This is a genomic window from Algibacter sp. TI.3.09 (genome assembly GCF_038154905.1).
In the GTDB taxonomy this organism is placed as follows: domain Bacteria; phylum Bacteroidota; class Bacteroidia; order Flavobacteriales; family Flavobacteriaceae; genus Algibacter.
On sequence record NZ_JBAKAN010000002.1, the window covers coordinates 57,672 to 115,342 of the forward strand.

A 57,671-nucleotide genomic window follows, 5' to 3' on the forward strand; every position below is an offset into this window, starting at 1 on the left:
CCACTGGTTTTAGTTCACACAATATTAACACCCTATCAGGTTTTATTAAAATTTCACATCATGAAAAGTAATAAAAAACCTACTTACAGAAAAGATTTAAATCGAAAACTGAAGCAATCATGATTTAAAACACCTTATTAAAGGGAAGATTATTCCATCCTTCTTAGTGCAATCCGCAATAATCCCCTTTTCTCATTCTTGAGTTTCATCTAAAAACGTTTTTCTTCTGTTAATTTGATAAAAAAACACAGCACTTACTCCCGACTTGAAAATTTCCATAAATCAAAGTGAAAAAAACAATATTTTTCTCGTAGAAAATTTTTAATTTAGCAACTTGATTTAAAATAGATAGAATGAAGACAATTCAATTTAGAGAAGCCATTTGTGAAGCCATGAGTGAAGAAATGCGTCGTGACGAAAGCATTTACTTAATGGGCGAGGAAGTAGCTGAATATAATGGTGCTTACAAAGCATCGAAAGGAATGCTAGATGAGTTTGGAGCAAAACGTGTTATTGATACACCAATTGCAGAGCTTGGTTTTGCAGGTATAGCAATTGGTTCTACCATGACAGGTAACCGCCCGATTGTAGAATACATGACATTTAACTTCTCTTTAGTAGGAATTGATCAAATTATAAACAACGCAGCAAAAATTAGACAAATGTCTGGTGGGCAATTTAACTGCCCTATTGTTTTTCGTGGACCAACAGGTTCTGCAGGACAATTAGGAGCAACACACTCACAAGCTTTTGAGAACTGGTTTGCTAATACACCTGGTTTAAAAGTTGTTGTACCATCTAATCCTTATGATGCAAAAGGACTTTTAAAAGCATCTATTCGCGACGACGATCCGGTTATTTTTATGGAAAGTGAGCAAATGTATGGTGATAAAGGTGAAGTGCCAGAAGGCGAATACATTATTCCATTAGGTGTTGCCGACATTAAACGTGAAGGTACCGATGTTACTATTGTTTCTTTTGGTAAAATTATAAAAGAAGCTTACAAAGCTGCAGACGAATTAGAGAAAGAAGGTATTTCTTGTGAAATTATCGATTTACGTACCGTTCGTCCATTGGATAGAAAAGCGATTGTAGAATCTGTTAAGAAAACAAACAGATTAGTTATTTTAGAAGAAGCTTGGCCTTTTGGGAACGTTGCTACTGAAATTACTTATTTAGTGCAAAGTGAAGCTTTCGATTATTTAGATGCACCAATTATTAAAATAAACACGGCAGATACACCTGCACCTTATTCTCCTGTTCTTTTAGAAGAATGGTTACCGAATAAAGACGAGGTTATTAAAGCTGTGAAAAAAGTTTTATACAAATAAAACAACATATTTTACGTTATTAAAACTTCATTAGCACAACTGTTAGTGAAGTTTTTTCGTATAATAAAATAACCTATTTGTTTTTTTGAAAGGAACACTGTTACAAACAGACTATTAGCTTCTTTTAAATAAAACATACTAAATGCCCCTGATGAAAACGAAATTAGTTTTATTATTTTTCTTTTTTGGATTGCTTTCTATTGTAGCGCAAACCAAAGTGAGCGGTTATATTTTTGACGAATATAAAGAGCCCGTATCTTTTGCAAACGTCTTATTTAAAGGATCGACCCAAGGAACAATAACCGATGAAAACGGAAAATTCTATTTAGAATCTGACGAAACATGGAGTAACCTTATTGTATCCTTTATAGGTTACGAAACTCTAGATGTGCCTTTAACTAAAAAGGTGAATTACGATTTAAGTTTCACTTTAAAAGAAGAAGCCTCTGCCCTAGACCAAGTGTTAATTGTAACAGGTAAGCAGTCTAAAAAAAACAACCCCGCTATAGATTTACTTCGAAAAATTTGGGAAAACAAACGAAGTAATGGCTTAAAACAGTTTAAACAATACGAATACGATAAATACGAAAAAGTAGAATTCGATATTAACACCATAGATAGCGCTTTAATAAAAAGCAAGCTATTTAGAGGCATGGAATTTGTTTTCGACCAAGTCGACACTTCTAATGTTACAGGTAAAACTTATTTACCTATGTTTATAAACGAAGCCGTATCTACCGTTTATGGCGACAATATTATAAACAAAGAAAAAAACGATTTAAAAGGAAACAAAAACTCTGGGTTTAGTGATAACCAAATAATAATCGATTTTGTAGACGACCTTTATAACGACTTTAATGTTTACGACAACTACCTTAAATTTTTCGATAAAAGTTTTGTAAGTCCCTTATCTAAAACGGGTATTAACACTTACAACTATGTATTATCCGATAGCTCCTTTATTGATAATAAATGGTGTTACAACATTATTTACTATCCGCGTAGAAAAAACGAACTGACTTTTAAAGGAGATTTTTGGGTTGCCGATACCACCTATGCTATTAAAGAAATTAACTTACAGGCTTCAAAAAGTGCAAATATAAACTGGGTAAAAGACATTTATATTGAACAAGAATTTGAAGTATTAAACGATTCTTTATTTTTAGTAAAACGTGATTACATGATGAGTGATTTCGCTTTTAGTAAAAAAGAAAAATCGCGTGGTGTTTATGGCAAGCGTACTACTTTGTACAACAATTACGTATTTGATAAAGAGAAAGATAAAAAATTCTACGATGTTGAAGTTTACAATTTCGATAAAGATGTTTACGATCGTGATGATACCTTTTGGTCGGAAAATCGTTTAGAAAGTTTAAATAAAGATGAGCAAGGTGTTTACAAAATGCTCGATACTTTAAAAACAGTTAAAAAATTTAAACGCCTTTATAATTTAGGAAGTATTTTAACCTCAGGTTATATCGAGTTTAACTCATTACCTCTAGATTACGGACCAATATTTTCAACTTTTGGATTTAATGAAGTTGAAGGTTTACGCTTGCGTGCAGGTGGTAGAACATATTTTGGAAAAAACGATTTATGGCGTTTAGAAGGTTTTATGGCTTATGGTTTTAGAGATGATAAAGTAAAGTATGGCATTTCTGGAAAATGGCTAGTTGATAAAAAGAGTCGTTTAATTATTTCTGGAGGAAACAGACGCGATGTAGAGCAAATTGGAGCGAGCTTAACCACAAGTTCTGATGTTTTAGGACGAAGCTTAGCATCATCTTCTGTAGTAGGCACAAGCACCAACGACAAGTTAACCTCTATAAACTTAACCAGTTTAGCTGTTGAAGCAGAACCATGGCGCAATGTTATTTTTAGATTAGGCGGTAACTACCGTACTTTAGAATCGGCATCTCCAACCTTTAGTTTAGACTACAATACGCCTGATGGATTAGAATCGGAAATTAAACAATTCGAATCGTCTTTATCAATGTCTTATTTCCCGAAACGAAAAATGACAGGTTTTGGCGTAGAGCGTTTAAATGCTAACGATGATTACGCACGTCTTTTTGCGCAAATAACACGTGGAGATAAAGCCATATTCGATGGTGATTTTAACTACACTAAACTTCAGTTCTCATATATCCAACCTTGGCAAATTGGTGGCTTTGGCCGCTTAACCACAACGGTAGAAGCAGGTAAAACCTTTGGTGAAGTACCATTAGGTTTATTAAGCGTTATACCAGGAAACCAATCGTATTTTTCAATATACAATACCTTTTCTCAATTAGACTTTTACGAGTTTGTTTCAGATACTTATGGATCTGTACATTTAGAACATAACTTTAACGGACGTTTATTTTCTCGAATCCCGTTTTTACGTAAACTAAATTTAAGAGAAATAGTGAGTTTCCGTGGCGTTATAGGGGAGCTATCTGATGAGAACTTCGCATTAAGTAACACAGGCTTGCCAAATAGCATTCCGTTAGCAGCGCCATCTAAAAAGCCATACTACGAATATGGTTTTGGTATTGGAAACATTTTTAAAGTATTTAGAATAGATTTTAATTTTAGAGGAAATTACTTAAATGAAGTTGAATATCCAGACGCTAGAAAGTTTGGAGTTACCGGAAGCTTCGGGTTTAACTTCTAGAACCTTATTTATATACAGAAAACGCACAAAGGCAGTAGTTGTCTTTGTGCGTTTTTTTTTGCGACTAAGTAAGCTTGCGCTTAAATATAAAACTTATAAATTGAAGTAGAATTTCCTGAGTACCTTCTTATAAAAAACGATACAAAGAAGCCTTTTAATAAATTTTACGTTTCTGAAACCAAATACCTTCTAAACTTAAGTTTATAGAAAATAAATGGTAATTTTCCTTTATTAAACCGCTTGAAATGGTGCCTTTATTTCCATAAGAATAACTAAAGTTAATCATAGAACTTGTATCACGTTTTAATGGCACACCAATACCAAAATTTATAGCAGAATTACTAATTCGGGTGTTATCTATTTCAATATTTCCGTTATCGTAATTAAATCCTGCACGATACTCTAAGCGGTTAAAAAACTTTAATTGGTTTCCTTTACTTTTAAATTGTAATCCAGCTCCGAAGAAATCTTGATCTACAAAAGTTCCTATTTGATCCGATTGATTGGTATCATCCCAAAAACTTTTCTTGTAATCTAAACTCACCGTAAAAGCTTCTTGAAGTGTAGTTTGCAAACCTAAACCAAATTCTAAAGGCAACTTAAAGTCATCTAAATCAGAATCGGTTTCAAAAACCTCGGTAGTAACGTCGGTGGAAATGGTGGTTGTCCCAATTGTATCACCACTAAGGGTTGCTGGTAAATTAACCACCCCACCAACGGAGAGATTTTTAGCTATATCGTATTGAAATCCTGCACCCAAACGCAGTCCTGAATAGCGACTATCTTCATCTATTAAAATAGAGCTGTAACTGTCGGCAAAAATATAGTTGGTTTCTGTTTCGGTAATTTTTCCAAAAAGCGCAGATGCTGTTATTCCTAATCTAAAATTATCAGTTAACGAGTAACCATAATTCATCTTTAAATCGTTTATTCCACCTTCACCTTCAACCGTTGTGTTAAACAAATTTGTGCTACCTTCAATATAACTTTCTATTCCAGAAATGGTATATCCCACACTAGTAAACGGAATTAGAGTTATTCCGAATCCTGATTTCTCGTTAATAGGAAAAGCAATACCAATGTTAGAAAAGTTGGCTGTAATGCTAGAATTAGAACTCGCTCCTTCTGCCGAAGTATTTGTTTCTCCTTTAAAACCAAAATCGTAGAAAAAAGCGTTTTTAGGAATCGCTCCAAATGATGCCGGATTCGAGTTATTTATAAACGTACTCGATGGTATGGCAATGCCCGATTTTCCTAAACCATTTATTTTACCTGTACCAATATCGTTGGTTAAACCTAAACCGTAAAGCGAATAAGGCGAACTCGATAAGGCATTGGATTGAGCAAAAACTTGACCAGAAAAGACAAGTAAAACGATGCAAAGTGCTATATATTTAGTCTTCATAAATGGCATAAGTTAATTCTAGTTTCAGTTTTAAATCTTCGCTCGAAGCTTCTTCTGCATTAAAAATATAGCGATCTACAGATTGATTGAAATCTTGTCCGTAAATAGCTAAATATAAATTATCATTATACGTAGCATCTAACTTTAAGTTTAGAAAATACGTAACAGGAATAGAATAGGTTAAGGTTTTAAATTCCTCATCGTAAGCCTCTAAAAGACCATAAGCAGTTTCACCTGCGGCATTGGTAAGTGTGCTATAAATATCTCCTTTTCTATCAATTAAAAACACACTCAGCGAATCGCGAATAGATAAGTTATCGGAAGATGAGTTTTGCTTTATAGACACCTTTAAACTTGCATTTAAAATGCTTCCATTTCCTTCAATATCATTAATGCGTTCCACATAAGGAATATCTATTCGAGTCGCTAAACCTGTTCCCGATTGTGCAAAACTATTATCATCGGTATCTGTACTAAAAAGTTGTGTTTCTTCACTTTCTAGATCTGCAAAATAAGTGCTCGTATAATCGCTAGAAACATTATGAAAGCTGTTAGTAGAGTTTAAGTAAAACTCAATAGTCTGGCTATCCTCAACTTCAACCTCATCATCTTCCGAGTAGTATAAACGCAAAAAACTACTAGTCGCAAACCCTAAAACACTAGAATTGCTATCGTCTGGATTTACTAAAAGCCCTTTGTATTGATTTAAAAACTCATCGCTTGTAGTAATTTCATTATCTCTTATTTTTTCATATAATTCCTTACCAAAAACATCGCTAATACTAATATGGAGCGAATCTTCTTTTATTGGATAAGGCTGAAATGTTTTTGTACCAATAGCCGTTTCACTAACCTCAAAATTGGTAGTGTTATAAAAATAACCGTCATCACTTTTAATATCATCCAAAATATTAAAAACGTTAATAGTTTGCGTTTGTGTAGTATCGTTATAAAAGTAGTTATCGTACTTTAAAATTAATGCGATAGAATCGTAAGCTGCCTCATTATCTATACTTGCAAAAGGGTATGCTAACTGTAAATAACTTTTTGCTTTAGTTTTCCCGAAAACGTCATCGGTATAAGCGCCAACTAAAAGTCTACTACTATTAGAAACCGCAATAGAATCGAACTTAAAGGTAGAAGCATTTACCGTCATAGAATCGATAAAGTAGACTTTAGTATCTACTTGTATCCAATCTTCTCCCACGGGAACTGCGGTATCATCTCCTTCACAAGCCATAAAAAACGCTAGGCCCATAAAAATTAATGACACAGAAAAGAACTGTTTCATTTTCATATAAAATCTTTTTTTTATGCGAACCTAAATAAACACTTCATTTAAATAAAACATGTTATACAAAGGCCTTGTTTTAGTATGCCAATACCCTTATTTAACCGACCAACACGCCAAATACTGGTTGGTCTAGAAAATAGCCGTGTTGGTATAGACTAATCCCGAGAATATCAATTATGTTTTTATATGGCGTTAGTAACAGATAGTTTTGCTGAAAAGATTAACAAAAGAAGAGATATCGAATTATGAAAAATAAATTAAAAGTCCTTTTAGGTTTAGGTGTTTTTATAGGTCTATTTGTAAGCTGCAGTAGCGATGATGATGACGAAGAGCGTGGAAACTGGATAGAACGCTCAATTTTTGATGGTGTTCCAAGAAGTAATGCAGCTAGTTTTGTGATAGACAATTTAGGGTACATGGGTACTGGATATGATGGTGACGATTACTTAAACGATTTTTGGCAATATAACATTGAAGGAAACTATTGGTCTCAAAAGGCAAATTTCCCTGGTAGCGAACGTAGTTCTGCTTCTGGAATGGAAATTGACGGCGATGGTTACATTGGTGTTGGTTATGATGGTTTAGATGAATTAAGCGATTTTTACAAATATGATGTTGCTTCAAACTCATGGTCTCAAATAGCAGACTTTGGCGGTGGCGTTAGGCGTGCAGCTGTAAGTTTTGGTGTTAGCGGTAATGGTTATGTTGGCACAGGTTATGATGGTGATAACGATTTAAAAGATTTTTGGAAATATACTCCTGGAACTGATACATGGAGCGAACTTGTAGGTTTTGGCGGCGATAAAAGAAGAGATGCAACAACCTTTACTATAGACGATAAAGTTTACCTAGGTACAGGGGTTAGCAACGGTGCTTATAAAACAGATTTCTGGGTGTTCGATCCTACAACTGAAGTTTGGTCTAGCTTAACCGATTTAGACGATGACGATGATTACAATGTAGTACGCTCTAACGCTGTAGGTTTCAGTATGAGCGGATTAGGATATATTGCTACCGGTTATTACGGTGGTGCCATGACCTCTATTTGGGAGTACGACCCTATCAATGACGATTGGGAAGAAATTACAAACCTAGAAGCTACTGCAAGACAAGACGCTGTTGCTTTTTCTACAGGAAGCCGTGCTTTTGTAAGCTTAGGAAAAACAGGTACTTTGTACTTAGATGATACATTCGAAGTGTTCCCTCAGGATGATTATGATGATGAAGATTAATAGCAAATTTTATATCATCCATTAATTAAATTCCAAAGTAATTTGTTCATTATTTAAGAGCAATTACTTTGGTTTTTCTTGTTTAAAAAAAATATAAATAATGTTTAGAAGAAAAATAATATTAGTTTTAGTGGTAGCTTTGGTGCTAACTAGTGGATTGTATATGGCTAATTCCGATATATTTAAAGCATCTAACCCTTATAAGACTGAAGTTTTTAAAGTTGAAAATGGTTTTGGATATCAAATAAATTATAATTCGAAATTACTCATTAAACAAGAATACATTCCGGCCGTTCAATTAAACAAAACGTTTTGCACAGAGCAAGATGCAAATAGTGTGGCTCAATTGGTTAGTGAAAAACTAAATAATAAAGAAAATCCACAGATAACGCTAGAAAACTTAAACCAGTTAAACATAGCACTTAACTGCAACAATTAAATGGAAACAACAGTACAATCTTCTTTTTTTGGCGTAAAGAGCCGGAAACAAATTATACTTCATATCTCTATATGGACCATTTTTGTTTTTATGCATTTAATTCAGGCCAGACCGGGAGAAGATTTAATAAACTTCAGCAATAGCTCTCTTTTTGTAATAAACATTATTTTATTTTACCTCAACTATTTAATATTAGTTCCTAAATTATTACTTCATAAAAAAACAGGTTTATATATTTTTTGTGCTATTGTTTTTATTGCTTTTTTCACCTTCTTGTTTAGAGAACTAAACTATGAATTTAACAAGAGTTATAATATTTTCGATAGAGGACCTATGCCCAATAGAGGCCCAAGGTCCAAACATTTTTTATGGGGACTCAAAGGCGCCATGATCGCTATTAACAGCTTTTTAATATTAGCGATTGGTACTGTAATTAGAATGTATACCGAATGGAGTAGCAACGAGATAACTACAAAACAAATAGAGGCGCAAAAATCATCATCGGAATTACATTTTCTGAAAAATCAAATTAGCCCTCACTTTCTATTTAACTCTTTAAACAGTATCTATTCGCTTACTACAAAAAAATCTAACGACGCTCCAGAAGCTGTTATTACACTTTCTGAATTGTTGAGATATATGTTGTACCAAACCAATCAAGATTTTGTTTTATTAAGTAACGAACTCGATTATGTTCAAAATTATTTAAAACTTCAGCGTTTACGTATTGCCAACAATGAACACGTTACTATAAACATTCACGGTGGAATAAACAGCCAAAAAATAAGACCACTTTTACTTATTTCTTTTATAGAAAACGCTTTTAAATATGGTACCGATTTTAAAGGACACACTAAAATTAAAATTGAAATTTATGTTAAAGATGATGAACTTCAATTTACATGTATTAACTTGATAGGCAGTAGAAAGAACGATAAAACTAGTTCTGGAATTGGATTGCAAAACACAAAAGACCGCTTGAGTTTACTATACCCAGATAGTCATTGGTTAACTATTAAAGAAATCGATAATGAGTTTGTTGTAAATTTGACGTTAAAACTCTAGTAAAACTATTTAAGATGAAGTGTGTAATTATAGATGACGAGCCTCTAGCTATTGATGTAGTAGAATCTTATGTGCAGCAAGTTGGCGGTATAGAAATTGTCGCAAAGTGCACAAACCCACTAGAAGCTATTATTCTTTTGAACAAACACCAAGTAGATTTAGTGTTTTTAGATATTGAAATGCCAAACTTAACCGGTATCGATCTTGTAAAAGCTATAGACAATATGCCGCAATTTATATTCACAACGGCATATCCAGAATACGCTTTAGATGGTTTTAACTTAAATGCTACAGATTATTTAGTAAAACCAATTCCATTTCATAGATTTTTAAAAGCCATTTCTCGTGCAAAAGAAAAGTATGAGCTAGAGAATAAAGTAGTTGTAAGCCCGCAAGTAACAGAAACAGCAGCACCTATTGCAGTTGATAATTTTATTTTCGTTAAATCGGAATATGAAAACATTAAAATAAATATAGACACTATTGTTTATTTACAAGGCTTAAAAGATTACATTAAAATTTACACCTCAGATACTCAAAAACCGATATTAACCTTATCTAGTTTTAAGGACATATTAGATAAACTTCCTCCGTCAAAATTTATAAGAGTTCATAAATCTTACGTTGTGAGCATAGAACACATAAAAGCTATTCAAAAATCTAAAATTTTGGTGGCAGACATGCGTATTCCTGTTGGAGAAACTTATAAGGATACCGTTATGAAACGATTGGGTGTTTAATTAGCGATTCACACTCCTTATTAAACAACTTTAAAACCTAAACACACTTATTTAGAGCTTAACTGCACTGTCTATATTCTATAGCGCGACAATGTTTACTAACGGAAGTAAAACCCGCTTACATAACCTCTTTTACAATCCACTTAAAAAGCATACTATTTTTAAATATTGTGCATAAAAAAAGCCTTATCTAATAAAAGATAAGGCTTTTGTACTGAAGACGGGACTTGAACCCGTACGTCCTAATGGACATTGGATTTTAAGTCCAACGTGTCTACCAATTCCACCACTTCAGCATTGGAATATTTTAAGGCAAAAATTCTCAGAGCGAAAGACGGGATTTGAACCCGCGACCCCCACCTTGGCAAGGTGATGCTCTACCCCTGAGCTACTTTCGCAGTCTTTTAATGAACGAGCAATATTGCTATTGCGGTTGCAAATTTAAGACTTTTATTGGATTACCAAAGCCTTTTTCAAAAAAAAATTAAAAAACTTTCTAAACCTGCTTTTTCTTCACCAGCATTCGCTTAATTTCATTCAGTTTCATAAGCGCTTCTACCGGTGTAAGTGTATCAATATCAATATCTAATATTTCGTCTTTTATATTTTCCAGTAATGGGTCGTCTAAATTAAAAAAACTGAGCTGCATATCGTCTTGCATCGATTTTACTTTATTTGTGAGTTCTTCACTAGAATGCGACTTCTCTAATTTCTCTAAAATTTTATTCGCACGGTGTAAAACTTGTTGTGGCATACCTGCCATTTTTGCCACATGTATTCCAAAACTATGCGCACTTCCGCCTTCAACTAGCTTTCTCAAGAAAAGTACATTGTCTTTTAATTCTTTTACAGAAACATTAAAGTTTTTAATACGTCCAAAAGTTTCTGTCATTTCATTCAACTCATGGTAATGTGTTGCAAATAACGTTTTAGGTTTTGCCGGATGCTCGTGCAAGTATTCACTAATAGCCCAAGCAATAGAAATACCATCGTATGTACTTGTACCACGTCCAATTTCATCTAAAAGCACCAAACTACGTTCAGATATGTTATTTAGGATAGACGCCGTTTCGTTCATCTCTACCATAAAAGTAGATTCGCCCATCGAAATATTATCACTAGCACCTACTCTAGTAAATATTTTATCTACCAAACCTATTCTAGCTTCTTTTGCTGGCACAAAACTCCCCATTTGAGCCAAAAGCACAATAAGTGCTGTTTGACGTAAAATAGCCGACTTACCAGACATGTTAGGCCCCGTAATCATGATAAGTTGTTGTGTGGTTCTATCTAAAAACACATCGTTGGCAATATAAGCTTCACCAATAGGCAATTGTTTCTCAATTACGGGGTGGCGACCTTCCTTAATTTCTAAATCGTGAGACTCATCTATTACAGGATAGATGTAACTATTATCTTTTGCTAATTGCGCAAAACCACATAAACAATCTATTTGCCCTATTAAAAAAGCGTTTTGTTGGACAGCCTTTATATATTGATTCATCCAACTTACCAATTCAGCAAATAGTTTTTGCTCAATGGCTTGTATTTTATCTTCGGCACCTAAAATTTTGGCTTCGTATTCTTTTAACTCCTCAGTAATATAACGTTCTGCATTTACCAAGGTTTGTTTTCTAATCCATTCTTCTGGCACTTTATCCTTATGTGTATTTCGCACCTCTATATAGTAACCAAACACATTGTTTGATGCTATTTTAAGCGATGTAATACCGGTACGCTCACTTTCGCGGGCCAACATACCGTTTAAATAATCTTTTCCAGAAGTAGAAAGCGCTCGTAACTCATCTAGTTCTTGAGAAAAACCTTGAGCAATACTATTTCCTTTTAAAACATTTACAGGAGCCTCTTCATTTAGAGTTTCTATAATTTTAGCACGAAGCACTTCGCAACTCTGCAACGTATCTCCTATAATTTTCAACGATTCGTTATCGCAATTGGTAGCCAACGTTTTTATTGGTACAATAGCTTCTAATGAATTTTTAAGTTGAATAACCTCGCGCGGATTCACTTTAGTTGTAGCCACTTTAGAAATTAAGCGCTCTAAATCTCCAATTCCTTTTATATGGTTTTGAATGGTTTGCAACGTAATATCTTCTGTTTTTAAAAACTTAACCACCTCATGGCGCTGTTTTATTTTTGCCACGTTTTTTAATGGCAAAGCCAACCAACGTTTTAAAAGCCTACCACCCATTGGTGAAATAGTTTTATCTATAACATTTAAAAGGGTTACGGCATTATTATTTGTAGAATTATAAAGTTCTAAATTACGAATGGTAAAACGATCCATCCACACATAATCATCTTCCGCAATACGCGAAATAGATGTAATATGCTGTAGTTTATGGTGCTGCGTTTCTCCTAAATAATGCAAAATAGAACCCGAAGCAATAATCCCTTCGTACAAATCTTCTATACCAAAACCTTTTAATGTTTTAGTATCAAAGTGTTTTATTAAGGTTTCGTAGGCGTAATCGGTTTGGTATACCCAATCTTCTAAATAAAAGGTATGAAAATCTTCTCCAAAGGTTTCATTAAACTTAGCGCGCTTTTGTTTAGAAACTAAAACTTCACTTGGGTTAAAATTTTGAAGTAATTTATCGATATACTCCGCATTACCTTGCGATGTTAAAAACTCACCGGTAGAAATATCTAAAAACGAAATTCCTATATATTTTTTATCAAAATAAACCGAACATAAAAAATTGTTCGATTTAGACACTAAAACCTCATCGTTTAAAGCCACACCAGGTGTTACCAACTCGGTTACACCACGCTTTACAATATTTTTGGTTTGCTTTGGATCTTCGAGCTGGTCGCAAATAGCAACACGCTCGCCAGCCTTAACCAATTTAGGTAAATAGGTGTTTAATGAATGGTGCGGAAAACCAGCCAATTCAATCTCGCTTTCGCTACCTGCACCACGCTTGGTTAAAATAATACCTAAAATCCCTGCTGTTTTTACAGCATCGGAACCAAAGGTTTCGTAAAAATCGCCCACTCTAAACAGCAACAAAGCATCAGGATATTTAGCCTTGATGGCGTTGTACTGTTTCATTAACGGTGTTACTTTTTTACTTTTTGTTGCCAATGGTTTTCTGTTTTAGTAAGTTTGCTAAAGTAACTATTATTCTATTTTTTTTGAAGTTGAAACCATAGAAGTTATTGCTATTTGTTCACAAATTCACGAATATTATTTATTAAACCGAATATTAGAACGGAGTAAGCACACAACAGTGGCGCGTTAGGGATTAAACGGCCTGTTTGAGCTCTTTTTGTGTGGTTGCACCTATGCAACACAAAAAAGCGAGTAGTGCAAGCCCGACCCTTGGGGAACGCCAAAAGAAATAAACACGTTAAATTAGACAGGTTTTCGCTTTCGCGGAAATAAAAAACATATAAGTACCATGCGTAAATTAAAAAATAACGAACTAGACAGGCTGAGTGTTGATGCTTTTAAGGAGGCTAAAAAAACACCAATTATTATTATTCTAGATAATATTAGAAGCTTAAATAATATTGGTTCGGTGTTTAGAACCAGTGATGCCTTTTTGATTGAGAAAATTTACCTCTGCGGTATTACAGCAACGCCACCACATAAGGACATCCATAAAACGGCACTTGGAAGCACGGATACCGTAGCTTGGGAACACGTTGAAAACACCATGGATTTGGTTGAAAAACTTAAAGCCGATAAAGTAAAAATCTGTTCCATTGAGCAAGCTGAAAATGCAACCATGCTTAACAATTTTACTCCAGAGGAGAATACGAAATACGCACTTGTTTTTGGTAACGAAGTTAAGGGTGTAGCACAAAATGTGGTTAGCGCTAGTGATGTGGTTATTGAGATTCCACAGTACGGCACAAAACACTCTTTGAATATTTCTGTGAGTTGTGGTGTTGTTGTTTGGGATATATTTAGTAAATTGGTAAACCAATTTAACTAACAATGAAAATTAATTTAAAATTATCCATTTTAGCAGCTCTTCTTTTCGCTGCTGCTGCAGTTTACGCGCAAGAAATCCCTATCAAACATCTTGATATGGAAATGCAAGAAAACCAGCAAGAACAAAGTAAAAACATTTTAACCGACGAGATTGACGGTGTCACTACCGAACACATTACCATTAATAGCGATATTACCCAAAAGGTAGATATTAATGACACGCACAAAACCATTTATTTATTTATAACTGGTAATGCAACATTAACTTCTGGTGGTAAAACTTACGAGATTGTACCAGAAACTATTATGTTACCGAACAATGTTGACGATATTGCATTTAAAGCTGATGAGAACGAAACACTACATTACCTTAAAATATCGGTTTTACAAACAGAATTAGACCTTGTAGATATTAAAACGTTCCCGAAAGAAAATGTAGATAATATTTATTTTAAACAATTTACAGATTGCGAATCGTACACGGAACCTATTAAGAGTCCGCAAACTACAAGTAGAACTATATTACCTAACAAGTACATACCAAGAGTGGCTATGGGAACAGTTAGAACTATTGGCCCGGACAAAGTTGGTGCGCACGTACACGGTATGCTAGAGCAATTATTTTTAGGTCTTACGGACAACAACAGTGTTGTTTATGCCGATGAAGCTCAGGTTGATTTTCCTGAATACTCTTTATTACACATTCCAAGAGGTTCAAGCCACTCAGTAAGTGTAGAAGCGGATAATGAAATGTATTATGTTTGGATGGATTTCTTTGTTGATAAAGACGGAGAAGCCTGGCTAGAAACACATAACAAGGAAGAAAAATAAAAACTTCTTTTTTAAAATTAAACACATAGTGCAAACTAAGTTTTTGAAAACCTACTTTATTAAGGGTTTACTAAAATTTAGTTTGCATTTTTGTTATAATGAAACCTGAAAAACATTAAAGAGGTGACAAAAAAAGCTAAAAAACCATGGCCAACTAAAGATGCCATGAATCAGATTTACGAATTAAACCTTTGGGGTGGTAGTGAATTCGATTTCTATTCCGGATCTGGCTCTCACGATCCTGATATTATAAATCCGTATTTAGATGTTTTAACTGCTTTTTTAGAATCACATAACAGAACTTTAACAGTCTGCGATTTAGGTTGTGGTGATTTTAATATTGGCAAACAGCTTACTCAATTCACAAAAAAATATATTGCCGCAGATATTGTAGAAAACCTTATTGAAAGAAATAAACAAATATACCAAGCTGATAATTTAGAATTCCATTGTCTAGATATTGCTAAAGACGAACTCCCAACGGGTGACTGTATTATTCTTCGCCAAGTATTACAGCATTTATCTAACTTAGAAATAACAAATGCGGTTAAAAAACTAGAAAACTATAAGTATATTATTTTAACGGAACATATACCTCTAGATCCATTTATTCCGAATAAAGATATCATTTCCGGGCAAGGTATCAGGTTGAAACAAAATAGTGGTGTTAACTTATTAGAAGCGCCTTTTAATTTGAAAGTTAATAACGAAACCTTGCTTAATGAGTACACTTTGGATAATGAGAAAGGACGAATTGTAACGAAGTTATATGAAGTGTTTTAATTAAAAAACGGAGTTTGTTTTTTTTCAAAATACAGTTTCATCACCTAAATACTAAGGTGTTTTACAAAAATCAACGCTGATAAATTTCTTCATTCTCAAGATATCATAAAATATACACTCTTAGAAGATAACGAAACCCAAGAAAAGCATTAACTTCTAAATTACTCATACACAATTGTTAACAAATCAATCACTCATCTAACAAGAACAAATACTTAAATAGAGTAAAATATTCAACAAAATTTAACTAAGAATTTTCTTCATTTTAAATAATTAAACATCTACTTTAGCCTTCGTTTTATTTAAAACATTAATCATGTTGATTAACTTTTAAGTTAATCCTAAAGCAAAAGTGGAATCCAGAAACCACTTAAAAAAACGGGGCGAAATCCGAAAAGCCTTAAGAGTAGGACCAAATTTAAATTAAAATTATGTTAAAAAAAGCCAAATCACTAATCGCTATGCTAGCAGTAGCAGCAGTAATGACTAGTTGTTCTGTTACCTTACCAGTAAACGCTACAAGTAACAGTGTTGGTAGTAAAGTTGGAACAGCAAAAGCAACTGGTTACTTAGGATTTTTATTTTTCAATCAAGATGCTAGTATCCGTACTGCAGCTAAAAATGCTGGAATTTCAAAAATATCTACTGTTGACGTAAAATCAAGTAATATTCTTGGATTAATTGTAAGCTATGAAACTATCGTAACAGGAGAATAGATTTACCCTAATTCATGGTGCTATAATCTAATAGCACCATGAATTTAATTAGATATAAATGACAAAAACTCTTACTGCTATATTTTGCTTATTGTTTATAACCTCATGTTCAAACAATAACAAAAACGAAATACCCCTATTTAATAACATAGTAATAAAAAAAGCTACGGGAGAATCTGAAAAACCTTTAAACCAACTTATTTCTAACAGTCATAAGGAAAATTTAAATTACAAAAGCATACAAATCCCTTTATACAGGTACTTAAACAGTAAAAATTACAAAATTTTTATTGGCTTACCTTACAATACTACTATTGAAAAAATGATTGCTACCGAATTAAAAAACAAAACTGACAACACAATTTATTTTGAACAAGATTCGATTTCATTTATTAAACAAATCAAAAAAGACGATAATTACGCAACAACCTATGTAACTAAAATTGAGGACAACTCGATAATTTACTTTTGCGGAGTATCTAAATCAAAAAAAACATCTGACTCTTTATTTAATAAAGTTGAGTTTTCTAAAAGAATAATAAACAAAAACTAATGCTGATTACTAAAAAAATTCCTGCTATTAAAAAAAGTAACGTTATATTAAAAAAATATTTCTTACTCCTTTTTTGTTTTATTTCTCTAATATCTTGTGTTAGCGTAAAGCCAACAAGTTCTAAATCTGCAAAAAATTTATATGAAACTTTTTTCACAGGAGAAGAAGGAACTCAATATTTTATAAAACCCTTAAAATTTGAAAGTAATTCTAGCGACCTACTATATTTAGACATAACTTTCAAACATAAAAAAATAATAAAAGATTCTGGAACCTTAAATTTTTCTGTACTGAATAACAATGCCTTTAATGATATTGATAGCCTAATAATAACTAATGGTGAAACCCCCAAAACTATAAAGGATATAAATTTCCTTTTCTCAGAAAAAACAAATAAAGAGTATAAGTCAAGATTTTCAGGTAAACTACCACTAGAACAAGTAAAATCTTTGTTTATAAATCCAAACTGGAAACTTACTCTTTACAAGAAAGAAAACAAGACCGAATTTATCGCTTCTAAAAAATCAAAAAAATCAATTGGAAAGTTATATTCAGATATTTTTAACATATTCTAGATACTCTACTCACAAATTCCACCCAAAACCCAAAGGTAATCACTTCTATTTGCAACAAAATCTCGATTAGAAATATCGATAATTTTTACATTAACATTCTTCTGGCTTTTTAAGAACTCTAAATAACCGGAATTGATTTTTATCAACAAATTCTATATATTTTTAAAAAGAAGTAAAAAGAACACCCCAAAAACCGTTAATACAGAAATACTTATCAATTCAATTAAGTACTTACTGAAAAAAGTTCTATTTTTATTGAAAACCTAATTAAAACGCAAAGACATCAAAAAATCAACTTTGATATATGTATGATAAGCGTTCTTACTTTATAGGCTCAACTTTATTAACAATGACACCTAGAATTTATGGCTGATAAAAATCCAGAATCAGAACGTTTAGCAACTCCTAACAACTACAAAAACTGGAAAAACTGGGGGCCATATTTAGCCGAAAGGCAATGGGGAACTGTTAGAGAAGACTATAGTGAACATGGGGAATCGTGGGAATTTATCGATCATGAAAAAGCCAGAAGTAACGCCTATAGATGGGGAGAAGAAGGCATAGGTGGTTTTTGCGATGCCAAAGAAATTTTATGTTTAGCTCCTGCATTTTGGAATGGGCAAGACACCATTTTAAAAGAACGGTTGTTCGGCCTTACCAACAACCAAGGAAACCACGGAGAAGACGTTAAGGAACTTTATTTTCATCAAGTATCTACACCAACACATTCATACAACAAATACCTCTACAAGTATCCGCATTGCAAATTTCCTTACGGTGATTTGGTAAAGGGAAATAGAAAAAGTCGAGACGAAGATGAGTATGAAATATTAGATACAGGTTGCTTTAAAGACAACGCTTATTTTGATTGCTTTATTGAATACGCGAAAGGTGACATCGAAGACATTTTAATGAAAGTCACTGTTGTAAATAGAGGTTCGAAAACTGCCGACATTCATGTATTACCTCATTTATGGTTTAGAAATGTATGGAAACACAATAAAAAATTTGAACGTCCAATTATAAAATCTACAAAAGAAGGCTGTGCACAATCTAGCAGCAGTAGAAATGGAGAATATTATTTGTATCATGAAAACGGGAAGCCTTTATATTGTGAAAACGAAACCAATAACGAACTTATCTATAATGTAAAAAATGAAGTTCCTTATGTTAAAGATGGTATTCACGAACACGTTGTAAATAAAAAAAACACTGTAAACCCAAAAAATACGGGTTCTAAAATGGCCGTTTGGCATAAGTTTAGCTTAAAAGCTGGCGAAGAAAAAAGTATTAAAATACGCCTTAGCAAAAATGAATTAAATAATCCGTGGGAAGCGTTTGATTCTATTTTTGAACTAAGAAAAGCAGAATGTGAAGAATTTTATGCTGATATAATAAAAAAAGATTTACCCGAAGCAAGACAAGACCTTGCTAAAAAAGCTTTTTCAGGATTATTATGGACTAAGCAGTTTTATTATTTTGATGTTTTTAAATGGCTTTTTGGTGGTCCTGGAGAAAACAAACCGAATAGAACGAACATGCGGAATTATAGTTGGCAACACCTTACCAATAGACATATTATTTCTATGCCCGACAAATGGGAATACCCTTGGTATGCCGCTTGGGATTTAGCTTTCCATATGGCCTCGTTTGTAGAAATCGACCCCTATTTCGCCAAAGACCAATTACTGTTGGTATTGCAGGAAAACTACATGCATCCTAACGGTCAAATCCCTGCTTACGAATGGAACTTTAGCGATGTTAACCCGCCTGTACACAGTTATGCTGTATGGAAAGTATATGAAAAGGATAAACAAAAAACAGGAAAAGGAGATCTTGAATTTTTAGAAAAAGCATTCCAAAAACTTATGATTAACTACACATGGTGGGTTAACCAAAAAGACAAAAACGGAACAGATCTATTTGAAGGCGGCTTTTTAGGCTTAGATAACATTGGTGTTTTCGACAGAAACCACATGCCAGAAGGTATCACAAGAATGCAACAAGCAGATGCTACCAGCTGGATGGCCATGTTCTCTATTAATATGCTGCGCATGTCTCTTGAACTTGCTAAAAACAATAAAGTTTACGAAGAACCTGCTGTTAAGTTTTTTAGACATTTTTTGAATATCGCTTGGGCCATGCACCATATTGGGAAAAAAGATATTTCACTTTGGGATGATGATGATAATTTCTATTACGATGTGGTTGAAATGGATAACGGCAGAACCGAACGACTAAGAGTTCGTTCTTTAGTAGGTGTTATCCCCATGTTTGCAGTAGAAATTATTAACAAAGATTTATTTGAAGAATTAAAAGAGTTTAGAAGAAGAGCAAATAATATTATAAAAACACGACCAGATTTAGCTTCTCTAATTTCGAACTTAGAAAAAGCCAACAAAGACGGAAACTTCATGTTTTCTATTATGCGAGGCTTTAGATTAGAACACTTATTAAAACGTTTACTGGATGAAGACGAATTTCTATCAGATTTCGGAATTCGGTCGCTTTCAAAATATCATGAAAAACATCCTTTCGTATTTAACCACAATGGACACCACCAAATTCAATATGAGCCTGGAGAAAGCCGCTCTAACATGTTTGGAGGCAACTCAAATTGGCGTGGACCGATTTGGATGCCTTTAAATTACATGATTATTCAATCGTTACGTAAATATTATGAATTTTATGGCGATGAATATACTTATGAATTTCCAACAGGTTCGGGAAATAAACTTAATTTAAAGCAAATTGCAAATGAACTAACTAAAAGATTAATAAAACTTTTTGAACCTAATGAAGATGGCAAATATCAATACCACTCTGATGACCCTGATAAGGTTTTTACAAAAGACGAACATTTTAAAAAGGAACACTTTTTCTATGAGTTTTTTGATGGCAACACAGGCAGAGGACTAGGAGCATCGCATCAAACAGGATGGACATCACTTATTGCAAATTTAATTATGGAAATGGACGAGGATTAACTTCTGTTTTCTCCATATAATCTTACACCTACTCCATTAAGACATCTTGTAAAACGAGAATTTTAATGGAGTAGTTATTTTATTTACTCTCCGCAAATTTCACCTAAAACCCAAAGGTAATCACTTCTATTTGCAACAAAATCTCGATTAGAAATATCGATAATTTTCACATTAAAATTTTTCTGACTTTTTAAGAACTCTAAATAACCCGAGTTAATTTTTTCAAGATAATCGTCTGCTATATTTTGTTCGTAATCGCGTCCGCGTTTTTTAATATTTTGCTGTAAACGCTCAGTATTTTGATATAAATAAATGTATAGTTCCGGCTTTGGGATATCTTTATACATTAAATAAAACAACTTCCGGTACAAACCATACTCGTCGTTATTTAAGGTGATTTTAGAAAAAATAAGCGATTTAAAAACATCGTAATCGCTCACTACAAATTGCTTAAACAAATCGAGTTGTGCCAAATCTTCCGAGATTTGCTGATATCTATCAGCTAAAAAAGACATTTCTAAAGTAAAAGCATAACGCTGCGCATCACTGTAAAACTTAGGTAAAAACGGATTATCCGCAAAACCCTCCATTAGCAATCTTGCATTAAAATCTTGCGCTATTTTATTAGCCAAACTGGTTTTACCTGCACCAATATTTCCTTCAATAGCGATATAATTGTATTTAGAAAAACCGAGCGATTTAGTTGGGTTTTTTAACCAAATATTAATGGGCTCCAAAACCGAATCATCTTTACAAGCTGCCAATAACTCAGCTACTGTTTTTCCAAGTTTAGCATGTTTCACTTTTGCAGCAACATCGTTAAGCGGTAATAAAACAAACTTTCGTTTTTGCATTTCCGGGTGCGGCACCTGCAAAGTTTCGGTGTTTATTATTTCATCTTCAACTAAAACAATATCTAAATCTATTATTCGAGCTTCGTAAGTATCTTTTAATTTTCGTGTTCTTCCTAAATCGGTTTCAATAGTTAACAACAGATCTAGAACATGTTGCGGCTCTAAATCACTCTCTAAAACCAAACAACAATTTAAAAAATCTTCACTTTCAAAACCAAAAGCAGGCGATTTGTACACTTTGGAAATCAATCTAATACTACCTATCTGTTGATAAATAGCATCTACGGCATTTTGTAAATTTTTAAATTTATCGCCTTTATTACTTCCTAATGCAATATGAAATGTTCTTGGTTTCGTCATAAGTATCGGCAAAATAATGAAAACTAAATGGTTTCATTGTATATTTACACGAGGTATTTATTCACAACTTTATATGACTTTAAAAGACAAACTCGCTGCCCAACGAATTTACATGCTTTTGGGAGCCTTATTTATTACCTCTTTAGTAGTTTCTAATCTTATTTTTCAGAAGTTTTTTTACTGGCATCCTTTTGATGTTGAAATTTTTGGATCTAAACTTTTTGAAGTTTCTGTTGGCATACTACCCTACCCTATTACTTTTTTAATCACCGATTTAATAAGTGAAATTTATGGAAAAAAGCGCGCCAACCAAATTGTGACAGCCGGAATTTTCGCTTCATTTTTCTCACTTTTAATTGTTTACGTTTCTAGCATAGTTCCCGCAACATCATGGTCTCCGGTAAAAGACAACATGTTTAACACCGTATTTGGCAATACCGTTTTAGCTGTTTTTGCAAGCATGATGGCTTATTTATTTGCTCAATTTATAGATATTCAAATTTATCATTTCTGGAAACAACTCACAAAAGGCAAGCACTTATGGCTTCGGAACAATTTTTCAACCTTCTTATCTCAATTTGTTGATACCTTTACCGTAGTTGGATTGCTTTGTATTTTCGAAATTATTGCCTGGGATCGCTTTTTAGGTTTACTACTAAGTGGTTTTCTATTCAAAGTAATTATTGCATTTTTAGATACTCCTTTTTTATATTTAGGCGTATTTTTGTTTAGAAAACGATTCAATTTAAAAATAAACCAAGAAATAGATTTACTTTAGAATTGCGTTAAAATTAACTTAAACCCACCCTTAATTTCATCCCCCAATTCATTTTTTACGTAAATATTTTTATAAACAGCTTATTATGAAGAAAGTTTTAAAAATCACCGGTTTCACTATACTTACCGTACTTATATTATTAATCGCGATTCCTTTTGTTTTCCAAGGAAAAATTCAAGGCATTGTAAAACAATTTATAAATGATAATGTAAATGCTCAAGTAGAATTTAGCGATGTAAGCCTAAGCTTTATCCGTAGCTTTCCTGAGGCCCACGTTGGTATAAACGATTTTGTTATTACCAATTTCGAACCTTTTAAAGGCGATACTCTAGTAGCAGCAAAATCTATTGCGTTTACCGTGTCTATCCCTGAATTATTTAAAACAGCAGGTGAAGAGCCTATTGTTGTGAATAGCATTTTTGTAGATGAAGCAATGATTACTTTAAAAACCAATACAGAAGGACAAACCAATTACGATATTGCCAAAGCTAGCGAAACTGAAACAACAACAGACACGACTGGCAGCAGTTTTACTTTCAGCATAGACGAATACAGCATAAAAAATAGTGGTTTTGATTATATAGATGAAAGTTCTAAAATGATGATGCAAATCTCAGAGCTAAACCATACCGGAAGCGGAACTTTTTCGGGAGAAACATCGGAACTCGATACTGAAACAGAAGCCAATGTTAGCTTCACCATGGACGGCACAAATTACCTAAACCATAATGCCATAAAACTTGATGCTTTAATAGATTTAGACTTAACAAATAGCAAATACACTTTTAAAGAAAACAAAGGCTACATCAATAAATTACCAATAGAATTTGATGGTTTTGTTCAATTATTAGATGAAGGTCAGAATATCGATTTAACATTTAAAAACCCAGAATCTGATTTCAAAAATTTCTTAGCCTTAATTCCAGAAACGTATTCAGGCAGTTTAGATGGCGTACAAACTAGTGGAGACTTCACTATTAATGGTATTGTAAAAGGTATTAATTCTGATAAAACCATTCCTAAATTAGATATTAATATCGCCTCGAACAATGCGTCTTTTAAATATCCCGATTTACCAAAAAGCGTAACAAACATTGTAATTAACACTTCTATAAAAAACACAACAGGCTTTTTAGACGACACATTTGTTGATATAAAAACCTTGAACTTTAAAATAGACGACGATGTTTTTAAATCGTCTGCCAGCATAAAAAACATAACTAAAAACATGCTTGTAAGTGCCAATTTAGACGGTGTTTTAAACTTAGCTAATATCACAAAAGCATACCCTGTTGAATTGTCAAGTCCGCTTACAGGTATTTTAAAAGCAAAATTAAGCACGGCTTTTGATATGAATGCGATTGAAACTAATGCCTTTGAACGCATTAAAAGTAACGGAACTGCTAGCCTTAGTAATTTTGTATATACTTCTGAAGATATGGCAAACCCTCTAGAAATTTCAGAAGCAGATTTAACCTTTAATCCTCAAACCGTTTCACTAAATCACTTTAAAGCAAAAACAGGTGAAAGTGATTTAAATGCTAGCGGAACTATAAACAACTTACTAGGTTTTGTACTTAGTGATACTACACTAAAAGGTAATTTCGATTTAAATTCGAACCTTTTTAAAATGAGTGATTTTATGTCGGAAAGCGAAACAGCATCAACCGAAACAAAAACACAAACTCCAACAGAATCGGAAGCCTTAAAAATCCCTGCTTTTTTAGATTGCACTATAAACGCCAATGCTAAAACCGTAATTTATGATAATTTAACCTTAACCGATGTTAAAGGGAAGTTATTAATAAAAGATGAAGCTGCAACGTTAAGCAACGTATCATCAAGTATTTTTGATGGAGCGCTTTCAATCTCGGGAGACGTTTCAACCAAAACAGAAACACCTACATTTAATTTTAATTTAGGCGCTAACGATTTCGATATTTCAAAATCGTTTAAAGGTTTAGAATTACTTCAAAACTTAGCTCCTATTGCCAAAATTTTACAAGGAAAACTAAACACAACTATTAATTTATCAGGAAGTTTAGATAAAGATTTTGCTCCAAATTTAAGTACTGTTTCGGGTAATGCACTAGCCGAATTATTAACAACAAACCTATCCGAAAACGAAAGTGGCCTTTTAAGTAAACTTGAAAGCTCATTAAGCTTTATAGATTTTAGCAAACTCGATTTAAAAGATCTAAAAACCAAGTTAGAATTTGCCAATGGGCAAGTAAGCGTAAAGCCTTTCGATTTAAAATATAAAGATATTGCCATCACCGTTTCTGGTGCTCATGGTTTTGATCGAAAATTAAATTACAACGCTATTTTTAATGTGCCAGCAAAATACCTCGGCTCAGATATTACAGCGCTTATTAGCAAAATTGATAGCGAAGAGGCTAACAACATTACCATTCCGGTTACTGCAAATATTGGTGGGTCTTACACAAGTCCGACTGTAAAAACCGATTTAACAAGTGGTGTTACCAACCTAACAAAGCAACTTGTTGAAATTGAAAAACAAAAACTCCTTAATAAAGGTAAAGACAAAGTTACGGACCTAATTGGCGGTATTATTAGTGGTAATAAAACAAAAACAGACTCTACTAAAACAGAACAAACCAATGCAGTTAAAGATGTTTTAGGAGGTATTCTTGGTAACAAAACAACTAAAACAGATTCTACTCAAACCACACCTACCAATAACACTACAAATGCTGTAAAAAATGTACTTGGTGGTTTCTTAAAGAAAAAGACAAAGGATACGGTTAAATAATTTTGAGCAACAAAAATAAACTTTCAATAATTATTGAAAGTTCAGAAATATTGTATATATTTGCTGTATGGAATACCAAGAAGCAAAAGATAAGTTTATTAGCACATGGGGAAGTTTAGGCACACTTTGGGGCATAAACAAAGCTATGGCGCAAATACAATCTTTGCTTTTTATTTCTACTAAACCCTTATCCATGGAAGAAATTATGGCAGAACTTAAAATCTCCCGTGGTAATACAAGTATGAATTTGCGCCAACTTATGGATTGGGGTATTGTAACAAAAGAGCTTATTCCAGGAGAACGTAAAGAGTATTTTTCTACTGAAAAAGATGTACAAGAACTTGCTAGACATATTGCAAAAGAACGTAGCCGTCGTGAAATAAAACCTGTTATTAAAGTTTTAAAAGATGTATCCTCGATAAAAGATGATGGCACAGAAAAAACAAGAGAACTGATTAAACAAACCAAAGCTTTGCATGATTTAGCTGAAACTGCCGATGCGATGATGAATAAAATTGTAAACCAAGAACAAACTTGGATCACTAAATCTTTATTGAAACTCATCAAATAAAAAAAATTTAAATAATACTTTCAGTAATTTCTGAAAGTTTAAAATGTTTAGAAAATGAATTATAATCTTCTTACATATAGTATTTACCTCCCCATCATCTTTTTTATCATGATAAAAATTGGTTGGTTGTTTTACACGCACGGAGAAATATACCTCATTCATTTATTTCAACAAAACACCCAACTGGTAAAAAGCATAAACAACATTTTACTTATTGGCTACTATCTAACTAACCTTGGTTATGCCATTTTCTCAATTGCATATTGGGAACAATTAAATTCAATAATTCAAATTATTAACTCGCTAAGCTATCGCTTGGGCATCATTATTCTCGGGTTAGCCATTTTACACTACAACAATGTTTTTTGGCTCACCTTTCTTGTAAAATCAAAATCAATATATCATGGAAAATTCTAAAATTATTATCGCTTACTTAATCTATTTACCAATTGTTATCGCCTTAACAATCTACGTTTCCAAAATGTTATTTAAAAATGGAAAACTCTTTATGATTGATATTTTTAAAGGCAAAGAAGATATCGCATTGGCAACAAACAAATTATTCGAAATAGGCTTTTACCTTATTAATATAGGTTGGGCTATGTTAATTCTGAAAATAACTTATCAGGCACACGAAAGCCTTACTTATCAATCAATCATTGAAATATTAAGTAAAAAGATAGGTTCTTTTTCTATTTATTTAGGCGTGATGCTGTTCTTAAATTTACATTTCTTTTTTAGAGGAAGAAGCAAATCTAGACAATCTTTAAAGGCTAACACTAAAGTTCAACTTCAATAACTAAACCTATGACAACTGCAACCATTAATTTAGACAAAAGCCCAGAAACGAACCGTATAGAGATGATTGATTTCTATAACGAAGCTACTGAAGATTACGAGTTTTGGAGTAAAGATTTCAACATGCACTTTGGGTATTTTATTCCTTTCAAAACAAATCCCTTCAAGAGAGATTCTATGTTAAACGAAATGAATAATCAAGTAATAAAAAGATTGAACTTAACCAATGAAAAAGCCTCATTAATAGATATGGGCTGCGGTATGGGAGGCACCATGCGTTATGCTTTAAAAAATAAAAAAAACTTATCTGCTTTTGGAGTCACCCTATCAGAATTTCAAATGCAGCAAGGTAATATGCTTCTTAAAAATTATAAAGGAAACATTTTAAAAGAAAATTATAACAACACATCATTTTCTTCAAACACATTCCATGCGGCCTTAGCTATAGAAAGCTTTTGCCATTCTGGACATAGTGATAAATCTATTAAAGAAGCTTATCGCGTTTTAAAACCAAATGGAAGATTGGTCATTGCCGACGCTTTCTTAAAAAAAGAAGCTTCAACCTTTCAAAATACCAGCAAGTTTGCTTACAAAAGCCTTTGTGATCATTGGAGTTTAGAAAAATTAGAAACTATCGAAAACATGGTTAACAAGCTAACAGAGCAAGGTTTTAAAGACATTAAAATAGAAAACACATCATTTAAAGTTGCGCCTTCTGTTTTACACGTTCCTTTTGCGATAACAGGTTTCATCTTTAAAAAATTATTCGCATCAAAAACATTAAAACGAGAAAGCTTGCATAACCTAAAAGGATCGTTTTACGCCTTACTTTCTGGATTACATTTTAAAAGCTTTGGTTATTACATTATTAGCTGCACCAAATAATATATTCATTTTTTTACCTTATTTTTGGTGAAAATTGTACACTATGCCCAAACACGAAATACATCCCGATAAATGGATCGATTTATACGCAGATTACTTGTTTAATTACACAGTAACCCGAGTAAGCGATAGAGAAATCGCTCAAGATTTGGTGCAAGACACATTTTTGGCAGGGTTAAAATCAATGAAAAACTTTAAAGGAGAAGCAAGTGAACGTACTTGGTTGATTTCTATTTTAAAACGAAAAATCATTGATCATTATCGAAAAATAAATTCAAATAAAGGAAAAGCAGAAGTTAGAATTCAATATAACGATGCAGAATCTGAAGGCGATTGGCTTGAAGAACGTGTTGCCGACCCGTTCGACAAAACAGCCGAAGACAGCATGCAAAACAGTGAGTTAGGCGACGCTATACATAATTGCTTAAGCAAATTACCAAAGAAACAGGCCAACGTTTTTAAAATGAAAACAGTACTTAATTATGAAACTGAGGTGATTTGTAATGAACTTAATATCACTGCGTCTAACCTATGGGTAATTATCCATCGAGCACGAACTGCTATGGCCGATTGCTTAAAAGAAAATTGGTTTTAATTATGAGTAAAAAAACAAACATATTCATGGCTTGCGATGAAGCAAACCACGTTTGCAACAAATCGCAATATAAAGAAGCTTCTTTATTAGAAAAGATAAAGTTAAACTTCCATTTAATATACTGTAAAGCCTGTAGAGGTTATTCTAAAAACAATGCCAAGTTAACTAAACGTATTGAAGCTGCTGAGCTAGAATGCTTAGACCCGAAGTGTAAAGAAGACATGAAAAAGGATTTAGAAAAAGCTTTAAAAGAGCAGTTACACTAGTTAAAAAACAGCATAAGTACTAGCCAAAAAACAGGCAGAGCTTCTACCCAAAAAGAAGCATAATAAATACTTTGTTTTTTGCTAGACCACAATAAAAGCACTGCTGTAAATATCGATAATATTAGTAATACCATTATTTTTATTTGATGCGTTTCATCTTTAAAAAACTCTAATAAAAAAAACACTACTAACAGAACCATACCCATTAACTTGGTTCCTTTAATACCTATTTTTTGAGGTACGGTAGATAGTTTTAAACTATCGTATTGTAAATCTCTAATTTCAAAAGGTAGCATAAGTACCAACACATAAAGGTAGCGTTGTATAGCCGTTATAATCACGTCGGCATCTACTGTATATTTATTTTCCATTATAGGAAGACACACTGTTACACCCATCCAAACTAAGCCAATTAAGTAAATTTTAAGACCACCGATACTGCGCAGGTTATTTTGTTGATCCAAAAACAAACGCTTTGGCAAAAACGGAATTGCATACAAAAAAGTAACTACTCCAAACCCGGCAATACCAAATAAGGTAAAAAAGCTAAGTTGCAAACCATAATAACACATTAAAATAAAAGCAAAAAACGAAAAAATCTGAATAGCTTTTAACCAACTTGCGAGACCTCGATGATGAAATTTGGCTACTCCAAAATATTTAACAAAGTTATATCCGGTTATTGACGCATAAAACACAAAGCAAAGCACATTTTTTTCATAAGAAAAACCGAACTCTAAAAGTGTAACATAAGTAAGCGCATACACAGACAAAGCCACGTGAATACTGCTATTCAAATAGAAATTAAAAAATTGCTTTAAGAGCCTCATGCCGTAAAAATAAACAAACTGTTGATAACACATGTAAATGGTTAAAAACTTTCTCCTTTCTTCCATAATAAACATCAATTATTATTTATTTTTGCGAAATCTATAACAAATTGTAACTGTAATGAATACAAACGCTTTCGCTTTGCGTCATATTGGTCCTAGAGCAGATGATCAAAATAAAATGTTAACAACCATTGGTGCCGATTCTTTAGATCAGCTTATATACGAAACCATTCCAGATGATATTCGTTTAAAAAAAGGTTTAAATTTAGACGAACCGATGACAGAACATGAGTATTTACTTCACATTCATGAGTTATCTAAAAAAAACAAAGCCTATAAAACTTATATTGGTTTAGGCTACCATCCTAATATTTTACCTGCAGTAATTCAGCGTAACATATTAGAAAACCCAGGTTGGTATACAGCTTACACTCCTTACCAAGCAGAAATTGCTCAAGGTAGATTAGAAGCGCTTTTAAATTACCAAACCATGGTTATTGATTTAACAGGAATGGAAATTGCAAACGCATCTTTGCTTGATGAAAGTACAGCTGCGGCTGAAGCCATGAGTTTACTATTTGCAGTTAGAGAACGTGACCAGAAGAAAGCAGGAGTAAATAAGTTTTTTGTTTCAGAAAACATATTACCACAAACACTGTCTTTACTACAAACAAGATCGAACCCAATTGGTATTGAACTTGTTGTTGGTGCAGAAGAAGATTTTGATTTTTCCGATGCCTTTTTTGGTGCTATTTTACAATACCCAGGGAAAGATGGTCAAATTACCGATATCAAATCTTTTATTTCAAAAGCAAATGATAACAGAATAAAAGTAGCCGTTGCTGCCGATATTTTAAGCTTAGTAAAACTAGAAGCTCCAGGTAAATTTGGTGCAGATGTTGTTCTTGGAACTACACAACGTTTCGGAATCCCAATGGGCTACGGAGGTCCTCATGCGGCTTACTTTGCCACTAAAGAAGCTTACAAACGTGATCTTCCAGGTCGTATTATTGGCGTTACTAAAGATGCTAATGGCAACCGCGCTTTACGTATGGCTTTGCAAACACGCGAGCAACATATTAAGCGAGACAAAGCAACATCAAACATATGTACAGCACAAGTACTTTTAGCTGTTATGGCAAGTATGTATGCCGTTTATCATGGTCCAAAAGGCTTAACGCATATTGCTAACAAAGTACATAACAAAACCGCTATGTTGGCTGGAGCGTTAGAAAAATTAGGTTACAAACAAGTTAACTCTTCTTATTTCGATACACTTCAAATAAAAACGAAAGCAAAAAAAATAAAGAAAGTAGCCACCGAGAAAAAGGTGAACTTATACTACCCAGATAAAAAAACAGTTACTATTTCTATAAACGAAACCACTTCAATTAGAGATATAAACTATTTAATTTCTGTTTTCGCTAAGGCTGCAGACAAAAAAACTATTAAAATTTCTTCTATTGAATCTTCAAATAATATTGAAGAAACTATTCAGCGTCAATCGGAATTTCTAACTAGTGATATTTTCAATACACATCATTCAGAAACCGAATTAATGCGTTATATAAAATTACTAGAGCGTAAAGATTTATCATTAAATCACTCTATGATTTCTTTAGGTTCTTGTACTATGAAACTTAATGCTGCCGCGGAAATGTTACCGTTAAGTATTTTTAAATGGGCAAACATTCACCCATTTGTTCCTGCTAAACAAGCCAAAGGTTATTTAACAGTAATTAAAGAACTAGAAGATCAACTTACCGAAATCACTGGCTTTGCAGCAACATCGCTACAACCAAATTCTGGTGCCCAAGGTGAATTTGCTGGTTTAATGGTTATAAAAGCATATCACGAATCTCGTAACGATCATCATAGAAACATTTGTTTAATACCATCTTCTGCACACGGAACAAACCCTGCAAGTGCTGTTATGGCTGGCATGAAAGTGGTTGTAACAAAATCTACAGCAGATGGAAATATTGATGTAGACGATTTACGCGAAAAAGCAGAATTACATAAGGATAATTTATCTTGCTTAATGGTTACTTACCCATCTACACATGGTGTTTACGAATCGGCTATTAAGGAAATCACACAACTTATTCACGATAACGGCGGACAAGTTTATATGGATGGTGCAAACATGAACGCACAAGTAGGTTTAACAAATCCAGGTAATATTGGTGCCGATGTTTGTCACTTAAACTTACACAAAACCTTTGCTATCCCTCATGGAGGTGGTGGTCCAGGTGTTGGTCCAATTTGTGTTGCCAAACAACTTGTACCATTTTTACCAGGAAACCCTGTTGTTAAAACAGGTGGAAAAAATGCCATTACTGCTATTTCTGCTGCACCTTTTGGTTCTGCCTTAGCTTGTTTAATTTCTTACGGTTATATTAAAATGTTAGGTGCAGAAGGTTTAACAGAATCGACTAGAATCGCCATTTTAAACGCTAATTACATCAAACAACGTTTACAAGGTAATTTCGATACATTATATTCTGGAGAACGCGGACGTGCAGCTCACGAAATGATTGTAGATTGTCGCCCATTTAAAGCAAACGGCATTGAGGTTAGTGACATCGCAAAACGTTTAATGGATTATGGTTTCCATGCTCCAACAGTTTCTTTTCCAGTTGCAGGAACATTAATGATTGAACCTACAGAAAGTGAAAGCAAAGCTGAAATTGATCGTTTTTGTGACGCTATGATCTCAATAAAAAGAGAAATAGACAGTGTATCTAAAGACGATGATAACAACGTTTTAAAAAATGCACCACACACATTAGATATGATTACGGCAGACGAATGGATTTTTCCTTACTCGCGCGAAACAGCAGCATTTCCGCTAGATTACGTAAGAGAAAACAAATTCTGGCCAAGCGTTCGTCGTGTAGATGATGCTTACGGTGACCGTAATTTAATATGTTCTTGTACGCCTATAGAGGCTTATATGGAGGCATAAACACCCTTTGAACATCGTAAAATAAGAGAAAATAATTTATATATTTTTTAATAAGATTTTATATTGCCGATATATAAACCATATCGGCAATTTTATGTCTTTTTCGTTATTGAATTAACTCAAAATTGAATGACACTTTTTGGTTTTATATAACTAAAAAAAATACGCAAGCCTTAAAACTACTGTGTGTTTTTCTAAAGAAATGGAGATGTAAAAAGGACTTCTTATTGCAGTCCTTTTCAATTAAGAAGTAGTAGCATATGAATATTAAAATCACCGGAACAGGAAGCTATATTCCTGATAATGTTGAAAAAAACGAAAATTTTCACAGTAACGAATTTTTAAATAGTGATGGTACCGTTATAAACGCTCCCAACGAAGTTATCGTTAGGAAATTTAAGGCCATTACAGGTATCGATGAACGTCGTTATGCCAAGAATCACTTAAACACATCAGACCTAGCCTCTTTCGCGGCAGAAAAAGCCATTGAAAGCGCTAAAATTAATCGAGAAGATCTAGACTATATTATCGTCGCTCATAATTATGGCGATGTCCGTCATGATAGCATCCAGAGTGATACCGTACCAAGTATGGCCTCTCGTGTTAAACATTTATTACGCATAAAAAGCCCAAACTGTGTTGCCTACGATTTACTTTTTGGTTGCCCAGGCTGGATACAAGGTGTTATACAAGCTCATGCTTTTATTACAGCTGGTATTGCTAAAAAATGCTTAGTTATTGGCGCAGAAACGTTATCTAGAATTCTAGATCCGCACGATCGTGACTCTATGATTTATGGTGATGGCGCTGGAGCTGTTGTTATTGAAGCTACCACTGAAGAAGGTGGTATTATCAATCATAAATCTGCTACATATTCTTTAGACGAAGCACATTACATTTATTTTGGAGAAACCAACAATCCTGAAATAAAAGAAGACCGTCGCTATATAAAAATGTATGGTCGTAAAATTTACGAATTTGCATTAACAAACGTACCACTAGCCATGAAATCGTGTTTAGATGAAGCTGGTATAGACATAAAAGAAGTAAAAAAAGTACTTATACACCAAGCCAACGAGAAAATGGACGAGGCGATTGTAAAACGCTTCTACAAACTCTATAATTTAGAGATGCCAGAAGGTGTTATGCCAATGTCTATTGCTAAATTAGGGAATTCTAGTGTGGCTACTGTACCTACATTATTCGATATTATCTTAAAAGGTCAATTGGAAAATCAAGAAATTAATAAAGGTGATATCATTCTTTTTGCTAGTGTTGGTGCTGGTATGAATATTAATGCTATTGTTTATAAACATTAAAAATGTACGAAAACAGTTTTCCTAATAAACGTTTTAAACATACTATAGAGTTCTTAAAAAAACATGTTTCAAACTCCGAAACTATTTTAGATTTAGGCGTTGTAAACCCGTTTACTAAAATAATGGAAGAACATGGTTTTTCAGTAGAAAATACAAAAGGGGAAGATTTAGATGAAGACACCTCAACTATTACAAACACCGAAGCTAGCGTTGTAACTGCTTTCGAAATTTTCGAACATTTACTTTCTCCTTACACTGCTTTAAAAGCTATTAAAGGTGATAAACTAGTAGCAAGTGTACCGTTAAAATTATGGTTTTCTTCAGCATATAGAAGTAAAACAGATATGCTAGATCGTCATTACCACGAGTTTGAAGATTGGCAATTCGATTGGCTTTTAGAGAAGGCTGGTTGGAAAATTATAGATCGTAAGAAATGGACAAACCCTCCTAAAAAAATAGGAATTCGCCCTATTTTAAGACGATTTACACCGCGTTACTATATTGTTTATGCTGAAAGAATTTAGGTTATTCCATTCTAAATCGAAATAAATAAGTTTAACTTTGAATCTTAAATTTTAAACGGTTGAACATCCACATAATAATCCCTGCGCACAACGAAGAAAGCTCTATCGGGCTCACTTTAGAATCTTTGGTAACCCAAACTCTATTACCAAAACGCGTAGTAATTGTTAATGATAACTCAACTGATAATACAGAAAATATTGTTAGCGCTTACGCGGAAAAATATCCGTTTATTACTTTAGTAAACAATCAATCTTCCGAAGCACATTTACCAGGCTCTAAAATTATAAATGCCTTTTATAAAGGTTTTGAAGTCTTAGATGAACATTACGACATCATCTGTAAATTTGATGCCGATTTAATTTTTCCTAAGAACTATTTAGAACAAATTTCTATGCATTTTAAAACGAACACCAAACTTGGTATGGCAGCTGGATTTTGCTACATAGAAAAAAATAACGATTGGGTTTTAGAAAACTTAACCAATAAAGACCATATTCGCGGTGCTTTAAAAGCTTATCGAAAATCTTGTTTTTTACAAATAGGGAAATTAAAACCTTCTATGGGTTGGGATACCGCTGATGAGTTACTTGCAAAATATTACGGCTGGGAACTTGTAACTGATGAATCTCTGCATGTAAAACATCTAAAACCTACAGGGATTAGCTATAATAAAGCTTCCAAATATCTCCAAGGTGAAGCTATGTACAAAATGCGTTATGGTTTTACAATTACTTTAATTTCCGCAGTAAAACTTGCTTACAAAAAGGGAAGTTTCGCTTTATTTAAAGATTATATGTCAGGCTATTTTAAAGCTAAAAAAGAAGACATTACACCTTTAGTTTCCGTTGAAGAAGGTGAGTTTATTCGAAATCTACGCTGGAAAGGTATTTTGAGTAAGTTCAAGAAATAAGTTTTCAAAATCTACCAAGCTAACACAATTTATCCGCGTCATTTCGACGATAGGAGAAATCACATCATCCTTTCCGAAAACTATACACGCTCGCAAAACAATGCGTTATTTCTAACCCAAACCAGTAATCGCTTTAGCTACAATAAAACCACTTGTCCAAGCATTCTGAAAATTAAAACCACCAGTTACAGCATCAATATTTAAAACTTCGCCAGCAAAATAAAGGCTTTCGTGTTTCTTACTTTCAAAAGTTTTAAAGTTTACTTCTTTTAAATTTACACCACCTGCAGTTACAAATTCCTCTTTAAACGTACTTTTTCCGTCTACATGAAACGTAGCTGCAGTAAGTTGACCAGCCAAAGCTTCTAATTGCATTTTATTCAAATCTGCCCAACGCGTATCTTCAGTCATTTGAGATGCTAAAACTAATTTATGCCAAAGGCGTTTTGGTAAATCGAACTGTGTAGATTTAAATACGGTTTTCTTGGCTAAATCGAGTTTTAAGGTTTTTAAAGCATCCAAACAAGTATCAAAATCCTGACGAATAAAATTAACTTCAATAGCAAACTTATAATCTCTTTTAGCTAATTCTATAGCTCCAAAGGCCGACAACTTTAAAATTGCAGGCGCACTCATACCCCAATGCGTAATAAGCAACGGACCTTCACTCCACAAATTAGTATCTACAACGGTTACCTCAACGTTTAAAGCGACAACACCAGGAATATCAGTAATACGGTCGTCTTTAATATTAAACGTGAACAGCGAAGGCACAGGCTGTGCAACCGTATGACCTAGACTTTCTAAAAGTTTCCAAATTTTCGGATTACTTCCTGTTGCTATCACAATTTTTTCAGCTGAAAAATCACCTTGTGTTGTTTCTATTTTATAATGAGCTTCTAAATGCTTTATTGATTTTACAGCATGATTTTTTAAAACCTCTACACCATGCTTTTCAGCTTCACCTAAAAAACAATCGATAATGGTTTGCGAAGAATTGCTTTCAGGAAACATACGTCCATCATCTTCAATTTTAAGAGGCACACCTCTATTTTCAAACCACTCTATGGTGTCTCCCGTCATAAATTGATGAAAAGGACCTCGTAATTCTTTTTCGCCACGCGGATAGTTTTTTACTAATTCCTGGGGCATAAACTCAGCATGCGTCACATTACAGCGTCCACCACCAGAAACCTTAACCTTGGTTAACACTTCGCTACCGCGCTCTAAAACAGCCACTTTTAAATCCGGGTTTTGTTCCGCAATATTAATAGCACTAAAAAACCCCGCAGCGCCTCCTCCAATAATTATAACATTGTATTCCTTCATAAGTTTAAAAAACTCAGTAAATTTACCATTTAAATTTTAAAGCTCAGATGAACAAACTTATAATATCATTATTAATCTTTAGTGCAGGTTGCCAAAACAAGAATATTAAATTTCTAGGGGAGTTATCAAAATCTTTAGATGAAGTTTCTGGAGCGGAAACCACAGTAAACTCAGACTATATTTGGATGCTTAACGACGGCGGAAATTCGCCAAAACTTTACGGGGTTTCAGCCAAAGGCAATATTAAAGAAGAAATAAAAATAGATGCAAAAAACCATGACTGGGAAGATTTAACCTCTGATGAAGAAGGCAATCTTTACATTGGTGATTTTGGAAATAACGATAGTAAACGTAAAAATTTAGCAATTCTAAAAGTTAAAAAATCGGCATTGAATGATAAAGGAAAGGTTGATATCGATCGTATTTCATTCTCTTATCCCAACCAAGAAAAATTTCCTCCTAAAAACAAAAATTTATATTTTGATTGCGAAGCTTTTTTTTATCATAACAACAACTTTTACCTCTTTACTAAAAGCCGCGTAAAAAACGATTTTGGAAAAACATCGCTTTATAAAGTTCCTGCAGAAAAAGGAAAACATGTTGCTGAACTTTTAGGCACATTTAATACTTGCAGCGATATCGATTGTTGGATTACATCGGCAGATATTAGTAACGACGGAAAATCTATCGTGTTGTTAAGCCCAAAATCTGTATGGGTATTTACAGACTTTAAAGGTGACGATTTTTTTAACGGAACTTCCATAGAAATTCCGCTTGACGGCCGCGTATCTCAAAAAGAGAGTATTTGCTTTAAAGACAATAACACGCTATACATTACCGACGAAAAAGCACATGGAAGCGACGGTAATTTATATGAATTTAGCTTAAACTAATATTTAGAAACCAAAACCAACTTTAAAAGCGAAACGTAAACCATCGTCACTATTAAAGGCCGATAAATTTAACGTCATAATATTGGCAGCATTTGCAAACACACCGCCACCAACAGAGGTGTTCCATCTGTTAGAATTAAAGGCGGTATTGTTGTCTAGAGCTAGATTATCATCAATCCATACACGACCATAATCGAAACCTCCATAAACCCCAATGTGTAGTGGTAATAAACTAGTACGAAGCTTAGTTAAGTTTAAACGTAAATCTGTACTTTGATAGAATGCGTTTTTACCAGAAAACCTTTCATTTCTATAACCTCGTAACCCATTATCTCCACCTAAACTTGCCGCTTGATAAAACTCAAAATCGTCACCAAAAATAAGATGCGCTTTTAATTGTGTAGCTAAAACCAATTGTCCGCTAGGAATTAATTTATAATCGAAACCAAGTCCTGGAATTAAATATCCAAAACCTCTAGAAGCTTCTATATTTGTTTTATAACCTGCTTGTAAACTTGTTTGCATTCCCATGGTTGGAAAGGCCTCATTATCTTTATTCTGAAAAGTATACAAGGCATCTACACCAGCAAATTGCTTATGGTTATCAGCGCCATTCTCAACATAAAATGTATTGATAAATCGATTTGTAGACTCCTCTACCTCTATAGCCTCGTAACTTAGGCTTACTTTAAAATGACCACCCATTTTACCTCGCCAGTTTAAAGAAGGCGCAAAAGAGAGCGTACTATACTTTACACGGTTATAATCTAAGTTAAAGGCATCCTCATTATCGATGTTTAAATTTGGTGTACTATTACCGTAACCAAAGAAATTAACAGCATAATTAGGACTTGTAAATTTAGCATTTATACCTAAATTCCATTTCCCTACTACATTAGAAAACTCGCCTGTATATTCAAAATCGAAACCACTAGTTGCAAAATAATATGATGCACCAAAGGAGTGTTGAGAACTAAAAGGGTTACTCTCAAAACCATAGTGCGTTAAGGTATTTAAAAAGCCAATTTTTAAACCATCGTCGGGATTCGCTCCTATAACTGGCACAAATTGATTGGTGCTACTTTTAAGCCTTGCGAAATCGTAAACATTCGTGTCGTAATCATCGGTTAATTTATCTTTACCGTTGTTTAACTTAATGGTATTTTTCTTAGATTTATAATCGTAAAAAACAACTTTCTTACCGTTTTCAATATTATAAGTATCGTTGTTTTGCCCACCAATTAAACGCACTTTAATTAAGTGATCACCTTCTCCAAAAGCATGAAATTTATCTTCATCATCTAAACCATAAATCCAAATTTCTTTAGTATCGTCTTTAGAATATGTTTTATCAAAAATTACAATACCCTTTTCACCGTTTTTAATTCTACTAGCGGTTAATCTTGTTTCACCGTTAGGTAATCTTTCAATTTCAAATAAATCATCTTTATCAGTTCCGGTGACAACCGCACACTCATTAAGCAACTTGTAATACTCAATACCAAAAGTTGGTAAATTTTTAATACGCTCTAAAAGCACTCGTTTCATTTCGGTAACCGTTTCACCTTGTACTTCCTTAGGGAAATGCGTAAAAGCATCATCAATAACGGCTTCTGTTAAATTATTTTGGATGAATTTAATTTGCTCCTCCCACTGTGCTTTACTTGTTTGGTTTAAGAAAGTCATATCTAAAGAATATGGACTAAAGTTGAAACCTTTTATATTTCTAATATCATCAGTAAAACCTTCCATTAATTTTAATGAAGGAATAATTCTGGTGGCAACTTGCATTAATCCGCCATCACCCATTATAGAAAAGGCCTGATCACGATCTCTTGGAATAGGCTTATAAATAACCTCTCCTGTTTCTTTATTTTCAAATTCTGCCCAACGCCATTGGTCTCTATGTCTATCCCAATCCCCAATAACCATATCAAACAAACGTGCTCTTAAATATGATGCTTCATCTACTTTATACTTTTCGTCTTTTCGAAGTTTTTTCATTAAATCGTCGGTACTTTCAATTTTATTCGCAAAACCAAAACTTGAAACATCTCCATGACCGTCAGACACATGCTCTTCAATCATGTACAACTCATCACCAAAATCATCATTAAAACCAATTAAAGCCTTTTGCTTAGGCACGTAATAAATAGTTGGATTGGTATGAAACAAATCAATAGCATCAGACAATGTTCCTGTTACAAAAGGCGCATAAGGATGTGAACCTGTGTAAAAATCTAAAAGAACACTCTCGGTTACAGTATCTTCAAACTCATCAGCGATATATTGATCTTTAAAAGCCATGGCTTGCAAATAAACCGTAGCACTTTTTCTAAGCGCACGCATAACGTAGCGTTTGCCCGTTTTATCTTTTAATTGAAGTGATTTAGATTGGTGCCCTCCACCTTTTCTAGATGGTGTTAATCCACCAAACATAGTATCTAAATTTACCACAGGTGCTTCTACTTTTGTACCATAGAACTCACGATAACGATCGCCCCAAATAGCTTTATGAAAACCACTTTTATCAACTTCTTCGTCACTATAAATCGATGCTTTTTTCGTTTTTACAAATGAATCTTCGAAGGCAGACTCATCTATTTTTTTATCTGGACCATGAACTTCGGTTTGAAAAATAACTTTATTTTCTTCAGCTGAATAAAATCTAACAAACGACGAGCCATCTTTAAAAATATCTAATCTTGCATAACCAGGAACACTAGCCGAAAATGCATCGACAACATTATGAGTTGGTGTAGATTTAGAACCTGCACCACTTACGATTTGTGCTAAGTTATACTTTTCGAAATATTGTAAATTATGCTCATGACCAGAAACTAAAATAACCTTATCATTCTCTTGCGCTAAAGTCACTACACGCTTCTGGAGCTCGTTGTATCTTTTATTTTGAAGATCTTCTGGAGACACACCTGTAGTTTCGCGTAATACATTTTTTAAAGTTCCTAAAACTGGTAACGGTTGCATATGCGATTTAAAATCGTACTCACCTCCGTGCAAACCATTAGTAAACATTGGGTGATGCATGGCGATTATAGTCGATTTTCCGCGAGCCTTTTTTATCAAACTTTCTAACTCTTCAAAAAATCGAGTACGCGTTTTTATTTCGCAATCATCATTAATTGTAGGGTGTTTATCCCAATTAGCCAAATACCATTCGGTATCAATAACAATCATTTCAACCTCATCAGAAATTTCCACCTTTTCAATTGGGCAGCCATCTTCTGGTAAAAACGTATTTTTTCCTAAAGCATCTTCAATATACTTTTCTTGACGCTTTAACCCCTTTAATCCGTTACTATACCAATCGTGATTTCCAGGAATAAAAATAGTTTCACCTTTAAAATCTTTAACAGCTTCAGTTTGAATTTTTAATTGATATTCAGCAAACTCACGGCCTTTATCTCCGTTTTTAGGCAAACCTCTAGGGTAAACATTATCACCCAAAAACAACACAGTGCTTTGCTCGGGAGCTTTATTAATTTCTTCTCTAAAGGCTTTTAATCCCGCAGACTCGGAACCTATTGGTGAATTTCCGGCATCGCCTATTAAGTAAAACGAATAACTAATTTCTTTATTAGGAAACTTAGCATCTGTAACATCATTAATTTGAGTTTTATAAGTTGCGCAAGCATTAATAAAAAACACTGAGAGGGATAATGTAATGTAGCGTAAAGTTTTAGTCATAATTAATGATATTAATTTCTGCAAAAATAATTGATTATAAAGAGAATCTCGTTGATATAACTTAAGAAAACCCTTTTTACTTTATTGTGATGAAAGCGTAAGAAATGAAATATACCTATGTTTTATTAAGGGTACTTAGTCTTCGATTAACGTGGTATCAAAAACAACACCACCAGCCAAAGTTTTATGCACAGGGCAACGCGACGAAATTTCTTTTAATCGTGCTTTTTGCTTTTCATCTAAATTACCAATTAACTTTATTTTTTTAGTGATATGGTCTAAATACCCAGGTTTTTCTTGCTCTAAACCTAAATCGTCACTATGTTTTTTAGAATGTGTAACGTAAACAAAAACCTCTTGCAGATCCCATTTTTTACGTTCGGCATACATTTTTAATGTCATGGCTGTACAAGCAATTAAACCAGCATTTAAATATTCATAAGGTGATGGTCCAAAATCGTCACCACCAACAGAAGCAGGCTCGTCGGCAATTAGGCTATGATTTTTGGTTTGTATATTGGTTGTAAAATTATCTTCCGTTAGGTTTAAATGCCCAACAAGTTGCTCGCCGTTGGTCTCTAACATATCATTTTCTTGAGGTTCAAAATAACGTTGTACCCAAGTTCCAATCATGTTGCCAGCATAATTACTATCGCTAGATTTTGAAAGCAAATGGTCGGCATGATCTAAAGTTACAAAACTTTTAGGATGTTGCGCTTGGAGATAAAGTTCTTCGGCATTTTTAATACCCACCACATTATCTGTTGGCGAATGCATAATTAGTAAAGGTTTGCGTAAATTTTTAACAACAGAAGGTAAATCTGTTTTACTAAAATCTTCAACAAAATCATTATCAATTTTAAAAGGTCGTCCTCCAATATTCACTTCAACTTCACCCTTTTCTTTAACATTATCTAAACCATGCGAGAATAAATGAGTAACATGCCCAACCGTGGATGGCGCTCCAATAGTAGCTACAGCTTTTACATTATCTAATTTAGCCGCCGCAGAAAGCACCGCTGCTCCACCTAAAGAATGCCCAACTAATAAAGATGGTGCTTCATAATTAGCAGCCATATATTCACTTACCGCTATTAAATCTTCTACGTTGGCAGAAAAGTGACTATCGGCAAAGTCACCTTCACTTCTTCCTAAACCTGTAAAATCAAAACGAAGGACTCCAAAACCATAATTAGTTAAAGCTCTACTAATGTTTTTTACCGCACTTAACGAACTTGTGCAAGTAAAACAGTGAGCAAAAATAGCGTAACGATTCGGTTTTTGGTTTGCAGGCAACTCCAACTGTGCTTGCAATGCCAAGCCTTTTTTATTCTGAATTTTTAGTTTAGTACTTTTCATGAATTTATTTTGAGTATCAGTCGTTTGAAAATCAAACTCCTTAATTTTAATTTAAATGTTTTGAAAATTTATTTACCAATAACTTTAATTTCGGATTAATAAATTGTTTACAAAACGGTTTTTCAGGATTCTTTTTGTAATAATTTTGAATAGCCTCGCGTGACGCTTTAAATTCCGAAAAGGGTAAAACTTCAGTTATAATTTCTTCTTCAAAAGTATTTTTAAAGCTATTTAAAATATCAGTCGCCTCCTTTTTTTGTGCTTCGGAAAAATAATAAATAGCCGATCGGTACTTATCTCGCATCGAGTGATTACTTGTGCTTTTATGTGTATGTAAATGAATTTCTATCAACACACTTATGGTTATAGCAGCTTCATTAAAATGAATAATTACGGCTTCGGAAAACGATGTATTCTCCTCCACAGAAGCCACATAACCTTGTTCGACTTTCTCAACACCTTTTAGAGCCTGAAAAACAGCTTCGGTACACCAATGGCAACCACCTCCTAAAGCTATTTTTGTATAGGTATTCATTTAAATTAGTTCCACTGCAATGCTTTGCGCTCTGCCCAATATTGAATAGCGTCTACCTTAAACCCAGAAAGTTCGTCTAATTCTAATTGCGATAAAACAAACCTATCCATTTTTAAATTCTCTTGTATTTGTTCACTACTACTTGCACCACTTAAAACTTTGCTTCCAGTAATAGTTTGAGCTACGTATTGCAAACAAATAGCATCTACCCCAACATCGTGCACTTGTGCTAAACGCTCTAAAGCCGTATACATCGCATTATAATTCGGGTAATTTTTATTTCTAAAAACGCGTCCGTTAGCCAAAGCTTCTTTAATAACAACAGTTTTGTTTTCTTTCTGTAAAAGGCTAGAAACGTCTTTTAAGCTTTGATCCAGCAAATTATAAGTTACCTGAAAAACATCAAACAAATTCTCGCCATCTACTTTTATATCCAGACCTTTTTTAATAACCTCAACTTGGTTTACACCCGTTGTGCTAATACCCATTTTAATATGATGCGTATTTTTTAAGTACGATAAATAATTCAAAACAGCTTCATTCTCCAAAACACCAGTTTCCAAAGTTGCAGAATGAATTTGATAGACTTTTAAATATGGTAATAATTGTTTAGAAACCTGCCATTGTTCCTTTAACTTCTCTAAACTATGTTTCTTTACTTCGTGAATTTTAGCATCGGGATTGAAGTTGGCCGTATATGTATAACCCCATTTTGTGGCTACTTTTATAGCATCATCAGTTTTTGTTGCCAACCAATCCATAAGTAACTGCTCGGCTAAACCATAACCTGGTGCCGTATCAAAATAACGAACACCCGATTGATAGGCTTCTTCTAAAACAGAAAAACTGTCTTTTTTAAAAACTTCTAGATCAGACGTATTTGTAGCATCTTGACGCACATTAATATATTGTGGCCGTCCTAAAGCTGCTGTTCCTAAACCTAATTGCATTTACTTTTCTTCTTTTAATTACTATTATTATGAACTACAAGACAACATAGAACAGCCTGCTTTATGACGCGCCCATTCTGGTCTTTTAGCAAACCATTTTTCATATTTAGGTTGCTCGCTGTATGGTTTCTTTAGAAGATTAAACAATTCATCTATTAATTTATAATCGCCCTTATCAGCATCATCAATAGCTAACTGCGACATATAATTTCGTAAAACATACTTCGGATTTACAGCATTCATTTTAACTTTTCTTTCTTCGGAAGAAACTGTTTCGTCTTTTAAACGTTTGGCATAAGCATCAAACCAAGTCTGCCATTTGGTTTCAATCTCACCTTTAACTTCATCTAAATTATAAAAAGCATCTTTTATTTTTGAAATACCTTCGGAAGGATTTTCTTCTGAAAAACCACTCAAATTCCTGAAGAAAATCGTCATATCTGTTTCTGTTAAATGAAGATTTTCTTCTAATTGCTGAATTAAAATTTTATCATTTTCATCCTCATTTTCAAAACCTAATTTATTGCGCATCATGGCAAAAGATTGTTCATCAAAACCAGTTTGATACCCGTCGAGAATAGCTTGCAACGGCTCTACATCTTCAATTAAAAGATAAAGCGCATTAGCGAGTTGGTATAAATTCCAAAGTCCCATGTTGGGTTGATTTCCGTAACGATATCTTTTATGTTGGCTATCTGTAGTGTTTGGTGTCCATCCATAACTAAAATCTTCTAACCAACCGTAAGGCCCGTAATCTATGGTTAAGCCAAGAATAGACATATTATCGGTATTCATTACACCGTGTACAAAACCAACGCGTTGCCAATCTACAATCATTTTTAGGGTGCGTTGTGCAACCTCATTAAAAAATGCGATATAAGTTTCTTTTGAAGGTTTACCTAACTCAGGAAAAAAGTTAGAGATGGTATAATCTGCAAGTGTTTTTAAAGTTTCTTTATCGCCTCTAGCGGCTAATATTTGAAAACTCCCGAAGCGTAAAAAACTAGGCGCAACACGAGAAACAATAGCTCCTTTTTCGTAAGCAGCATTACCATCATAAAGCATATCTCGCATAACCTGATCGCCGGATAACGCTAAAGACAATGCTCGCGTAGTTGGCACACCTAAATGGAACATAGCCTCGCTGCACAAATACTCCCGAACAGAAGAACGCAGTACCGCCAAACCATCGGCAGTTCTAGAATATGGTGTTTCACCAGACCCTTTTAATTGTACGGCCCAATGTTTATTATTGTGTTCTACTTCAAATAAATTAATAGCACGTCCATCACCCAATTGTCCTGCCCAATTACCAAATTGATGCCCACCATAGCACATAGCGAAAGGCTTTGTGTTTGGGTAGACTTCATTACCTGTTATTACTTTTAAAAACGTATCGCTTTTAGCATCTGCATCTGTTAAACCTAAACTCTCAAGCATTTCGGGAGATACATGTAACAATTCTGGCTTTGCTGTTTGTTTTGGTGTTACAAACGAAAAGCATGCTTTTTCCACCTGTCGTCTTGTATTTTCTAACTTCGGGTCGGCAGGTAATTGTTTAGTAAAAGTATCTTTTATATTCAGTTTCATGGTGTGCTCATTTTAATGCTTAATATAGAATCTATATTTTTCTTCAGTGTGTACTGAAAAGGCATTATTTTTTTAATTTATCGGCGTGTAGACTTCGTAATTTAGCTAATTTAGGAGTAATTACAAAACTGCAATACCCTTGTGTTTCATTATCTCTGTAATAATTCTGATGTTCTTTTTCAGCTTCAAAAAACTTAGGAAGCTCTGTTAATTCGGTAACTATCGGGTCTTCAAAATAAGGTTCCATTTCTTTTAAAACTACTTCTGCTAACTCCTTTTGCTCGTTATTATGATAATAAATTACCGAACGATACTGTGTACCTCTATCTGCTCCTTGCCTGTTTAAAGTTGTAGGATCGTGAGTGGTCATGAAAATGGTTAATAAATCGACATATGAAATTTCGTTAGCATCGAAAGTTAATTGGATTACCTCGGCATGCCCCGTTAAACCCGAACAGATTTCTCGATATGTTGGATGGCCAGGCACATTACCGCCTGCATAACCAGAAACGACTTTCTCTACACCTTTTACCTCCTGAAAAACGGCTTCTGTACACCAAAAGCAACCACCACCAAGTGTGGCTAATTGTATATTTTTGCTTTGCATTTGTTTTAAATTTAAACCTGCTTAGTAAAAACTAAACAGGTGTTTTGTTACAACTATGCTTTTTCTAATTGCATAGATTCCGAATTTACACAATAGCGTAAACCACTAGGTTCCGGCCCATCGGGAAATATATGCCCTAAGTGTGCATCGCAAGTATTACACATAACCTCAACGCGAACCATACCATAAGTGGTATCACGCTCGTATTTAATAGCATTTTCTTTTATAGGCTGTGTAAAACTCGGCCATCCCGTTCCCGAACTAAACTTTATTGTAGAATCAAAAAGAGGTGTATCACAACACACGCAATTATATTTACCAGCATCATGAGCCGTACAAAGCGCTCCACTATGTGGACTCTCGGTTCCTTTTAATCGTGTTACTCTAAATTGCTCAGGTGTTAGTTGAGCCTTCCATTCAGTTTCCGTTTTTTCAACACGCTTATCTGGTGTTGGATTTCCGTTAACCGAAAAACTAATAATATCTTTCCAAGTTAGCATATTCTATTCCTTTCTTTTGTTTAATTTATATACGCTCGATATAAAAATTTAGTCGAAAATTAAGCAAAAACCTTACTATTTCCGCAGATCACTTTAATATGAAAGCATTCAATAAATTTACGACAAATAATAGCGTTACTATAGTAATTATATTTTGATCTTTTAAAGTTTCGTACTTTTACTAAATAATCTTTTTACACGTTTTACATATGCTTATAGCTGAAGCTGAAAAATTTGTTATCAACCTTCTCAATGAAAAGTTAACTCCGGAGTTTACCTACCACAACATTCCGCACACGCAACTTGTTGTAAACAAAGCTACTGAATTAGCAGAATTGATAAAAATTGACGACAAACAAAAAGAATTACTCATCATAGCTGCCTGGTTTCACGATACCGGATATACTAAGGACAAAAACAACCACGAGGAAGCGAGCGTGCTGATAGCTAAAGAATTTCTTAAAGCCAAAGGCGTAAGCGAAGACGATATTGTTGCTGTATCTAATATTATTATGGCAACCAAAATGGGAGTTGTACCTAGTACAATGCCTGAAAAAATTATAAAAGATGCCGATTGCGCACATATTGGAAGTAAAAATTACACCGATACTTCGGAATTACTTCGAAAAGAATGGGAACTTATTAGTGATTATAAAATATCTGAAAGTGACTGGCTAGAAGAAAACATTACTTTTTTAAGCACAACACATCGTTTTTTCACAAATGAAGCTGCCGCAAACTGGGAAAAACGTAAAGGAAAAAACCTCGCTGGTTTAATTAATAGAAAGAAAAAAATTAAACTAGATACAGGTAAACTTGCTCAAAAGAAGGCCGAATTAAAGTTTAAAAAAGAAAAAATAGAATTACCTGAACGTGGAATTGAAACCATGTTTAGAGTAACCTTAAAAAACCACATTACACTTAGTAATATTGCCGATACTAAAGCCAATATTTTACTATCTGTAAATGCTATTATTGTTTCTTTGGTGCTTTCTAATTTAGCTTCAAAACTAGACAAACCTTCTAACGATTATTTAATTACACCTACCATCATTTTTATAATGTTTACAGTAGCTTCCATAATATTATCTATTATGGCTACACGCCCTAATGTAACAAGAGGAGAGTTTACTAAAGAAGATGTTGCTAATAAAAAAGTAAATTTATTATTCTTCGGAAATTTCCATAAAATGAGCCTTCAAGATTTTGAATGGGCCATGGGAGAAATGATGCAAGATCGCGATTATCTTTATTCCTCAATGAAAAAGGATTTATACTTTTTAGGCTTGGTTTTAGATAAAAAATATAAAATACTCAGGCTCACTTATACCGTTTTTATGATAGGCATAATAGTTAGCGTTATAGCCTTTATTATTTCATTTTACTCTGCAGGAATACTCGTGTAGTCTATTTCTTTAGTTAATTAAAGTGAAATAACACCTTTTAATAATCTTATTTAGAATTAATACAAATAGCTTGGTTATATCTAACCTAGCACATATATTTGCACGAAAAACTCAGTTATTCATATTAAGTCTAAATAAAAACAAATGAAAACATCATTTACTTTAACAACCTTTTTGTTGCTTAGCCTCTTCACTTTTGCACAATCTGGAACTCTAAAAGGAACCATAACAAATACATCTTCATCTCCAATATTTGGAGTTAACACCATTATTAAAAACACTGTAAAAGGTGCACAAACTAATGAAAATGGCACATTCGAAATCTCGAATATTAGCGATGGTGATTACATACTATCCATATCCTACTTAGGTTACAAAACTAAAGAAATAGCTTTTTCTATAGCCAACAGCAATACTTTCGATTTAGGAAACATATCACTTTACGAAGGAAATGAACTTTTGCAAGAAATTGTTCTAGACACAAAACGTAAAAACAAATTCTCAAGAAAACAAAGTGCATATGTTTCTAAAATGCCACTTAAAAACATTGAAAACTCTCAAGTTTACAGCACAGTAACCAACCAATTATTAGTATCTCAATCTGTTAATAATTTTGAAGATGCTCTAAAAAATGCGGTAGGTGTAAACAAATTATGGTCGTCTACTGGACGAAGTGGTGATGGCGCAGGTTACTATTCTATTCGTGGTTTTTCGGTACAACCGCAATTGGTTAACGGTGTTGCCGGAATTACAAATGGTTTTATAAACCCATCGAATGTGGAACGTGTAGAAGTTATCAAAGGTCCATCTGCAACTTTATTTGGAAGTTCTATAACCTCATACGGTGGACTAATAAATATTGTAACAAAAAAGCCTTATAGTGGCACAGGCGGAAGTATTTCCGTTGCGGGAGGTTCTAATGATTTTAGAAAACTAAATGCAGATGTTAATGTAAGCGCAAGCGATAAAGTATCATTACGTTTTAATGCAGGTTACCAAAAAGATAATAGTTTTCAGGACTATGGCTTTAAAAAATCAGTTTTTGTTGCCCCTTCAATTTCATATAAAGTAAATAACAAACTGACTTTGAATTTTGCTTATGAAGCTTCGGATAACGAGCAAACTAATCAAACTTTTTTATTCTTTAACAGAAGCGCACCTTTACTATTTAATACCGTTGAAGAATTAAATTACGACAGAGACAAATCGTTAACTAATAACGATGTTGTTATTAAAAACATTACACAAAATTATAGAGGTGAGGCTGTTTATAAAATTTCAGACAACTGGTCTTCTCAATCTATTGTAGCCGGTGGTCTTGCTAAATCTAATGGGTTTTATACTTACTTATTCAACTCTGCAAACAGTCTTAACTTTGCTTTGTACGCACAAGATACTGATGCAAAAACAAGAACCATGAACCTACAACAAAATTTCACTGGAGATTTTAAAATAGGTGATTTACAAAACAAACTATTAATTGGCGTAGATTATTTAGAGTCTACTATAATAGACCAGAGTTCAGGCTGGGGTTATTTGCATAGCGTAAATGCGCAAGGCGATTTGGTTTTCTCAGAACCAGAAGTAAATGCCGATAACTTAAATGCTATTCTATCTGGTTTAGATCGTAATAATATTGAAACTAAGCAAAACGTTTTTGGTGCTTATATTTCTAACATTTTAAACATAACACCTAGCCTTTCGGCTATGGCAAGTTTACGTTACGACAGGTTTGAATACAAAGGTGATATAAACGATCCGTCGGATGATCATCAGGCTTATGATGAGTCTACATTTTCACCTAAATTCGGAATTGTATTTCAGCCTATATTAAATCAACTTTCTGTATTCGCGAACTATCAAAACAGTTTTTCATATATTAATCCAGAATTAACAGCTATTGATGATAACGATCCAACAGCTGGCACTCAGTTACAATCTTTCGATTTAGAACAAGCCAATCAATTAGAATTTGGTGTAAAAACCAACCTATTCAACAATAGATTAGAAGCTACTGTAAACTACTATAATATTACAGTAGACGATAAAGTTATGGGCTTTGGCTCTAGCAAACAACAAGATGGTACCGTAAAAAGTAATGGTATTGAACTAGAGGTAAACGCAAGCCCGGTAAATGGTTTAAACTTACGTGGTGGATTTAGTTTTAATGATTCTGAAGTTACAAAATCAGCATCAAGATCAGATTTGATAGGCTTACGTCCTGCAGAAGCTGGGGCAGATATATTATATAACTTTTGGGGTGATTACCAATTTACTCAAGGATTTGCTAAAAACTTCGGTTTTGGAGCAGGTTTTAATGGTTCTAGCGACTACAATACCATGAACGATTACACAACCTCTGGCGGATTTACTTTACCAGCATACACGGTTTTTAACGCTTCAATTTATTATGAAAATGATACCTTCAGAATAAGTGTTAAAGGAAACAACATCACAGATGAAGAATATTACTCTGGTTGGAGCACATTAACTCCGCAACAAAACAGAACATTCTTAGCGTCTTTCGATTACAAATTTTAACCATACACACACAAAGGCAACCCTAAAAAGTTGCCTTTTATTAAATATCTATGGCATTTAAAAAAAACATATTAACGTTACATAAAATATTAGGGTTAGCTACCGGCATAGTCGTTTTTATAGTTTCCGTAACGGGTTGTTGTTGGGCATTTAGAACCGAAATTGAAAACCAGTATAACGATTATAAAAAAGTTATACCGCAGAACCAGGCTTTTTTAACACCAACGGAAGTAAAAAAAACTGCAGAAAGAGTCTTTCCAAACAATACCATTCACGGGAGTGTATTTGGAAAAGCAGATGATGCTATTGAAGTTATTTTTTACGATGCAGAACCCGAATTTTACCAAAGTGTATTTCTAAACCCATATTCTGGTGCCATTATTCAAGTAGACGACCACCTTAGTGGTTTCTTTGCTTTTATTCTAAAAGGGCATACACGAGTATGGCTACCTAAAGCCATTGGAGAACACGTGGTAGGCGCATCCATTTTAATATTTATTTTCATTATTATTTCTGGGTTTATACTCTGGATTCCTAAAAAACGTAAAAACTTAAAACAACGTTTAAAATTCGACTGGAAATCTACAACCCGATGGAAGCGTAAAAACTTCGATTTACACACCGTTGTTGGTTTTTACATCTGCTCCTTAGCCCTAGTTTTGGCCTTTACAGGATCTGTAATGTCTTATAATTGGTTAAAATATGTAGTTTATGTATCTACAGGAGGTGATAAAGTTCCGGCATTTATAATACCCGAAAACACGAGCGGAGTAGCTCTTAACAATGCTGACATATTACCCATTGATCAATTAATGGTGAAGCTTAGAAAAGAATCACCAAAAGCAGAAAATTTTGAGTTGCATTACCCAAAAACCGATTCTTCTAGCGTTTATGTTGAAGTCTCAAATAGTAACGATTTATTTTACGATTCTGATTTTAGATTTTTCGATCAAAATACTTTAGAAGAAATAGAAACACCCGCCATTTTCGGAAAATATGTTGACGCTAAAGTTCCAGATAAAATACTTCGTATGAATTATGATATTCATGTAGGAGCTATTGGAGGTATTGTTGGAAAAATAATTGCTTTTATAATAAGTTTACTAACCGCAAGTTTACCCGTAACAGGTGTGCTTTTATGGTATGGCAGACATTATAAAAAGACAAAAACTACCACAGTATAATATTATAAAATAAAGGAAGTTAAGCTTTAATTTCCTTCATTAAATCATTGTAAGTATAGAACGCTTTATCTTTTTCACTTCTATGATAAAGTATACTTACTCGAATGGCTTTTAAACCTGTTACAGACTGCAAATCTTCAAGTTCTACAATTTCCTCATCGGTATCTACATAATGCTTAGCTTGCAAGAATTTAATATATCGTAAATACTCTAATTCATCTTGCTTTTGAGAGTACACAATACTAATTTTTCCTTTTTGTGTAACACGCTCAGAAGTTCCTTTTATAAAAGCTTTATCCACACGTTTTTTAACAATTTCGTATCGGGCATTATAAGTACCATCTACATCAAATTGTTTTTCGTCCATTCTAAAACTAATCGTTAAAGGTTGGCTGAAAACTAACACCATGGAAGCCACATCTAAGGCTACCGGGAATTTATGTTGTTTTTGATAGAAATCATTTTCCATTTCGCACATCACTTGTAATTGCCACAAGCGTAAATTGTACAAATAGATAGGATTGAAAGAGTCCTCTTTTGTTATAGATTCTCCAATATACATATTGTGCTCTACGCCGTCCGTTTTAAAACGCTCGAAATAATGCGGATACATACGTTGTGCCTCTTTCTGCTTTTTATCAAGTAAAGACGCCATGTCTTTATTTATTAAAGTCACCGTATTGTCGTACTGTTTACGGTGGTTATAAAGCATCCCTAACTTATCATCTAATGTACCGAAATACAGATCTAAGTGTGGTTTTAATTCATCTATAACATATAAATGTTTTAAAGCCGAATCGATATCATTCTTAAAAAACGTAGAAATTTGCTGTTCACTATCTACCTGAAAATGTACATTTAGTGCAAGTAAAAACTCATCAATTTGAAAAATAAACTGATCGTAAATTGGCAATGATTCTATTTTTACAGCATATTCAAAAATAGTTTTAGCAGCACTTAATTGCAAAGCTAAATCTTGTTTTGTAGCCTCATTTCTAGCTTCTGAAGAACCTTTAATATCTATTTGACCATAAAGCGGATATATGTTTTCGAAAGCTATCTTTTTAAAAGCAGCTTGTTCTCCAAGCATCTCAGATTTTATAAAGTTCTTAGCTTCTTTTACAAATCTCCAATGTACACTAGGGTGAATTGAAGTACATTCTTTTTGAATTATCGCTTCAATTAAATTAGCTTCCTCTTCTATATTACGTTCTGCAGCTGATACGATATACGGTAACACATCTTCTAGCTTATTTGCATTAACGCTATTTAAAACTTGTTTTTTTGTAGAAACAATTTCAATAATACCCATAAGCCCTTTATCATTTGCAATGGGTGCAAAAATGGCACTTTTAACACCTTGCTCATGCAAACTAGCAATATGGGGAGCTTTACCTTGTGATATCTCGAACATTTTATCGACATCGGATACCGAAAAATGTTTATGTTCTTTTAATAATTTATCGTAAGACCATGTACATAAAGCGCTAGTACATTGTTTTGTGGTTTTCTTGCCAAGTAAATAACTGTGCATACCAGAACCGTATATGCGCTCAAAAACATCTTCTTCTTTATTATAGATAGAAAAACCAACTTTTAAATCCTTAATTCCAAAAAGAGAACTAAAAATATCTTGAAAACCTTCAACGAAGCTATTTTGCTTACGCTTGTCTTTACTAATTAAACTCGATTTTATATTCGATATAGATTGATCGTCTGTAACATCAAAAATATTAGAAATCACAAACCCTTTGAACGTATAGCTATTTGGTGGGAATTTCTCTTTCCAAAGTGCTATGTTGTCAAAATTATCGAGTAACTCATCGTAATCGGCTTGCGTTATTTTTGGAGCGTTTTCATCTGGTGTTATTTCGCAAAAATCGGCATTATAAAGTATTTTATAATAACGCATAATACCATTAGCATCAGGTATTTCGTAATAAAACGGACGCTTAAAATTGATATTAAACCCGTGACAAAAACCTAAAATAATGGTACAAGCCCCAACATAAATATCATCATGCGGCATGTTTTTCATTTGAAGTTGAAACCCATCACCGGCTGTTTTTATTATGTTTTTAAAGCGTTCAGATGCATTGAAAATCACATCATTAAAAGGAGCTGAAGCTGTTTTAATTTCGTTGTGTGTTAGTAAAGGACTAAACGTATCTTGAAGAATAAACGCAATCTCTTTTTCTCGTTCTTTAATAGACGAAACTCTACTAAAACCATCGCGCAACTCTGGGTATTGCTTAGCAATATCCAAAACCCCGTTGGCCTTACTTGCCAAAAAAGGATCGGTGCTCAATGCCAAAGTTTCATATTGCTTTAACAATTTATTGAAACTTATCTTTACGTTTAAAGGCGATTCTATGTTATCGTTTATATCCATTGACTTTTACTACTTCGACTGCAAAGTTACAAATTAATTAAGTTGGTCGTCAATTATACCCCTTACTAACGTTAATTAACGGTATACGACGTTCTATAGCACTTTTGAGCACCAGCAAAGACACCCTATAACATACAGAAACGCTTTAGTTTTTTTTAAAAAAAATTCACTTAAAATGAACTTTTTAGAAAAACTAAAGCGTTTTAATGTATTGATATTAAAGTTTTAAATAGAGTCTATTTAAAAACCTTGATTTACTTTATTTTTTAAGACATTGCATAATATAAACCAATAACTAAAGCTACAATAATAGCTCCAACAGGTTTTAAATATTTCCAATTTGTAATATCTACTTGCTTAGTATACTCTTGTACGTAATCAGTTTCCCTAGGAATAAAGTGACTAATTACAAACATAACAACTACTGTTAACACAAACAGAATACCCATTAAATGTAAGAAACTAATATCTGGTTCAATACCGTATAGTGTTACTAAATAAGTTACTACACTAATTAATATAGCGATGTTTGCAGCTTTCCCAGAAACACGTTTAGAAAACACACCTACAATAACAATAGCTAAAATTGGCACACTATGCGTTCCGTTTAGTTGTTGTAAATAAGTAAAAATACCACCTTCTACACCGTATAATAATGGAGCAATAGCTATAGAAAATATCGCTAAAACTATACCGAATATTTTCCCGGCTTTTACCACTTGTAATTCTGTAGCTTCTTTATTAATATATTCCTTGTAGAAATCTAAACCAAAAAGTGTTACAGAACTATTTAAAGCACTATTGAATGAACTTAGAATAGCCCCAAAAAGTACCGCCGCAAAGAAACCAATATAGGCTACAGGTAATACTTTTTTAACTAACATTGGGTATGCTTCATCCGCATTTGCTAAATCACCATTGAAAATATAATAAGCAATAATACCAGGTAGCACCACAATAATTGGCCCTAATATTTTAATAAAAGCCGCTATTAAAAGTCCTTTTTGACCTTCTTTTAAATTCTTAGCACCCAAGGCACGTTGAATAATAGCTTGGTTGGTTCCCCAGTAATAGAAATTTAATATAACCATACCTGTGAAAAGTGTCCAAAAAGGAACATCAGAATCCGGACCTCCAATAATATCAAATTTTTCAGGAAGTGCAGTTGTTAAGGTATCTAGCCCAGTAAACATGTTTCCATCACCAATATACATTAGTCCAAATATAGGAATTAACGAACCTCCAATAATTAACCCAACAGCATTAATAGAATCTGATACTGCAACAGCTTTAAGACCTCCAAAAACCGCATAAATACTACCAATAACTCCAATTGAAATTACAGTTACCCAAAGTGTAGCTTCTGGCCCCATACCGAGTTTTTCAGGAATATCGAACATGGTGTTTAACGCCAACGCTCCTGAGTATAAAACAGTAGGCAACATAGATATAGCGTACCCTAAAAGAAATAAAAGTGAAACAATTGTTTTTGTTGTTTTACCGTAACGATTTTCTAAAAACTGTGGAATGGTTGCAATACCACTTTTAAGGTACTTAGGTAACAACACAAAGGCTGTAAAAACCATAGCAATGGCTGCTAAAACCTCGTATGCCATAATAGGAGCTCCATCTCTAAAGGAAACACCATTCATTCCAACAATTTGCTCGGTTGATAGGTTAGTTAATAATAATGACCCAGCAATTACTGGCCCAGTAAGGCTACGGCCTCCAAGAAAGTAACCATCGGAAGATTTTTCGTCTGTTTTTCGTGTTGACCACCACGCAATAAGCGCAACTAGCAAAGTAAATCCTGCAAAAGAGATAATAGCCATCATAATATTTTATAGTTTGGTTTAGTTAATATTTTCATTATTTTCTTTAAAGAAAAATAATAGGCGCTACAATGTCATAAAAAAAATTGAAACAACCGTACTGATCTATGCTTTTTTTATTCAGCTATAAGCTTAAAATGAGCATTACTTAATGGTAATTTTTACAAATAAAAAAAATTAGCGTAACAGAAAAACGTACAATTTTAACCAAAAAAAAATCTGTAATTAAATTACAGATTAAAGTTTTGTTCATTTTCGAATAACGTTTCATCAAAGCGATATAAAAAAGCTCCTCTTCGCGACTCCGACATATCTTTCTCTTCGAGCCTTACTAAATACTTCATTTGAGCGACCTTTCTACGGAAGTTTCGTTTATCTAATTCTTCATCTAAAATACCCTCATATAGCACTTGCAATTGTGGTAAAGTAAATTTTGGCGGTAATAAATTGAAAGCAATAGGGAAGTTTCTAACCCGACGGCGCATTCTTTTAATGGCAATATCAACCATATCATTATGGTCGAAAATAAGTTCTGGAACTTCGGTTATTGGAAACCATTGCGCATTGTACTTATTAATTTTATCCTCTGTGTAGCGTGATTTTAAAATCATGGCGCTATAGGTTGAAGATATAATACGATCGAACGAACAGCGATCGACCTTTCCGAAGGTTTTAATTTGCTCCATATAAATATCTTGCAAACCAGATAAATCGGATAGTATCCTATTGGCAGCTTCGTCTAAATCTTCATCGAAGCCAACAAAACCGCCAATTAGAGACCATTTTCCCTTTTCGGGATTTTCTTTCTTTTTAATTAATAACAATTCTAGTTTGTTATCATTAAATCCGAAAATAATGCAATCTACTGCTACCTTAATTTGCTGAATGTTGTTATTTATGCTGTTCGATTCAATCATTCAGTTAAAAGTAAAAATTCAACAAATTAGTATACAGTTATTATTGATTTCCTTTATTGTAATCTTCTAAAAACTTAGCTAAACCACTATCAGTTAAAGGGTGTTTTAATAAACCTGTGATTGAAGATAAAGGTCCTGTCATAACATCCGAACCTAATTTAGCACAGTTAATTACGTGCATAGTGTGACGTATAGAAGCTGCTAATATTTGAGTTTGAAAACCGTAGTTATCATAAATCATTCTAATTTCATCGATAAGGTTTAAACCATCTGTAGAAATATCGTCTAAACGACCTAAGAAAGGAGATACGTAAGTTGCTCCAGCTTTTGCTGCTAATAAGGCTTGCCCTGCAGAAAACACTAAAGTTACATTAGTTCTAATACCTTTATCAGAGAAATACTTACAAGCTTTTACACCATCGGCAATCATAGGTAATTTCACTACAATTTGTGGGTGTAAAGCCGCTAAAGCTTCACCTTCTTTTACCATACCATCAAAATCGGTAGAGATTACCTCAGCAGAAACATCACCATCTACTAAATCACAAATTTTTTGGTAATGTGCTAAAATATTTTCAGAACCAGTGATTCCTTCTTTCGCCATTAATGACGGGTTTGTTGTTACACCATCTAAAACGCCTAAAGCTTGTGCTTCTGCAATTTCACCTAGGTTTGCTGTGTCAATAAAAAATTTCATATTGTTAAGTTGTTATTGTTTTATTAATTGAATATGCCACACCTAAAACACAGATAAACTATAGCTTTAGGTGCAGTATATTTTAATTTTTAAACTGTTTTTAAATACTCTAATACTTGGTTGCTTACTTTTTCGCCAGTAAAACCAAATTTCTCATCTAGTACAGATGCTGGTGCAGAGTAACCGAAGTGCTCTAAACCAAATACTTTACCATTAGCTCCAACT

General features: G+C 33.6%; 46 protein-coding genes, 2 tRNA genes and 1 pseudogene (1 of these 49 only partly in view). 28 read left to right on the forward strand and 21 right to left on the reverse strand.

The window, feature by feature from the left end:
* The first annotated feature begins 353 nt into the window (after nucleotides 1–353).
* Nucleotides 354–1,331, forward strand: coding sequence for a pyruvate dehydrogenase complex E1 component subunit beta (locus tag V6246_RS08060; protein WP_341559942.1), 978 nt, complete (start codon nucleotides 354–356; stop codon nucleotides 1,329–1,331).
* Between the two features lie 151 nt (nucleotides 1,332–1,482).
* Complete coding sequence (locus tag V6246_RS08065; protein WP_341559943.1) at nucleotides 1,483–3,987, forward strand: DUF5686 and carboxypeptidase-like regulatory domain-containing protein; 2,505 nt, start codon at nucleotides 1,483–1,485, stop codon at nucleotides 3,985–3,987.
* A 154-nt stretch (nucleotides 3,988–4,141) separates the two neighbouring features.
* Here the strand turns inward: V6246_RS08065 and V6246_RS08070 are convergent, their stop codons facing one another.
* Entirely contained in the window at nucleotides 4,142–5,392 is a 1,251-nt protein-coding gene (locus tag V6246_RS08070) for a hypothetical protein (RefSeq protein WP_341559944.1), read from the reverse strand.
* Nucleotides 5,382–6,683, reverse strand: coding sequence for a DUF4270 family protein (locus V6246_RS08075; RefSeq protein ID WP_341559945.1), 1,302 nt, complete (start codon nucleotides 6,681–6,683; stop codon nucleotides 5,382–5,384). Before V6246_RS08075 ends, V6246_RS08070 begins: the two co-directional genes overlap by 11 nt.
* Nucleotides 6,684–6,931: 248 nt before the next feature.
* Between V6246_RS08075 and V6246_RS08080 the strand changes: the two genes are divergently transcribed.
* The 4 genes from V6246_RS08080 (at nucleotide 6,932) to V6246_RS08095 (ending at nucleotide 10,162) form a co-directional block, all read left to right on the forward strand.
* On the forward strand, nucleotides 6,932–7,918 hold the full coding sequence (locus V6246_RS08080; RefSeq protein ID WP_159018446.1) for a Kelch repeat-containing protein: 987 nt from the start codon (nucleotides 6,932–6,934) through the stop codon (nucleotides 7,916–7,918).
* A gap of 100 nt (nucleotides 7,919–8,018) precedes the next feature.
* Complete coding sequence (locus V6246_RS08085) at nucleotides 8,019–8,357, forward strand: DUF4907 domain-containing protein (protein WP_341559946.1); 339 nt, start codon at nucleotides 8,019–8,021, stop codon at nucleotides 8,355–8,357.
* The gene (locus tag V6246_RS08090; RefSeq protein ID WP_341559947.1) at nucleotides 8,358–9,422 is read left to right on the forward strand and encodes a sensor histidine kinase; all 1,065 of its coding nucleotides are present in this window, start codon (nucleotides 8,358–8,360) and stop codon (nucleotides 9,420–9,422) included.
* Nucleotides 9,423–9,436: 14 nt separating this feature from the next.
* The gene (locus tag V6246_RS08095; protein WP_341559948.1) at nucleotides 9,437–10,162 is read left to right on the forward strand and encodes a LytR/AlgR family response regulator transcription factor; all 726 of its coding nucleotides are present in this window, start codon (nucleotides 9,437–9,439) and stop codon (nucleotides 10,160–10,162) included.
* 212 nt (nucleotides 10,163–10,374) lie between these two features.
* Here V6246_RS08095 and V6246_RS08100 read toward each other — a convergent pair.
* From V6246_RS08100 to mutS, 3 genes are all read right to left on the reverse strand, one after another.
* Nucleotides 10,375–10,458 (reverse strand) — tRNA-Leu (locus tag V6246_RS08100).
* A 30-nt stretch (nucleotides 10,459–10,488) separates the two neighbouring features.
* Nucleotides 10,489–10,560, reverse strand: a tRNA-Gly gene (locus tag V6246_RS08105).
* A gap of 98 nt (nucleotides 10,561–10,658) precedes the next feature.
* Entirely contained in the window at nucleotides 10,659–13,271 is a 2,613-nt protein-coding gene (mutS, locus tag V6246_RS08110) for a DNA mismatch repair protein MutS (protein WP_341559949.1), read from the reverse strand.
* A gap of 316 nt (nucleotides 13,272–13,587) precedes the next feature.
* Here mutS and V6246_RS08115 point away from each other — a divergent pair, with 316 nt between their 5' ends.
* The 6 genes from V6246_RS08115 (at nucleotide 13,588) to V6246_RS08140 (ending at nucleotide 17,584) form a co-directional block, all read left to right on the forward strand.
* Nucleotides 13,588–14,127: an RNA methyltransferase gene (locus V6246_RS08115; RefSeq protein WP_341559950.1), complete on the forward strand. Its 540-nt coding sequence runs from the start codon at nucleotides 13,588–13,590 to the stop codon at nucleotides 14,125–14,127.
* Nucleotides 14,128–14,129: 2 nt separating this feature from the next.
* Entirely contained in the window at nucleotides 14,130–14,957 is an 828-nt protein-coding gene (locus tag V6246_RS08120; protein WP_341559951.1) for a cupin domain-containing protein, read from the forward strand.
* Nucleotides 14,958–15,080: 123 nt separating this feature from the next.
* Entirely contained in the window at nucleotides 15,081–15,740 is a 660-nt protein-coding gene (locus tag V6246_RS08125; protein ID WP_341559952.1) for a class I SAM-dependent methyltransferase, read from the forward strand.
* Between the two features lie 461 nt (nucleotides 15,741–16,201).
* A complete protein-coding gene (locus V6246_RS08130; RefSeq protein ID WP_341559953.1) occupies nucleotides 16,202–16,456 on the forward strand; it encodes a TRL-like family protein in 255 nt (84 codons plus the stop codon).
* Between the two features lie 58 nt (nucleotides 16,457–16,514).
* Entirely contained in the window at nucleotides 16,515–17,009 is a 495-nt protein-coding gene (locus V6246_RS08135; RefSeq protein ID WP_341559954.1) for a hypothetical protein, read from the forward strand.
* Nucleotides 17,009–17,584, forward strand: a complete 576-nt coding sequence (locus V6246_RS08140) for a hypothetical protein (RefSeq protein WP_341559955.1) — start codon at nucleotides 17,009–17,011, stop codon at nucleotides 17,582–17,584. Before V6246_RS08135 ends, V6246_RS08140 begins: the two co-directional genes overlap by 1 nt.
* Nucleotides 17,585–17,589: 5 nt before the next feature.
* On the opposite strand, the pseudogene V6246_RS08145 reads toward V6246_RS08140, so the two are convergent.
* A pseudogene (locus V6246_RS08145) lies at nucleotides 17,590–17,730 on the reverse strand (2-amino-4-hydroxy-6-hydroxymethyldihydropteridine diphosphokinase); the annotation flags it as partial.
* Between the two features lie 219 nt (nucleotides 17,731–17,949).
* Here V6246_RS08145 and V6246_RS08150 point away from each other — a divergent pair.
* Nucleotides 17,950–20,571 carry an MGH1-like glycoside hydrolase domain-containing protein gene (locus V6246_RS08150; RefSeq protein ID WP_341559956.1) on the forward strand — a complete coding sequence of 874 codons (2,622 nt, stop codon included), beginning with the start codon at nucleotides 17,950–17,952 and terminating at the stop codon, nucleotides 20,569–20,571.
* Between the two features lie 83 nt (nucleotides 20,572–20,654).
* On the opposite strand, the gene folK is transcribed toward V6246_RS08150, so the two are convergent.
* Entirely contained in the window at nucleotides 20,655–21,785 is a 1,131-nt protein-coding gene (gene folK / locus V6246_RS08155) for a 2-amino-4-hydroxy-6-hydroxymethyldihydropteridine diphosphokinase (RefSeq protein ID WP_341559957.1), read from the reverse strand.
* Nucleotides 21,786–21,858: 73 nt separating this feature from the next.
* Here folK and V6246_RS08160 point away from each other — a divergent pair, with 73 nt between their 5' ends.
* The 7 genes from V6246_RS08160 to V6246_RS08190 all read left to right on the forward strand — a co-directional run bounded on the left by V6246_RS08160 (nucleotide 21,859) and on the right by V6246_RS08190 (nucleotide 28,451).
* Nucleotides 21,859–22,563 (forward strand): queuosine precursor transporter, encoded by a 705-nt coding sequence (locus tag V6246_RS08160; protein WP_341559958.1) that lies wholly within the window; start codon nucleotides 21,859–21,861, stop codon nucleotides 22,561–22,563.
* An 85-nt stretch (nucleotides 22,564–22,648) separates the two neighbouring features.
* The gene (locus V6246_RS08165; RefSeq protein WP_341559959.1) at nucleotides 22,649–25,336 is read left to right on the forward strand and encodes an AsmA-like C-terminal region-containing protein; all 2,688 of its coding nucleotides are present in this window, start codon (nucleotides 22,649–22,651) and stop codon (nucleotides 25,334–25,336) included.
* 67 nt (nucleotides 25,337–25,403) lie between these two features.
* Complete coding sequence (locus tag V6246_RS08170; RefSeq protein WP_042502621.1) at nucleotides 25,404–25,907, forward strand: GbsR/MarR family transcriptional regulator; 504 nt, start codon at nucleotides 25,404–25,406, stop codon at nucleotides 25,905–25,907.
* A gap of 403 nt (nucleotides 25,908–26,310) precedes the next feature.
* Nucleotides 26,311–26,706 carry a hypothetical protein gene (locus V6246_RS08175; RefSeq protein ID WP_341559960.1) on the forward strand — a complete coding sequence of 132 codons (396 nt, stop codon included), beginning with the start codon at nucleotides 26,311–26,313 and terminating at the stop codon, nucleotides 26,704–26,706.
* 8 nt (nucleotides 26,707–26,714) lie between these two features.
* Nucleotides 26,715–27,590 carry a methyltransferase domain-containing protein gene (locus tag V6246_RS08180; RefSeq protein ID WP_341559961.1) on the forward strand — a complete coding sequence of 292 codons (876 nt, stop codon included), beginning with the start codon at nucleotides 26,715–26,717 and terminating at the stop codon, nucleotides 27,588–27,590.
* Between the two features lie 43 nt (nucleotides 27,591–27,633).
* Nucleotides 27,634–28,185 (forward strand): sigma-70 family RNA polymerase sigma factor, encoded by a 552-nt coding sequence (locus V6246_RS08185; RefSeq protein ID WP_133967295.1) that lies wholly within the window; start codon nucleotides 27,634–27,636, stop codon nucleotides 28,183–28,185.
* Between the two features lie 2 nt (nucleotides 28,186–28,187).
* A complete protein-coding gene (locus V6246_RS08190; protein ID WP_341559962.1) occupies nucleotides 28,188–28,451 on the forward strand; it encodes a hypothetical protein in 264 nt (87 codons plus the stop codon).
* Here the strand turns inward: V6246_RS08190 and V6246_RS08195 are convergent.
* A complete protein-coding gene (locus tag V6246_RS08195; protein ID WP_341559963.1) occupies nucleotides 28,448–29,248 on the reverse strand; it encodes a hypothetical protein in 801 nt (266 codons plus the stop codon). The two genes, V6246_RS08190 and V6246_RS08195, sit on opposite strands and share 4 nt — an antisense overlap.
* Before the next feature lie 154 nt (nucleotides 29,249–29,402).
* Here V6246_RS08195 and gcvP point away from each other — a divergent pair, with 154 nt between their 5' ends.
* The 4 genes from gcvP to V6246_RS08215 all read left to right on the forward strand — a co-directional run bounded on the left by gcvP (nucleotide 29,403) and on the right by V6246_RS08215 (nucleotide 35,006).
* Entirely contained in the window at nucleotides 29,403–32,252 is a 2,850-nt protein-coding gene (gcvP, locus tag V6246_RS08200; protein WP_341559964.1) for an aminomethyl-transferring glycine dehydrogenase, read from the forward strand.
* Nucleotides 32,253–32,512: 260 nt separating this feature from the next.
* A complete protein-coding gene (locus V6246_RS08205; protein WP_159018462.1) occupies nucleotides 32,513–33,571 on the forward strand; it encodes a 3-oxoacyl-ACP synthase III family protein in 1,059 nt (352 codons plus the stop codon).
* A 2-nt stretch (nucleotides 33,572–33,573) separates the two neighbouring features.
* On the forward strand, nucleotides 33,574–34,095 hold the full coding sequence (locus V6246_RS08210; RefSeq protein ID WP_074937030.1) for a methyltransferase: 522 nt from the start codon (nucleotides 33,574–33,576) through the stop codon (nucleotides 34,093–34,095).
* A gap of 59 nt (nucleotides 34,096–34,154) precedes the next feature.
* The gene (locus V6246_RS08215; RefSeq protein WP_341559965.1) at nucleotides 34,155–35,006 is read left to right on the forward strand and encodes a glycosyltransferase family 2 protein; all 852 of its coding nucleotides are present in this window, start codon (nucleotides 34,155–34,157) and stop codon (nucleotides 35,004–35,006) included.
* A gap of 111 nt (nucleotides 35,007–35,117) precedes the next feature.
* On the opposite strand, the gene V6246_RS08220 is transcribed toward V6246_RS08215, so the two are convergent.
* Entirely contained in the window at nucleotides 35,118–36,335 is a 1,218-nt protein-coding gene (locus tag V6246_RS08220; protein WP_341559966.1) for a BaiN/RdsA family NAD(P)/FAD-dependent oxidoreductase, read from the reverse strand.
* Between the two features lie 47 nt (nucleotides 36,336–36,382).
* Between V6246_RS08220 and V6246_RS08225 the strand changes: the two genes are divergently transcribed.
* Entirely contained in the window at nucleotides 36,383–37,228 is an 846-nt protein-coding gene (locus tag V6246_RS08225) for a hypothetical protein (protein ID WP_341559967.1), read from the forward strand.
* Between the two features lie 3 nt (nucleotides 37,229–37,231).
* Here V6246_RS08225 and V6246_RS08230 read toward each other — a convergent pair whose 3' ends face one another.
* The 7 genes from V6246_RS08230 to msrB form a co-directional block, all read right to left on the reverse strand.
* Complete coding sequence (locus V6246_RS08230; protein WP_341559968.1) at nucleotides 37,232–40,936, reverse strand: metallophosphoesterase; 3,705 nt, start codon at nucleotides 40,934–40,936, stop codon at nucleotides 37,232–37,234.
* A 135-nt stretch (nucleotides 40,937–41,071) separates the two neighbouring features.
* A complete protein-coding gene (locus V6246_RS08235) occupies nucleotides 41,072–42,295 on the reverse strand; it encodes a bifunctional alpha/beta hydrolase/OsmC family protein (RefSeq protein ID WP_341559969.1) in 1,224 nt (407 codons plus the stop codon).
* A 46-nt stretch (nucleotides 42,296–42,341) separates the two neighbouring features.
* Nucleotides 42,342–42,830, reverse strand: coding sequence for a peptide-methionine (S)-S-oxide reductase (locus V6246_RS08240; protein ID WP_341559970.1), 489 nt, complete (start codon nucleotides 42,828–42,830; stop codon nucleotides 42,342–42,344).
* A gap of 5 nt (nucleotides 42,831–42,835) precedes the next feature.
* The gene (locus V6246_RS08245) at nucleotides 42,836–43,780 is read right to left on the reverse strand and encodes an aldo/keto reductase (RefSeq protein WP_341559971.1); all 945 of its coding nucleotides are present in this window, start codon (nucleotides 43,778–43,780) and stop codon (nucleotides 42,836–42,838) included.
* A 27-nt stretch (nucleotides 43,781–43,807) separates the two neighbouring features.
* Complete coding sequence (locus tag V6246_RS08250; protein WP_341559972.1) at nucleotides 43,808–45,370, reverse strand: protein adenylyltransferase SelO; 1,563 nt, start codon at nucleotides 45,368–45,370, stop codon at nucleotides 43,808–43,810.
* A gap of 64 nt (nucleotides 45,371–45,434) precedes the next feature.
* Complete coding sequence (msrA, locus tag V6246_RS08255; RefSeq protein ID WP_341559973.1) at nucleotides 45,435–45,977, reverse strand: peptide-methionine (S)-S-oxide reductase MsrA; 543 nt, start codon at nucleotides 45,975–45,977, stop codon at nucleotides 45,435–45,437.
* 53 nt (nucleotides 45,978–46,030) lie between these two features.
* On the reverse strand, nucleotides 46,031–46,477 hold the full coding sequence (gene msrB / locus V6246_RS08260; protein ID WP_074937013.1) for a peptide-methionine (R)-S-oxide reductase MsrB: 447 nt from the start codon (nucleotides 46,475–46,477) through the stop codon (nucleotides 46,031–46,033).
* Between the two features lie 209 nt (nucleotides 46,478–46,686).
* Here msrB and V6246_RS08265 point away from each other — a divergent pair, with 209 nt between their 5' ends.
* The 3 genes from V6246_RS08265 (at nucleotide 46,687) to V6246_RS08275 (ending at nucleotide 51,608) form a co-directional block, all read left to right on the forward strand.
* On the forward strand, nucleotides 46,687–47,883 hold the full coding sequence (locus V6246_RS08265; RefSeq protein ID WP_341559974.1) for a Pycsar system effector family protein: 1,197 nt from the start codon (nucleotides 46,687–46,689) through the stop codon (nucleotides 47,881–47,883).
* Between the two features lie 144 nt (nucleotides 47,884–48,027).
* Nucleotides 48,028–50,424 carry a TonB-dependent receptor gene (locus tag V6246_RS08270; protein ID WP_341559975.1) on the forward strand — a complete coding sequence of 799 codons (2,397 nt, stop codon included), beginning with the start codon at nucleotides 48,028–48,030 and terminating at the stop codon, nucleotides 50,422–50,424.
* A gap of 50 nt (nucleotides 50,425–50,474) precedes the next feature.
* On the forward strand, nucleotides 50,475–51,608 hold the full coding sequence (locus V6246_RS08275) for a PepSY-associated TM helix domain-containing protein (RefSeq protein ID WP_341559976.1): 1,134 nt from the start codon (nucleotides 50,475–50,477) through the stop codon (nucleotides 51,606–51,608).
* A gap of 19 nt (nucleotides 51,609–51,627) precedes the next feature.
* Here the strand turns inward: V6246_RS08275 and V6246_RS08280 are convergent, their stop codons facing one another.
* From V6246_RS08280 to V6246_RS08300, 5 genes are all read right to left on the reverse strand, one after another.
* The gene (locus V6246_RS08280; protein ID WP_341559977.1) at nucleotides 51,628–54,000 is read right to left on the reverse strand and encodes a GAF domain-containing protein; all 2,373 of its coding nucleotides are present in this window, start codon (nucleotides 53,998–54,000) and stop codon (nucleotides 51,628–51,630) included.
* A gap of 266 nt (nucleotides 54,001–54,266) precedes the next feature.
* Complete coding sequence (locus tag V6246_RS08285; RefSeq protein ID WP_341560705.1) at nucleotides 54,267–55,832, reverse strand: solute:sodium symporter family transporter; 1,566 nt, start codon at nucleotides 55,830–55,832, stop codon at nucleotides 54,267–54,269.
* 230 nt (nucleotides 55,833–56,062) lie between these two features.
* Complete coding sequence (locus tag V6246_RS08290; RefSeq protein WP_341559978.1) at nucleotides 56,063–56,749, reverse strand: NUDIX hydrolase; 687 nt, start codon at nucleotides 56,747–56,749, stop codon at nucleotides 56,063–56,065.
* Between the two features lie 40 nt (nucleotides 56,750–56,789).
* On the reverse strand, nucleotides 56,790–57,446 hold the full coding sequence (gene fsa / locus V6246_RS08295; protein ID WP_042502600.1) for a fructose-6-phosphate aldolase: 657 nt from the start codon (nucleotides 57,444–57,446) through the stop codon (nucleotides 56,790–56,792).
* 89 nt (nucleotides 57,447–57,535) lie between these two features.
* Nucleotides 57,536–57,671, reverse strand: partial view of a transketolase family protein gene (locus V6246_RS08300; protein ID WP_341559979.1) — the 3' end only. 1,901 nt of this gene lie beyond the right edge of the window; only the last 136 of its 2,037 coding nucleotides appear in the window; its start codon lies beyond the right edge, outside the window; the stop codon is at nucleotides 57,536–57,538.

Bases quoted from the DNA above. Each gene is read 5' to 3' on its own strand.
- V6246_RS08165 (WP_341559959.1), top strand. From the start codon at position 22,649: ATGAAGAAAGTTTTAAAAATCACCGGTTTCACTATACTTACCGTACTT.
- V6246_RS08135 (WP_341559954.1), top strand. From the start codon at position 16,515: ATGACAAAAACTCTTACTGCTATATTTTGCTTATTGTTTATAACCTCA.
- msrA (WP_341559973.1), bottom strand. From the start codon at position 45,977: ATGCAAAGCAAAAATATACAATTAGCCACACTTGGTGGTGGTTGCTTT.
- V6246_RS08175 (WP_341559960.1), top strand. From the start codon at position 26,311: ATGGAAAATTCTAAAATTATTATCGCTTACTTAATCTATTTACCAATT.
- V6246_RS08160 (WP_341559958.1), top strand. From the start codon at position 21,859: ATGACTTTAAAAGACAAACTCGCTGCCCAACGAATTTACATGCTTTTG.
- V6246_RS08095 (WP_341559948.1), top strand. From the start codon at position 9,437: ATGAAGTGTGTAATTATAGATGACGAGCCTCTAGCTATTGATGTAGTA.
- V6246_RS08285 (WP_341560705.1), bottom strand. From the start codon at position 55,832: ATGGCTATTATCTCTTTTGCAGGATTTACTTTGCTAGTTGCGCTTATT.
- V6246_RS08240 (WP_341559970.1), bottom strand. From the start codon at position 42,830: ATGAATACCTATACAAAAATAGCTTTAGGAGGTGGTTGCCATTGGTGT.
- V6246_RS08150 (WP_341559956.1), top strand. From the start codon at position 17,950: ATGGCTGATAAAAATCCAGAATCAGAACGTTTAGCAACTCCTAACAAC.
- V6246_RS08270 (WP_341559975.1), top strand. From the start codon at position 48,028: ATGAAAACATCATTTACTTTAACAACCTTTTTGTTGCTTAGCCTCTTC.
- V6246_RS08265 (WP_341559974.1), top strand. From the start codon at position 46,687: ATGCTTATAGCTGAAGCTGAAAAATTTGTTATCAACCTTCTCAATGAA.
- V6246_RS08280 (WP_341559977.1), bottom strand. From the start codon at position 54,000: ATGGATATAAACGATAACATAGAATCGCCTTTAAACGTAAAGATAAGT.
- V6246_RS08085 (WP_341559946.1), top strand. From the start codon at position 8,019: ATGTTTAGAAGAAAAATAATATTAGTTTTAGTGGTAGCTTTGGTGCTA.
- V6246_RS08230 (WP_341559968.1), bottom strand. From the start codon at position 40,936: ATGACTAAAACTTTACGCTACATTACATTATCCCTCTCAGTGTTTTTT.
- V6246_RS08060 (WP_341559942.1), top strand. From the start codon at position 354: ATGAAGACAATTCAATTTAGAGAAGCCATTTGTGAAGCCATGAGTGAA.
- V6246_RS08250 (WP_341559972.1), bottom strand. From the start codon at position 45,370: ATGAAACTGAATATAAAAGATACTTTTACTAAACAATTACCTGCCGAC.
- V6246_RS08235 (WP_341559969.1), bottom strand. From the start codon at position 42,295: ATGAAAAGTACTAAACTAAAAATTCAGAATAAAAAAGGCTTGGCATTG.
- V6246_RS08130 (WP_341559953.1), top strand. From the start codon at position 16,202: ATGCTAGCAGTAGCAGCAGTAATGACTAGTTGTTCTGTTACCTTACCA.
- V6246_RS08140 (WP_341559955.1), top strand. From the start codon at position 17,009: ATGCTGATTACTAAAAAAATTCCTGCTATTAAAAAAAGTAACGTTATA.
- V6246_RS08210 (WP_074937030.1), top strand. From the start codon at position 33,574: ATGTACGAAAACAGTTTTCCTAATAAACGTTTTAAACATACTATAGAG.
- V6246_RS08290 (WP_341559978.1), bottom strand. From the start codon at position 56,749: ATGATTGAATCGAACAGCATAAATAACAACATTCAGCAAATTAAGGTA.
- V6246_RS08245 (WP_341559971.1), bottom strand. From the start codon at position 43,780: ATGCAATTAGGTTTAGGAACAGCAGCTTTAGGACGGCCACAATATATT.
- V6246_RS08075 (WP_341559945.1), bottom strand. From the start codon at position 6,683: ATGAAACAGTTCTTTTCTGTGTCATTAATTTTTATGGGCCTAGCGTTT.
- V6246_RS08170 (WP_042502621.1), top strand. From the start codon at position 25,404: ATGGAATACCAAGAAGCAAAAGATAAGTTTATTAGCACATGGGGAAGT.
- fsa (WP_042502600.1), bottom strand. From the start codon at position 57,446: ATGAAATTTTTTATTGACACAGCAAACCTAGGTGAAATTGCAGAAGCA.
- V6246_RS08185 (WP_133967295.1), top strand. From the start codon at position 27,634: ATGCCCAAACACGAAATACATCCCGATAAATGGATCGATTTATACGCA.
- msrB (WP_074937013.1), bottom strand. From the start codon at position 46,477: ATGCTAACTTGGAAAGATATTATTAGTTTTTCGGTTAACGGAAATCCA.
- V6246_RS08120 (WP_341559951.1), top strand. From the start codon at position 14,130: ATGAAAATTAATTTAAAATTATCCATTTTAGCAGCTCTTCTTTTCGCT.
- V6246_RS08180 (WP_341559961.1), top strand. From the start codon at position 26,715: ATGACAACTGCAACCATTAATTTAGACAAAAGCCCAGAAACGAACCGT.
- V6246_RS08275 (WP_341559976.1), top strand. From the start codon at position 50,475: ATGGCATTTAAAAAAAACATATTAACGTTACATAAAATATTAGGGTTA.
- V6246_RS08205 (WP_159018462.1), top strand. From the start codon at position 32,513: ATGAATATTAAAATCACCGGAACAGGAAGCTATATTCCTGATAATGTT.
- V6246_RS08220 (WP_341559966.1), bottom strand. From the start codon at position 36,335: ATGAAGGAATACAATGTTATAATTATTGGAGGAGGCGCTGCGGGGTTT.
- V6246_RS08070 (WP_341559944.1), bottom strand. From the start codon at position 5,392: ATGAAGACTAAATATATAGCACTTTGCATCGTTTTACTTGTCTTTTCT.
- gcvP (WP_341559964.1), top strand. From the start codon at position 29,403: ATGAATACAAACGCTTTCGCTTTGCGTCATATTGGTCCTAGAGCAGAT.
- V6246_RS08225 (WP_341559967.1), top strand. From the start codon at position 36,383: ATGAACAAACTTATAATATCATTATTAATCTTTAGTGCAGGTTGCCAA.
- V6246_RS08090 (WP_341559947.1), top strand. From the start codon at position 8,358: ATGGAAACAACAGTACAATCTTCTTTTTTTGGCGTAAAGAGCCGGAAA.
- V6246_RS08065 (WP_341559943.1), top strand. From the start codon at position 1,483: ATGAAAACGAAATTAGTTTTATTATTTTTCTTTTTTGGATTGCTTTCT.
- V6246_RS08080 (WP_159018446.1), top strand. From the start codon at position 6,932: ATGAAAAATAAATTAAAAGTCCTTTTAGGTTTAGGTGTTTTTATAGGT.
- folK (WP_341559957.1), bottom strand. From the start codon at position 21,785: ATGACGAAACCAAGAACATTTCATATTGCATTAGGAAGTAATAAAGGC.
- V6246_RS08115 (WP_341559950.1), top strand. From the start codon at position 13,588: ATGCGTAAATTAAAAAATAACGAACTAGACAGGCTGAGTGTTGATGCT.
- V6246_RS08190 (WP_341559962.1), top strand. From the start codon at position 28,188: ATGAGTAAAAAAACAAACATATTCATGGCTTGCGATGAAGCAAACCAC.